Origin of the sequence: Blastococcus jejuensis, from assembly GCF_039534705.1 — a bacterium.
Classification (GTDB): Bacteria; Actinomycetota; Actinomycetes; order Mycobacteriales; family Geodermatophilaceae; genus Blastococcus_B; species Blastococcus_B jejuensis.
This window is the reverse complement of the sequence record NZ_BAAAVV010000001.1, coordinates 623350-679307: the sequence shown is the minus strand read 5'-3', so window position 1 is coordinate 679307 and position 55958 is coordinate 623350. Positions and strand designations below refer to the sequence as shown.

Sequence of the window (55958 nt, the reverse complement as noted above, 5' to 3'; positions counted from 1 at the left end):
GGCGAGCAGCCGGTCGTACAGCGGCGCCACCTGGGCGACGGCGGCGGGCGAGGGACGGCGGCGGCTCGAGTGGTAGCCGACGACGGACCCGTCGGGCCCGTAGGACGGGGTGATGTGCGCCAGCACCCAGTAGTGCGCGCCGTCCGCGGCGAGGTTGTTGACGTAGGCGAACAGCTCCTGCCGCTCGGCGAGCGTGTCCCAGAGGAGCGCGAAGACGGCCTTGGGCATGTCCGGGTGGCGGATCAGGTTGTGCGGCTGGCCCAGCACCTGCTCCATCGCGTACCCGCTGACCCGCAGGAACACGTCGTTGGCGTAGGTGATGACGCCCCGGGTGTCGGTCTTGGAGACGATCAGCTCGTCGGTGCCGAAGCTGCGCTCCTCGCCGGTCGGGACGACGGCGCGGCGCGCGCTCCGCGGCGCCTGGGTGTCCAGCACGTGCTCCTCCTCCGGGTCCCGCTCCTGGGACGACTTCCGTCATCGGCAGTCCACCCGGCCGCGGTGACCGGGCTCGACCCGAACGGACCACGGTCTCCTCCTGGGCGGTTGCCTAGACTGCGCGCCATGCTGCTGAGCGACCGCGACATCACGGCCGCGATCGCCGAGGGCCGCCTCGGCATCGAGCCCTACGACGCGGGGCTGGTGCAGCCCTCGAGCATCGACGTCCGGCTCGACCGCTTCTTCCGCGTGTTCAACAACGCGCGGTACACCCACATCGACCCGGCCCAGCAGCAGGACGACCTGACCACTCTCATCGAGCCCGACGGCGACGACCCGTTCGTGCTGCACCCGGGCGAGTTCGTGCTCGGCTCGACGCTGGAGGTGGTCAGCGTCCCCGACGACCTCGCAGCCCGACTGGAGGGGAAGAGCTCGCTGGGGAGGCTGGGGCTGCTCACGCACTCCACCGCGGGGTTCGTCGACCCGGGTTTCTCGGGCCACATCACGCTGGAGCTGTCCAACGTGGCGAACCTGCCGATCACGCTGTGGCCGGGCATGAAGATCGGCCAGCTGTGCCTGTTCCGGCTGTCCAGCCCCGCCGAGCACCCGTACGGGTCGTCGATCTACGGCTCCCGCTACCAGGACCAGCGGGGGCCCACGCCGTCGCGGTCGTTCCGCAACTTCACCCGCGCGGAGACCCGCCGCCCGGTGTGACGTGCAGGCTCACCGGCGCCTCGGTGCCGGCGACCTCCAGGAGATCGTCGCAATGCGCGCTGGGTGCCCAGCCGGGCACCTCGTCGTCGACGTAGCGCTGCCGGGTGACCAGCCAGCCGGTGGCGGTCAGCCCGACGACACCGGCCAGCATCAGCATGAACATGCCGTCGTAGCTGCCGGTCGCGCCGCGCAGCACGCCGACCAGCAGGGGGCCGGCCCCGGCGAGCACGTAGCCCCAGCCCTGGGCGACCGTCGACAGGGCCGCCGTCGTCTCCGGGGTCCGCGCCCGCAGCCCGATGAGGGTGAGCACCATCGCGAAGGTGCCCATTCCGAGGGCGAGGAGGGTCATCCACGCCCAGGGGACGGTCGTCGGCGCCAGCCAGAGCCCCACCCAGCCCGCGACGTAGCAGGCCATGAAGAAGAGCAGCAGGGGCCGCTGGAGGCGGGGCCGGACGCTCAGCGACGGGATCACCGCGCTCAGCGGGATGCCGACCAGCGAGTTGACGCCGAGCATCAGCCCGGCGGTCGCGGCCGACAGCCCGGAGTCGCGCAGGTACTGGGCCGACCAGCCGATGATGACGTAGGCCTCCATGCCCTGGATGCCGAAGAAGGCGGCCAGCGCCCAGGCCATCCGGCTGCGCACGAGGTCCCGCATCCGGACGGCGACGTGCGTCGTCCGCGAGGAGCCGGGCCGGGCCGGCACCGCCAGCCACGGGAGCGCGGCGAGCAGCGCCGCGACGGCCCAGACTCCGAGGGCCCAGCGCCATCCGTCCTCGCCGGCCGCGGCGGCGATCGGGGCGGTGGAGACGGCGGCGATCGCCGCGCCTGCGGCCATCGCCGTGCTGTACGCGCCGACCAGCGCACCCGTGCGGTGCGGGAAGTACCGCTTCACCAGGCTCGGCAGCAGCACGTTGCCGAGCGCACCGCCGACCATCGCCACGGCGGTGCCGACGAGGAACAGCCAGAAGGGGCCGGCCACGGCCCTCAGCACGAGCCCGCCCGCCATGGCCAGCAGGGCGCCGGCGAGGACGTGCGAGTCGCGGTAGCGCGCCGACAGCGGCGGGCCGGCGAAGCCGATCGCGGCGAAGCAGAGCACCGGCATCGTCGTGACCAGGCCGGCGAGCCCGCTGGAGATGCCCAGGCCGTCCTCGAGCTCCTGCAGCACCGGGCCGATGCTCGTGACCGCCGTCCGCAGGTTCAGGCCGGTCAGCACGATCGCGGCGGCGATGAGCAGCTGGCCGCGGCGGTGCGACGTCCCGGTGGTCGTCGTGGACGGGGCGGCGGCGCGGGTCACGTGCACCGATGGTCCTCCATCGGTCGCCGTCCGTCGTCCGCGGCTCGTGTGATCCGCGTCCCCGGACGACGACGGCGCGCGGCCCCGAGGGGTCGCGCGCCGCCGTCGTGCCCTGCTGGAGTCGTCAGGCCTGGCCCTCGGTGGCGGGGTCGTGCTGGGTCGCCGCGGAGCCGGTGCCGGCCGGGTCGTCGGCCTTCGTGCCCACGTCGGCGCCGGACTCGGTGCCGGGCGCACCGACCGGGGCGAGCGAGCGCAGCAGGATCTGGCTGACGTCGAGCACCTCGACGTGCTCGCCGGCCTCGCCGTTCTGCTTCTTGGCGGTCAGCGCGTCGGACAGCATCGTGATGCAGAACGGGCACGCGGTGGAGATGACGTCCGGGTCGAGTTCGAGCGCCTCCTCGGTGCGCTCCATGTTGATCCGCTTGCCGATCTTCTCCTCCATCCACATGCGCGCGCCGCCGGCGCCGCAGCAGAAGCCGCGGTCCTTGCAGCGGTGCATCTCCTGGGTGGAGAGCCCCTGGACGCTGTCGAGGATCTCGCGCGGGGGCGTGTAGACCTTGTTGTGCCGGCCGAGGAAGCACGGGTCGTGGTAAGTGACCTTGCGGTCGACCGGGGTGACCGGCACGAGCCGGCCCTCCTCCACGAGCTGGCCGAGCAGCTGGGTGTGGTGGACCACCTCGTAGTGGCCCTCGATCTGCGGGTACTCCTTGCTCAGCGAGTTGAAGCAGTGCGGGCAGGTGGCCACGATCTTGCGCATGCCGGGCACGCGGCCCTCGAAGACGCCGTCGAGGGTGGCCACGTTCTCCTGGGCCAGCATCTGGAAGAGGAACTCGTTGCCCATCCGGCGGGCCGGGTCGCCCGAGCAGGTCTCGCCGTTGCCCAGGACGGCGAACTCGACGCCGGCCGTGTGCAGCAGCTCGGCGACGGCCTTGGTGACCTTCTTCGCGCGGTCGTCGATGGCGCCGGCGCAGCCGACCCAGAACAGGTACTCGATGTCGTAGTCGAGGGGGCCGTCGGCGACGGTGACCTCGAAGTCGAGCTCCTTGATCCAGTCCTCGCGGACGTTGCCACCCATGCCCCACGGGTTCCCGCGGTTCTCCAGGTTCTTCATCATCACGCCGGCCTCCGAGGGGAAGCTGGACTCGATGAGCACCTGGTAGCGGCGCATGTCGTCGATGTGGTCGATGTGCTCGATGTCGACGGGGCACTGCTCGACGCAGGCGCCGCAGTTGGTGCAGGACCAGAGGACGTCGGGGTCGATGACCCCGCCCTCCTCGAGGGTGCCCACCAGCGGGCGGTGCGCCTGGGCGTCGTTGGTGCCCTCGATGCGGGCGTAGCCGCTGGTCCAGGCCTGCTCGTCGCTGGGGCGCAGCACGTCGTAGTCGGGTGCGGTCTCGGCGGCGGTCTTCTCGCCGAGCAGGTACGGGGCCTTCGCGTAGAGGTGATCGCGAAGATCCATGATCACCATCTTGGGACTGAGCGGCTTGCCCGTGTTCCAGGCCGGGCACTGGCTCTGGCACCGCCCGCACTCGGTGCAGGTGGTGAAGTCGAGCATCCCCTTCCAGGTGAAGTCCTCGATCTTGCCGCGGCCGAAGACGTCGTCCTCACCCGGATCCTCGAAGTCGATCGGCTTGCCGCCGCTGGTCATGGGCAGCAGGGGGCCGAGCGCGGGGGCGCCGTCGGCGTTGCGCTTGAAGTAGATGTTGAAGAAGGCGCTGAACCGGTGCCAGGCCACGCCCATGTTCAGGATCCGGCTGATCACGACCAGCCACACCAGGCTCACCACGATCTTCACGAACGCGACGACGGTGAGCAGGTCGGGGCTGTCGGGGAGCGCGTTCGCGAGCAGGCCGGAGATCGGGTGTGACCAGGCCGGCGCGTCGGTGAGGTCGGAGGAGACCTTGAGGGCGCGGATCAGGAGGATGCAGACGCCGACGGTGAGGACGACGGCCTCGACGAAGTAGCCGCGCCCCTCGTTGGAGCCGGCGAAGCGGCTGGACCGTCCCTGTCGCCGCGGGTGGTCCTTCTGGCGCCGGTAGATCAGGTACAGGATGCCCAGGATCGTGCCGGTGCCGATGATGTCGGCGAAGAGGTTCCACAGGAAGAACTCGCCGATCAGCGGCAGGTGGAACGCCGGGTTCCAGACCTCGCCGAACGCTTCGACCAGGGTGAGGAACAGGCCGTAGAAGCCGATGAAGACGAACCAGTGGGCGGCACCGATCGTCGACCACTTGAGCATCCGCGTGTGGCCGAGCGACTCGATCAGCATCGTCTTCAGCCGGTCCTTGACGGGGCCGGTGCGGGTGCCGTCGGGCTGCCCGATGCGGATGATCCGGATCATCGCGCGGACGGCGCGGTAGGCCATCACCGAGGCGACGATCAGGAACAGGACGCTGATCGTCCCCAGGACGATCTGCAACGGGCCCGTCATGGATCTCCCTCTCCCCGCGGGCGGCGACACCGCTCCGCTCTGGCAGGCACAGTAGCTGTCGGCGCCCGACGCTACTCACCGGTAACCCGAGCCGTGTGCCCCCCGTGATCGTCCGGTGATCACGCGTCCGCCGCACCTCGGACGGCGTCGGCACGAGAGCCGGCGTGATCACCATCCGCGCTTCGGTCTGCGCGCAGCCCGGTGCCGCGGTGTGGTGCCCAGTGCCGCGGTGTACCGCGGCACTGGGGTCCCCCCCGCCGGTAGTCAGCCGGCCCGGGCGATCCCCCGGACGCGCGGTGTCGCTGTGAAGCGTCGAACGGCCGGGCCCGGGACCGCCAGCAGCCCCCCGAGACGCCCCTCCACCCGCGGCCAGCCTCCGTCGAGGTCGCCGTCGACAACCCGGACGACGCGGATGTCGAGCGCGCGCAACTCGTCCTCCCGTAGCTTCTCCTCCCACAGCACCCGCTCGGGTGACCGGTTGCGCCACGGGTCGCTGTACTTGACCCGCCCGTCGAACTCGACGGCGACGGCGGCTTCCTCGAACCAGGCGTCGACGACACCCACCAGCCGGCCGAACGCGCGGATCTCCACCTGCAGCTCCGGGGCCGGCAGGCCGGCGCCCACGATGCGCAGCCTTCCCCGTGTCTCCAGCGGTGATTCCGCCCGGCCGTCAGACAGCTCCACCGCCCGCGCCGCCCCGGGCCCACCGCGCCAGTGCCGCGCCCGCGCCAGCCCGTCGGCCAGCTGGGGCCGGGTGACGCGCTCGGTCAGGAGTGCAGCGTCCATGGCCACGACGGCTGCCTCCAGGGGCTCCTCGCGGGCGACGTCGACCAGGGTGCGGGCCACCGTGGTCAGCCGGAACGGACCGCGGACGCTGACCTCGGCGGGGTCCAGCGGCGCCCGGGTCACCGAGAAGCCCTGCCCCGCCCGGCCATGGGCGGGGTCGATCAGCCGAATGTTCGCCGCCTGACTCCATCGTCCGGGGAGGCCCCACAGGCGCGCGGCCGTCCGGTGGCTCAGCGCCGCCGTCGGGCGATCGAGTGCGATGAGCACGGCCAGACAGTCGATCTGGTGTCGCCGCCCCTCGCGTTCGTGCCGGGCCAGGTTCGCGGCCGTCGTGTAGATCCCGCGGCGCAGTCGGACCCACCGGCCGGAGCGGAGGAGTGAGCGGATCTCGGGACGCCCGTAGCCGGCGTGGTGGGCCTCGGCGGCGGTGAACAGGCCCAGCCGGCGCTCGCCGGCGGCGCGGAGCAGAGGGTGCACGGATGCACCCTGGGCGTGTTCCCCGTCGCGGCGGGCTGTGGGCCGTCATCTGTGGACAACGCCTGACGCTGGGGACGGCCGCGCCGCGGTCGCGATGTCCGCGGTCGACCGCGGACGACGTGACCACACCGCGGTACCGGCCGCGGGTGCGGGAGAAGTCGGCCGGCCCCGGGAACACGGGCGGGGGATCTGCCGTTAGGCTGGCAGGAAAGTTGAGCGAACCTCGCGCAAGCTGAGGCCCCTCGGCGAACCGGACCAGCACCACCCCAGCACACGAATAGAGAGAGGTCATCCCCCATGACTCGAGCGGTCGGTATCGACCTCGGCACGACCAACTCCGTCGTGACCGTCCTCGAGGGCGGCGAGCCGACGGTCATCGCGAACTCCGAGGGTTCGCGCACCACCCCGTCGGTCGTCGCGTTCGCCAAGAACGGCGAGGTCCTCGTCGGTCAGAGCGCCAAGAACCAGGCCGTCACCAACGTCGACCGCACCATCCGCAGCGTCAAGCGGCACATGGGCACCACGTGGCAGACCGACGAGATCGACGGCAAGAAGTACACGCCGCAGGAGATCTCCGCGCGCATCCTGCAGAAGCTCAAGCGCGACGCCGAGACCTACCTGGGCGAGCCGGTCACCGACGCCGTCATCACCGTCCCCGCCTACTTCGAGGACGCGCAGCGCCAGGCCACCAAGGAGGCCGGTGAGATCGCGGGCCTCAACGTCCTGCGCATCGTCAACGAGCCGACCGCGGCCGCGCTGGCCTACGGCCTGGACAAGGGCGAGACCGAGCAGACGATCCTCGTGTTCGACCTCGGCGGTGGCACGTTCGACGTGTCGCTCCTCGAGATCGGCGACGGCGTCATCGAGGTCAAGGCCACCGCGGGTGACAACCACCTCGGCGGCGACGACTGGGACCAGAAGGTCGTCGACCACCTGGTGAAGACGTTCAACGCGTCCAACTCGATCGACCTGTCCAAGGACAAGCTGGCCATGCAGCGCCTCCGCGAGGCCGCCGAGAAGGCCAAGATCGAGCTGTCGGGCGCGCAGTCGACCAACGTCAACCTGCCCTACATCACCGCCGGCGCCGAGGGCCCGCTGCACCTCGACGTCACGATCACGCGTGCCGAGTTCCAGCGCATGACCCAGGACCTGCTCGAGCGCACCCGCGCCCCGTTCAACCAGGTCATCCGGGACGCCGGCATCTCCGTCGGCCAGATCGACCACGTCGTCCTCGTCGGTGGCTCCACCCGGATGCCCGCCGTCAGCGACCTGGTCCGCGAGCTGACCGGCGGCAAGGAGCCCAACAAGGGCGTCAACCCCGACGAGGTCGTCGCGATCGGCGCCGCGCTGCAGGCCGGCGTGCTCCGCGGCGAGGTCAAGGACGTCCTGCTCCTCGACGTCACCCCGCTGTCCCTGGGCATCGAGACCAAGGGCGGGATCATGACCAAGCTCATCGAGCGCAACACCACGATCCCGACCAAGCGCAGCGAGATCTTCACGACGGCCGACGACAACCAGCCGTCCGTGCAGATCCAGGTCTTCCAGGGTGAGCGCGAGATGGCCGCCTACAACAAGAAGCTCGGCATGTTCGAGCTGACCGGTCTGCCCCCGGCGCCGCGCGGCGTCCCGCAGATCGAGGTGGCCTTCGACATCGACGCCAACGGCATCGTGCACGTCACCGCGAAGGACCTCGGGACGGGCAAGGAGCAGTCGATGACCATCACCGGCGGCTCGGCCCTGCCCAAGGACGACATCGAGCGGATGATGAAGGACGCCGAGGCGCACGCCGAGGAGGACAAGAAGCGCCGCGAGGAGGCCGAGACCCGCAACCTGGCCGAGTCGCTGCAGTACCAGACCGAGAAGTTCCTCGCGGAGAACGGCGACAAGATCCCCGCGGAGAAGAAGGAAGAGCTCGGCGAGGCGCTGACCGAGCTGCGCAGCGCGCTGGGCGGCTCCGACATCGCAGCGATCAAGGCCGCGCAGGAGAAGGTGGCCCGCGTGTCCCAGGAGGTCGGCGGGGCGCTCTACGCCCAGCAGGCCGAGGCAGGTGCGGCCGGCGGCGGCGAGACGCCGGGTGACGGCGCGCAGGCCGGTGGCGCCACGAGCGGCGACGACGACGTCGTCGACGCCGAGATCGTGGACGACGAGGGCACCGAGAAGCGCTGATGACCCAGCCGCAGGAGGAGCAGCAGCCGCGGGTCGTCATCCGCGACAAGCGGCGCATCGATCCCACCAGCGGCACGGTGCGGGTGCCGGTCGGCGAGCAGCCGGCCGGCACCCCGCACGGCGCCGACCCAGCCGCCCGAGAGGAACAGATGAGCGCGCACGAGACGCCCGCGACCGAGCAGCAGGCCGACGGCGGAGACCTCGCCCAGCAGCTCGCCGAGCGGACCGAGGACCTGCAGCGGGTCACCGCCGAGTACGCCAACTACCGGCGCCGGGTGGACCGCGACCGCTCGCTGGTCGTCGACCAGGCGGCCGAGCGGTTCGCCGCCCAGCTGTTCCCGATCGTCGACGACATCGCGCGGGCGCGGGACCACGACGAGCTCACCGGCGGGTTCAAGCTGGTGGCCGACCGGATCCTCGGGCTGCTCGACGGCCTGGGCGTGACCGCGTTCGGCGTGCCCGGCGACCCGTTCGACCCGGCGTTGCACGAGGCGGTCATCCACGACACCTCGGCCGAGGTCGACGTCCCGACGGCGACCACGGTGCTCCGGCAGGGTTACCGCCGGGGAGACCGCGTGCTGCGGACGGCGATGGTCGCGGTGACCGACCCGGAGGCCTCGGCGGCCCCCGAGGCGGGGGCGCCGGCCGCCGAGCAGGAGCCGTCGGACGGCTGAGCCCGACGACCGTGACACGAGAGCGAGAGGGGGCGTCCGGTGAGCACCCGTGACTTCATCGAGAAGGACTACTACGGCGCGCTCGGCGTCCCGCAGAACGCCGACGCGGCCGAGATCAAGAAGGCCTACCGCAAGCTGGCGCGCGACCTCCACCCGGACAAGAACCCGGGCAACGCCGAGGCCGAGGCCCGGTTCAAGGAGGTCTCCGAGGCCTACGACGTGCTCTCCGACACGAAGCGGCGCGGGGAGTACGACGAGGCCCGGCGGCTCTTCGGCGCCGGCGGCGCGGGGGCGCGGGCCGGGTTCCCGGGCGGGTTCCCCGGAGCCGGCGGCGGCCAGACGTTCGACTTCGGCGACCTCTTCGGTGGCGGCGCGGCGGGTCCCGCGGCCGGGGCCGGCGCCGGCGGGCTCGGCGACCTGCTCGGCGGCCTGTTCGGCGGCGGGGGTGGCACCAGCGCCCGTGCCCGCAGCCGGGCGGCGTCCGGGCCGGCCCGCGGTCAGGACGTCGAGACCGAGGCGACCCTCTCCTTCGAGGAGGCCGTCCTCGGCGTCACGGTCCCGCTGCGCATGCAGAGCCCGGGCACGTGCCCGACGTGCGCCGGCAGCGGCGCCAAGCCGGGCACGAGCCCGCACACCTGCCCGGTGTGCCAGGGCGCCGGCGTCACCAGCCGCAGCCAGGGCGCGTTCGCGTTCTCCGAGCCGTGCCGCAACTGCCGCGGCACCGGCCAGGTCGTCGACGACCCGTGCCAGACCTGCGGCGGCAACGGCATCACCACGCAGACCCGCACCATCACCGTGCGCATCCCGCCGGGCGTCAAGGACGGCCAGCGGATCCGGCTGGCCGGCAAGGGCGCCCCGGGACGGCGGGGTGGCGCCGCCGGTGACCTCTTCGTCGTCGTCCACGTCTCCGAGCACGAGCTGTTCGGCCGCAAGGGCGACGACCTGACGCTGACCGTGCCGATCACCTTCGCCGAGGCATCGCTGGGGACGACGCTGACCGTGCCGACCCTCGACGGCACCGTCTCGCTCAAGGTGCCCGCGGGCACTGCCAGCGGGCGGACCCTGCGGGTGCGCGGGCACGGCATCAAGGCGAAGGCGCGCAGCGGTGACCTGCTGGTCACCCTCGAGGTCGCGGTGCCCGTCCGGCTGACCGCCGCGCAGCGCAAGGTGATCGAGACCCTCGCCGAGGAGATGGACGAGGACCCGCGGCCGCAGATCACCGCCGCGGTGAAGGCAGGAGGCGAGCGGTGAGCACGGCAGCCGGCGAGCGCGGCGACGGGTTCCGCGCGGTGGCGGAGGACGCCCCGGTGTTCGTGATCTCGGTGGCCGCCGAGCTGGCCGGCATGCACGCCCAGACCCTCCGGCAGTACGACCGGCTGGGTCTGGTCAGCCCTGGCCGCACGCCCGGGGGTGGGCGCCGGTACAGCCCGCGCGACGTCGCGCTGCTCCGCGAGGTGCAGCGGCTCTCCCAGGAGGACGGCGTCAACCTCGCCGGCATCAAGCGGATCATCGATCTCGAGTCGCGGGTGGAGGCCCTGCAGGCCCGCGTGCACGAGCTGCTGGAGGAGCTCCAGCACTCCGAGAACCGCCGGCTGGCGGCGGAGTCCGCGATCTCCGCGGCCTACCGGGCCGATCTCGTTCCGCAGCGCCGGCCCAGCTCCGCGCTGGTCGTCTGGCGGCCCCGGGCCGACAGGTGAGCGGTCCGATGCCCGCCGGCCGCGAGGCCTTCATCCGGCTCGAGCGGGAGATCGGCCTCCTGCTGCGCCGCTCGCGTGCGATCTCGGCCCGCCTCGCCGGTGAGCTGCACCCCGACCTCGACGGCGCGGCCTACGGCCTGCTCGCCCTGCTGCACGACGCCGGGCCACTGCGGGCCAGCGACCTCGTGAACCTGCTCGACCTGGACAAGAGCACCGTCAGCCGGCAGGTCGCGAGCCTCGTCGAGCTCGGCCTGGTCGACCGGGCACCCGACCCGGCCGACGGCCGCGCGCAGGTGCTCACCTCGTCGGCGGAAGGGACCGCCCGCCTGCAGCGCATCCGTGAGGTGCGCCGCGCCCGGTGGGAGGCCGACCTCGCCGACTGGCCGGCCGACGACGTCGCCGCCCTCGGCGACCTGCTGGCCCGGTTCAACCGCATCCGCGAGGCCCGCGAGGCCCGCGAGGCGCGCGAGGCGGGGGCCACCCCGGACTGACGTCAGCCGGGCCGAGGTGCACCGCCCTGCGGGGTCACTCCAGGGCGGGGGTCACTCCAGGGCGGCGTCCACGCTGATCTCGACGCCGGTGAGGGCCCGGCTCACCGGGCAGCCGGCCTTCGCCGCCTGCGCGGCCTGCTCGAAGCCGGCGGCGTCGAGCCCCTCGACCTCGCCGCGGACGGTGAGCGCGACGGTCGTGATCGTCGGGGCGCCACCGGACAGGTCGAGGGTGACGTCGGCGGTGACCTCCAGCGACCGCGGGGTGCCGCCGGCCTTGGCGACCTCGTTGGAGAGCGCCATCGAGAAGCACGAGGAGTGCGCCGCGGCGATGAGTTCCTCGGGGCTGGTGACGCCGTCGGCGGTGTCGCCGGTGCGACGGGGCCACGAGACGTCGAAGGTGCCGACCTGGGAGCTGGAGAGCTCGACCTGACCGGAGCCGTCCTGGAGGCCGCCGTTCCAGGCGGTGCGTGCGGTACGTGTGGGCATGCTGCCCCTTCCGAGCCCGGGCGCCGTCCGCTGCTGGGCGACGCGTCGTCCCAGACCTACCGCAGTCGGGTGCGTAGCACCACTGCTAGCAGACGGCGTCGCCGCGGTTGACGCGGTCGATCAGGAGGCGCAGCCGGTCCTTGAGCTCGGCGAACTCGCCGGAGTCGAAGCCGATGGCCCCGATCATGTCCTCGGAGATCCGGTAGGCCTTGTCCTGCAGTGCGCGGCCCTCGTCGGTGAGCGCGATGGAGACCGAGCGCTCGTCCTCGACGCGGCGGTGCCGGGTGACCAGGCCGGCGGCGGTGAGCCGCTTGAGCAGGGGGGAGAGGGTGCCGCTGTCGAGGGCCAGGCGGGACCCGAGCTGGCCCACGGTCTGGTGGTCGGTCTCCCAGAGCAGCATCATGACCAGGTACTGCGGATAGGTGAGCCCGATCTCCTCGAGCATCGGCCGGTACCGGGCCGTCACCGCCCGGGACGCGGCGTACAACGCGAAGCACAGCTGGTCGTCGAGCGCCACGCTCGGTGCCGGCAGAGCGGTCATGGGGTGAGTGTAGGGCGCAACCGATCGCGTGCCACGCCGCGGTGGGCGGTGATCATCCGTGCGGCCGGCCGCAGGCTGCGGACGACGGACTCACCGGAGTTGAGCGGAACAGACTCAACCTCGGCTTCGTTGGAGCGAAGGACGACGGCGGCCGGCCCACGACCGGTCCGCCATAACGACGAGAGGACCCGGAACCCGACCCATGGACAGCAAGCTCACGACCCGTTCGCAGGAAGCGATCACCGCCGCCCAGCGGCTGGCCGTCAGCCGCGGCCAGGCCGCGCTGGAGCCCCTGCACCTGCTCGCTGCCCTGCTGGAGCAGACCGACGGGATCGCCGGCCCGCTGCTGACCGCGGTCGGCGCCGATCCGGTCGACGTCCGCGCCAAGACCGAGGCGGCGCTCAAGCGTCTGCCCAGCGTCAGCGGGGCGACCGTCCCGGCACCCTCGCCCTCCCGCGAGCTGCTGCGCGTCCTCAACCTGGCCTCCGAGCAGGCCAGTGCCCTCGGTGACGAGTTCGTCTCGACCGAGCACCTGCTGGTCGGTCTCGCCGGCTCCGACGGCGAGGCGGGCAGCGTGCTCACCGGCTCCGGCGCCACCCGTGACGCCCTCCTGGCCGCGTTCCGCACCGTGCGCGGCAGCCGCAAGGTCACCTCGGCCGACCCCGAGAGCACCTACCAGGCGCTCGAGAAGTACGCCGTCGACCTCACCGAGCGCGCCCGCGACGGCAAGATCGACCCGGTCATCGGGCGCGACACCGAGATCCGTCGCGTGGTCCAGGTGCTCTCCCGCCGGACGAAGAACAACCCCGTCCTCATCGGCGAGCCCGGCGTCGGCAAGACGGCGATCGTCGAGGGCCTCGCCCAGCGGATCGTCGCGGGCGACGTCCCCGAGAGCCTGAAGGGCAAGCGCCTCATGGCGCTCGACCTCGCGAGCATGGTGGCCGGCGCCAAGTACCGCGGTGAGTTCGAGGAGCGGCTCAAGGCCGTGCTCCAGGAGATCACCGACGCCGAGGGCGAGATCGTCACCTTCATCGACGAGCTGCACACCATCGTCGGTGCCGGTGCGAGCGGCGACTCGGCCATGGACGCCGGCAACATGATCAAGCCGATGCTCGCCCGCGGCGAGCTGCGCATGGTCGGGGCGACCACGCTCGACGAGTTCCGCGAGCACATCGAGAAGGACCCGGCGCTGGAGCGCCGGTTCCAGCAGGTCTTCGTCGGCGAGCCCAGCGTCGAGGACACGATCGGCATCCTGCGCGGGCTCAAGGAGCGCTACGAGGTCCACCACGGCGTCCGCATCACCGACGCCGCGATCGTCGCCGCCGCGACCTTGTCGGACCGGTACGTCACGGCCCGCTTCCTGCCGGACAAGGCGATCGACCTCGTCGACGAGGCCGCCAGCCGGCTGCGCATGGAGATCGACAGCCGGCCGGTCGAGGTCGACGAGGTCGAGCGCGCCGTCCGCCGGATGGAGATCGAGGAGATGGCCCTGGGCAAGGAGGGCGACCCGTCCTCCCTGGAGCGACTGGCCGCGCTGCGCGAGGACCTCGCCAACCGTCGGCAGGAGCTGGCCGAGCTCACCGCCCGGTGGCAGCAGGACAAGAGCCACATCGAGCGCATCCAGCGGATCAAGGAGGAGCTGGAGACCGTCCGCCTCGACGCGGAGCGCGCCGAGCGCGACGGCGACCTGGCCCGCGCCGCGGAGCTGCGCTACGGCCGGCTGCCCGAGCTGGAGCGCTCCCTGACCTCGGCCGAGGCCTCTGTGCAGGACGGCGACTCGATGCTCAAGGAGGAGGTCGGCCCCGACGACATCGCCGAGGTCGTCCAGGCCTGGACCGGCATCCCCGCCGGGCGACTGCTCGAGGGGGAGACCCAGAAGCTGCTGCGGATGGAGGAGGGCCTGGCGAACCGCGTCGTCGGGCAACCGGACGCGGTGCGAGCAGTCTCGGATGCCGTCCGGCGCGCCCGGTCGGGCGTCGCCGACCCCGACCGGCCCACCGGCTCGTTCCTGTTCCTCGGTCCCACCGGCGTCGGCAAGACCGAGCTGGCCAAGGCGCTGGCGGAGTTCCTGTTCGACGACGAGCGGGCGATGGTGCGCGTCGACATGAGCGAGTACTCCGAGAAGCACTCGGTGGCCCGGCTGGTCGGCGCCCCGCCCGGCTACGTGGGGTACGAGGCCGGCGGCCAGCTCACCGAGGCGGTCCGGCGCCGGCCGTACACCGTCGTCCTCCTCGACGAGGTGGAGAAGGCGCACCCCGACGTCTTCGACGTGCTGCTGCAGGTGCTCGACGACGGCCGGCTCACCGACGGGCAGGGCCGGACGGTCGACTTCCGCAACACGATCCTGATCCTGACCTCGAACCTGGGCTCGCAGATCATCGCCGACCAGAGCGTGCCCGAGGAGCGTCGTCGCGAGGCCGTGCTGGAGGTCGTGCGGACGCACTTCAAGCCGGAGTTCCTCAACCGGCTCGACGACGTCGTGGTGTTCAGGGCGCTCGGCACGACGGAACTGGCCGGCATCGTCGACATCCAGGTCGGCGTCCTGGCCCGGCGGCTGGCCGCGCGCCGGCTCACCCTCACCGTCACCGACGCCGCCCGCGACTGGCTGGCGCTCAACGGGTTCGACCCGGTCTACGGCGCCCGGCCGCTGCGCCGCCTGGTGCAGTCGGCCATCGGCGACCAGCTGGCCAAGGCGCTGCTCGCCGGTGACATCCGCGACGGCGACGACGTCGTCGTGGACTGGTCGCCCGAGGAGGAGGGGCTCACGGTCGGCCGCGGCTGAAGCGGCCGGGGACACGCGGGCGGGTGACTGTCCGCCCGCGTGTCCCGGTCGTGAGCCATGATCGCCCGAAGGCGACGAGCGGGAGGCGCGGCATGACGTCAGGACAGGGCGGGACCGGCGGGCAGTACGGCCAGGGGGATCCCGGGCAGGGCTGGAACGCTCCGCCGCCCCCTCCGGCGCAGTACCCGGGCTACGGGCCGGCGCCGTCGGCCCCTACGGGCTACGGCGCGCCCGCGCCGATGGAGCGCCCGTTCGCGGTCCGAGCGGGGCTCGGGGCGTTCATCGCGAACCTGATCCTCGGGCTGATCGGCGCGGCGATCGCGTTCGCGTCGATCGACACGCTGGTCGCGCAGGCGCTCGCCGCCGAGAACGTGGACGTGACGATCAGCGACGACGTGCTGCGCACCGCCGTCATCGCCGGCTACGTCGTCGCGCTGGTCTTCGCGGCGCTGCAGGCGATGTTCATCTGGTTCGCGTGGAACGGCCGCAACTGGGCGCGGATCGTGCTCTGGGTCCTCGGTGGGCTGGGTGTGGTCAGCGGCCTCGCGTCGCTCGGCATGGCGACGGCGCCGTCGACCGGCTTCCTGACCGCCCTGAGCTGGTTCGGCTTCGCGCTGACCGTGGCGGGCATCGTCCTGCTGGCCCAGAAGCCGGCGAACGAGTGGTACCGCTACCGCGGGTGGCTGCGGGCCTCCGGTCAGGGGCGCTGACCCCGGTCAGTCGCGGGCGCGCAGCCGCGGCACCCAGTCGGACGTGGTCCGCGCCATCAGGCTGGTGCCGGTCGCGACGGACAGGACGAGCAGCAGCGTCGAGAGCGCCGTCACGCCGCCCGAGGTCAGCACGGACAAGAGCATCAGCATGAACAGCAGCGTCGAGGCGCCGATGCCGATCCAGCGTGCCCAGGAGTGCTTGCGCGGCAGGCCCCACGCCGCGAGCGCGAAGAGGATCCCGAGCACCAGGTACGGCGTCAGCCACAGCATCACCAGGCGCTCGGCCTCGGCCACGGAGACGTCCTGACCGGCGTCGATGAGGTTCGTGGCCATGCGCTCGCGGCTGTAGAACGTCAGGCCCGCGACCAGCAGCAGGACGCCGGCGAGGACGGACATGACGATGACGCCGACGCGGACCGACGTCGGCATCCGTCCCGCAACCTCGGTCGATGCGGGAGGCTCTGCGGGTGCAGGAGAGGTGGGCACGGTCCAAGCCTGACAGATCCCCGGGGCGGGACGGCCACGACGCGATCCCGGAGCGGGACGGAGCGGCGCGCGTCGCGCGCATCCGGAGCCGGTCCGGCGTTCGAAGGTAGGGCGTGACGACCGTGGAGCAGCCGCCCGCTCCCGCCGCCGGCGCCACCGGCCCGGACGGGGGCCCCCGCCGTGCGCCGCGCCGGTGGCTGGGGGCGCTCGCGGGTCTCCTGGCCGCCGCGGTCGCGCTCGGCGTCGCCGAACTGACCGCCGCCCTCGTCGGACCCGCCTCGTCCCCGGTCGTCGCCGTGGGCGATGCCGTGATCACGCTGACGCCGGAGGCGGTGAAGGAGTTCGCCATCGCGACCTTCGGCGAGAACGACAAGGTCGCCCTCGTCGTCGGCACGCTCGTGCTGACCGCGCTGTTCGCGCTCGTGATCGGCGCGCTCAGCCTGCGCGACCGCCGGATCGGCACGGTCGGGATCCTGGTCTTCGGCGCGATCGGGGCGTACGCCGCGGCCACCCGCCCGGCCGGCGGCATGCTCGACGCGGTCCCCTCGCTGGTGGGCGCCGGGGCGGGGATCATGGCGCTGCGGGCGCTGCTCGTGCCGCTGACCGGCCCGCCGCCCCCGCCGACGAGCCACCTCCCCCGCCGCCCCGGCGACCGGGCCGTGGTGGACCGGCTGCGCGAGACACTCGCCGCCGGCGATCGGAAGGGCGGGGCGCTCGACCGCCGCCGGTTCTTCCTCACCAGCGGCGCGGCCCTCGGCGTCGCCGTCGTCACCGGGGGCGGCGGGAAGCTGCTGCAGCAGCGGTTCGACGTCGCCGACGCCCGCTCCGGCCTCACCCTCCCCGAGCCGGCCTCCCCCGCGGGCCGGCTGCCGGGGGGCGCCGACCTGGCCGACGAGGTCGAGGGGCTCACGCGGCTCTTCACGCCCAACCGCGAGTTCTACCGGATCGACACCGCCATCTCGGTCCCCCAGGTGCGCCCCCGGGACTACCGCCTGACCCTCGACGGCATGTTCGACGCGCCGCGCTCGTACACCCTCGCCGACCTCTTCGACCGCGACGACCTGATCGAGCGCGACGTCACCCTCACCTGCGTGTCCAACGAGGTCGGTGGCGGGCTGGCCGGTACGGCGCGCTGGCTGGGGGTCCCGCTCGGCGCGGTCCTCCGCGAGAACGGCATCAGCCGCGACAGCACCCAGTTGGTCTGCCGGTCGACCGACGGCATGACCATCGGGACGCCGACCCGCTCGGCCCTCGGGGTCGAGGACGCGATGCTGGCCTTCGGCATGAACGGCGAGCCGCTGCCGGTCGAGCACGGCTTCCCGGTCCGCATGGTCATCCCGGGTCTGTACGGCTACGTCTCGGCCTGCAAGTGGCTGACCCGCATCCAGGCGACGACCTTCGAGGCGTTCGACGCCTACTGGGTGGAGCGCGGCTGGGCCGCCCAGGGGCCGGTCAAGCTCGCCTCCCGGATCGACACCCCGGCCGGGGTGCGGGCCTTCCCCGCCGGCCGCCGGGCGATCGCCGGTGTGGCGTGGGCGCAGGGCCGGGGCATCGCCAAGGTCGAGGTCCAGGTCGACGACGAGGACTGGGCCGAGGCGGAGCTCTCCCCGGCGGTCGACGCCGACATCTGGCGGCAGTGGGTGCTGCCCTACGAGTTCCGGCGCGGATCGCACCTGCTCACCGTGCGGGCGACCGCCTCCGACGGCGAGGTGCAGACCGACGACCGGGCCGAGCCCTTCCCGAACGGGGCCAGCGGCTGGCACTCGATCCGGGTGATCACCAGCTGATGTCGGGGGTCCTGCTGTCGGGAACGCGGGAGCGCACCAGCGACAATGGCGCCGCTCGCCGTCCCGAACAGGAGCCCGCCCCCGTGACCAGGACCTTCCGCCGCCGCGGCACCCTCCTCGCCGCCGTCAGCGCGCTCGCCATCCCGCTGGCCGCCTGCGGCTCCGACGAACCGGACCGGAGCGCCGCCTCGGACACCACGACGTCGAGCGCGGCACCCGCCGAGAGCAGCGCCGCCCCCGCCTCCACCGAGCCCTTCGGCTCCGGCTGCTCGGCGGTGCCCGCCGACGGCGAGGGCAGCTTCACCGGAATGGCCGACGACCCGGTGGCGACGGCCGCGAACCACAACCCGGTGCTGTCCACCCTCGCCCAGGCGGTGACCGCGGCCGGCCTGGGCCCGTCTCTCGACAGCCAGCAGGACGTCACGGTGCTCGCCCCGGCCAACCCGGCGTTCGAGGCGATCCCCCCGGCCGACCTGCAGGCCCTGCTCGCCGACACCCCCCGGCTGACCTCGGTGCTCACCCACCACGTCATCGCCGGGCGCCTCGCGCCCGACCAGCTCGCCGGGACGCACACGACGCTGAACAACGACGAGATCACGGTCGCGGGCGAGGGGGAGACGTTCACGATCGAGGGGACGCTCACCGGGACCCCGGCCACGGTCGTCTGTGGGAACGTGCAGACGGCGAACGCGACCGTCTACCTCATCGACCAGGTGCTCGCGCCGGCGTCCTGATCGCCAGCATCCCGATCAGGCCGCCCGGTTCCGCCGGGCGATCTCGGCCGACAGCGCCGTCGCGAATGCCGTCCACAGCGGGTAGGGGATCAGCACCGAGCGGGCCGTGCCGCTGACCCGGTGCGCGCGCCGGACCAGGTCGGCGGCCGACGCGGTCAGCACGGCGCTCTCGACGGCGGCCAGGCCGGGGCGGTGGGCGCGGAAGAACAGCGGCGTCCAGGCGGTGTTCAGGACGAGGTTGGCGGCGTACGCCCGCGCGAAGGACCGCCGCTCTTCGCCGCGGGTGCGTGCGAGCACCTCGCCGGCAGCCCAACCGATGCCGGTGTAGATGGCCGTCCAGACGATGCCGAAGGTCTGCGCCGGTGGGTACCAGGGAGGCTTGTCGAGCCGGCGGAACCAGTCGCTGCCCGGATCTGTGGCGAGCCCGCCGATGGCGGCGGCGGCCAGCGGCCCGGCCGCGGCGGCGAGGCGGACCCGGCGGGAAGGCATGCCCGCATCCTGGCCGTCAGTAGGGTCGCTCGCATGATGGCAGCCCACGCCCACCCTGACCGCGACCGGCTGCGCGAGCTCATCGTCGAGCTCGCGGTGGTGCACGGGAAGGTGACGTTGTCCTCCGGGCGCGAGGCCGACTGGTACATCGACATGCGCCGGCTGACCCTCCACCACGAGGGTGCGCCGCTGGTCGGGCGCGTGATGCGGCAGCTGACCGGTGACCTGCGCTATGACGTCGTCGGCGGGCTGACGCTCGGCGCGGACCCCGTCGCGACGGCGATGCTGCACGCTGCCGCCTCGGGCGAGGGCTTCCTCGACGCCTGCGTCGTCCGCAAGGCGGGCAAGGCGCACGGCCTGCAGCGGCGGATCGAGGGGCCCGACGTCGAGGGGCGGACGGTGCTCGTCGTCGAGGACGTGTCCACCACCGGCGGCAGCCCGCTCACCGCGGCCGAGGCGCTGCAGGAGGCCGGGGCCGAGGTGATCGGGGTGGCGGTGATCGTCGACCGCGGGGCGCGCGAGGCCGTCGAGGCCGCCGGCTTCGAGTACCGCGCCGCCTACGAGCTGAGCGACCTCGGCCTCGCCTGAAGGGGACGCCCCGCCCTTGGCGAGATCGGCGATCTCACTCGCTTTGAGCGACCAAAGCGTGCGACATCGGCGATCTCGCCTGAACCGGGACGTCGTACGGTGTGGCGGTGACGACGGCACCGGCGGCGTGGGTGACCGAGCTGCGCGACGCGCTCGGGGCCGACAGCGTCCTCACCGATCCCGACGTGACGGCGTCCTACGCCCGTGACCAGGCGATGCTCGCCCCGGCCGGCACGCCCGCCGCCGTCGTCCTCCCGCGCAGCACCGCCGACGTGGTCGCGGTGATGCAGGTGGCCACGCGGCACGGGGTCCCGGTGGTCCCGCGCGGGGCCGGCTCCGGGCTCGCCGGGGCCAGCAACGCCGTCGACGGCGCGATCACGCTGGTGATGACCCGGATGGACGCCGTCCTCGAGGTCTCCCCGGAGGACCGCCTCGCCGTCGTCCAGCCGGGTGTCGTGAACAAGGCGCTGCGCGACGCCGTCGCCGGGGCCGGGCTGTTCTACCCGCCGGACCCCTCCAGCTACGACTGGTGCACGATCGGCGGCAACCTCTCCACGAACTCCGGCGGCCTGTGCTGCGTCAAGTACGGCGTCACCACCGACTACGTGCTCGGTCTGGAGGTCGTGCTCGCCGACGGCCGCGTGCTGCGCACCGGCCGGCGCACGGTCAAGGGCGTCGCCGGCTACGACCTGGCCCGCCTGTTCGTCGGCTCCGAGGGCACCCTCGGGGTCATCACGGAGGCGACGGTGGCGCTGCGGCCGGCGCCGCAGCGGCCGGTCACGCTCGCGGCCACGTTCGCGACGACGGCGCAGACCGGGCAGGTCGTCGAGCGGGTGGTGACCAGCGGGCTGGTGCCCAGCCTGCTCGAGGTCATGGACAACACCTGCATCTGCGCGGTCGACGACCTGCTCAAGGCCGACCTCGACCGGACCGCCCACGCGCTGTTGGTCGCGCAGTCCGACGCGGGGGGCGAGGCCGCCGCCGCCGAGATCGAGGCGCTGGCCGAGCTCTGCCGCGAGGCGGGCGCCGACTTCGTGCACACCACCGACGACCCCGCCGAGGGCGACCTGCTGCTCGCCGCCCGGCGCATGGCGCTGCCCGCGCTGGAGCAGCTGGGCAGCACGCTCATCGACGACGTCGCGGTGCCCCGGTCCCGGATCGCGGCGTTCCTCGACGGCTGCGACGAGATCGCGGCGTCGCGGCGGCTCACCATCGGCGTCGTCGGCCACGCCGGCGACGGCAACATGCACCCGACGATCTGCTTCGACCCCACCGATCCCGACCTGCGCGAGCGGGCGTTCGCCGCGTTCGACGACATCCTCGAGCTCGGGCTGGGCCTCGGCGGCACGATCACCGGCGAGCACGGGGTCGGCTCGATCAAGGTCGACTGGCTGGAGCGCGAGATCGGGCCGGTGGCCCTCGACGTGCACCGGGCGATCAAGGACGCCCTGGACCCGGACGGCCTGCTCAACCCGGGCAAGGTGTTCCGGGCCTCGGTGGCCGACCTGGCCGCGGTCTCGACCCTTTCGGGTCGCTGACCTGCGGCGAGCCGCGCGGGGATGAAACCCTGAGCCCGTGACCAGGGACCGGCTCGTCGTCATCGGCGGGGACGCCGCCGGCATGTCCGCGGCCGCGCAGGCTCGGCGCCTGCGCGGGGCCGGCGATCTGGAGATCGTCGTCGTCGAGCAGGGGCCCGACGTCTCCTACTCCGCCTGCGGCCTCCCCTACTGGGTGGGCGGTGAGGTGCCCGACCGCGATCTGCTCATCGCCCGCACCCCCACCCAGTTCGCCGCCGACGACATCGAGGTCCGGCTCGGCACGCGGGCCGAGTCGATCGACCTGGCCGCGGGCAGCGTCACCACCAGCGCCGGCGACACCCTGGGGTACGACTCCCTCGTCGTCGCCACCGGCGGGCGGCCGCTGCGGCCCGACGTCCCGGGGCTGGACGCCGACGGCGTGCACGGCGTCCACCGGCTGGCCGACGGCGCCGACATCCGCGCGGCCCTGGCCGCGGGCGCGCGGCGGGCCGTCGTCCTCGGCGGCGGCTACATCGGGCTGGAGATGGCCGACGTCCTGCACGGGCGCGGCCTCGACGTCACCGTCGTGCTCGCCGACCCGTTCCCGATGGCCCAGCTGGACGCCGAGATGGGCGAGCGCGTCTGCAAGGCCATGGGCGACCTGGGGATCGCGGTGCAGACCGAGCAGCCGGTCCGGGAGATCGAGGTCGACGCCGACGGTGCCGTCGCGGCCGTGCGCACCGACGACGGTCGCTACCCCGCCGACCTCGTCGTACTCGGGCTCGGAATGGGCCCGGAGGTGGCGCTCGCCGAAGCGGCCGGGCTCCGCCTGGGCGAGACCGGCGCCGTCGAGGTCGACCGCACCCAGCGCAGCCGCTCGCACCCCGAGGTGTTCGCCGCCGGGGACTGCTCGCAGACCTACTCGCGGATCACCGGCGAGCCGTTGCACGTCGCGCTCGGCACGCACGCCAACAAGCAGGGCCGGGTGGCCGGTTCGGTCATCGGCGGGCGCCCCGCCCGGTTCGCCGGGGTCCTCGGGACGGCGCTGACGAAGGTCGGTGACCTGGAGATCGCCCGCACCGGCCTGTGCACCACCCAGGCCGAGGCCGCCGGGTACGACTACCGGACCGAGACGATCGAGGGGACGACGAAGGCCGGCTACTACCCGGGCGCGGAGCCGATCACGGTGAAGCTGCTCAGCGACCGCGGTTCGGGGCGGCTGCTGGGGGCGCAGATCGTCGGCGGTCCGGGCAGCGGCAAGCGGATCGACGTCCTGGCCACGGCCATCTGGGCCGGGCTGACCGCCGAGGAGTTCGCCGGGTCCGACCTCTCCTACGCGCCGCCCTTCTCGCCGACCTACGACCCGGTGCTCGTCGCGGCCCGGGTGGCCAGCCGGGTGGAGCAGGGGTGAGCGACCCGGAGTCCGACGTCCGGGGCGCCGACTGGTACGGCGAGGACCTCTCCGGTCAGGAGCACACCGGCGTCGCCTTCAGCGGCGTGGACCTCTCCGAGACCACCGACGACGGCGCCGTCTTCACCGACTGCACCTTCCGCGACTGCAGGTTCAACCTCTCCCGGCACACCGAGGCGGCCTTCGTGAACTGCACGTTCACCGGCTGCTCGTTCTTCCAGGCGGAGCTCACCGACTGCAAGCTCACCGGGAGCACCTTCGAGCGGTGCACGTTCGACCTGATGACGGTGACCCGGGGCGACTGGTCCTTCGTCGGCCTGCGCGGCGCCGACCTGCGCCGGGCGGTGTTCGCCGGCACGCGGTTGCGCGAGGCCGACCTCACCGGGGCCCGGGCATCCGGGGCGACGCTCGTGAACCTCGACCTCTCCGGTGCCGAGCTGCACGAGGCCGACCTGGGCGGCGCGGACCTGCGCGGCTCGGACCTCTCGACGCTCGACCCGCGCACCGTCGTGCTGGCCGGCGCGCAGATCGACATCACCCAGGCGGTCGCACTCGTGACCGCCCTCGGGCTGGACGTCCGCCCCGACGCCCCGGACTGAGCGGCCCGGCGCGATACTGACCCCGAGCAGCACGGCCGGACACCGACGACAGGAGTGCCCCGCATGCCCATCGCGACCCCCGAGGTCTACGCCGACATGATCCGCCGGGCCAAGGAGGGCGGCTTCGCCTACCCGGCCATCAACTGCACCTCGTCGGAGACGATCAACGCCGCCCTGCGCGGGTTCGCCGACGCCGGCAGCGACGGGATCATCCAGTTCTCCACGGGCGGCGCCGAGTTCGGCTCCGGCACCAAGGTCAAGGACATGGTCACCGGCGCGGTGGCGCTGGCCGAGTTCGCCCACGTCGTCGCCGAGAAGTACCCGGTCAACGTCGCGCTGCACACCGACCACTGCCCCAAGGACAAGCTCGACACCTACGTCCGCCCGCTGATCGCCCTGTCGCAGGACCGGGTCGACGCCGGCCAGGAGCCGCTCTTCCAGTCGCACATGTGGGACGGCTCGGCGATCGACCTCGACGAGAACCTGCAGATCGCCGAGGAGCTCCTCGAGAAGACCGCGGCGGCCAGGATCGTCCTCGAGGTGGAGATCGGCGTCGTCGGCGGCGAGGAGGACGGCATCTCCGCGGCGATCGACGAGAAGCTGTACACCGCCGAGGGCGACTTCGTCGCGACCGCGAAGAAGCTCGGGCTGGGGGAGCGGGGGGTCTACCTGCTCGCCGCGACCTTCGGCAACGTGCACGGCGTCTACAAGCCGGGCAACGTCAAGCTGCGGCCCGAGATCCTCAAGCAGGGTCAGGACGTCGTGGCCCGCGAGTTCGGCCTGTCCGAGGACAAGCCGTTCAACCTCGTCTTCCACGGCGGCTCCGGCTCGGCGCAGTCGGAGATCCGCGAGGCGCTCTCGTACGGCGTCGTGAAGATGAACGTCGACACCGACACCCAGTACGCCTTCACCCGGCCCGTCGTCGGCCACATGTTCACCAACTACGACGGCGTCCTGAAGGTCGACGGCGAGGTCGGCAACAAGAAGGCCTACGACCCGCGCAGCTACCTCAAGGCCGCCGAGACGGGCATGGCCGCGCGCGTGGTCGAGGCCTGCGAGGACCTGCTGTCGGCCGGCCAGTCGACGGGGAACTGATGACCCACACCCACCAGAACCTGCTCGGCGAGCCGCCGGCCACGCTGCTCCCGGCCACGCCGGAGGCCGACGCCGAGCTGACCGCCGGCAACCCGCCGGCCGAGGTCGCCGCGCACCACCCGACGGTCAGCGCGGCCTGGGCGGCGCTGGCCGAGGAGGCCCTGACCCGGCCCGAGCGGGTGCTCAGCGACACCGTCGAGGCCTACGCCTACGCCCGCACCGGCTACCACCGTGGGCTGGACGCGCTGCGCCGCAACGGCTGGAAGGGCCACGGCCCGGTGCCGTGGTCGCACGAGCCGAACCGCGGCTTCCTGCGCTGCGTGATCGCGCTGGCCAAGGCGGCCGAGGCGATCGAGGAGACCGAGGAAGCGGAGCGCTGCACCCAGCTCCTGCGCGACTGCGACCCGAGCATGGGAGCCTGATTCTGTCGTGCCGAGTGGGCCCCCGGAGGGGGTCCGCGCAGGCGCGACGCAGCAGCTCAGCTCACCAGGGGGACGGCCGTTGGCCGCGGTGTCGTCCGGAGGACGACCGTGTCACCGCTCGCCGAGTTCGGGGTGCAGGGCGGTCAGGGCGGCGGTGAGGGCGCTGAACTCCTCGCCGCCGGCCATCAGGCGGGTCAGGTCGGCGACGTCGACGTCCTCCCGCGTGAGCGTGCCGGCCACCTGACCGTGGGCGAGCAGCAGGAACCGGTCGCCGACGAGGTGGGCGTACCGCGGGGTGTTGGTCACGAGCAGCACCGCCAGGCCCTGGCTGCGGGCGGTCACGATCGACTGCAGCAGCAGGGTCTGCTGGGGGACGGCGAGCGGCGCCGTCGGCTCGTCGACGACCAGCGCCCGTGCCCCGAAGTGCAGTGCGCGGGCGATCGCGAGGCTCTGCCGTTCGCCGGGGCGCAGCGTGCTCGCGGGGGCATCGGGGTCGAGCCCCATGACCCCGACCCGCGCCAGTGCCGAGACGGTGGTCGCGCGCGCCCGCTCGAGGTCCAGCCGGCGCAGCGGCCCGTGACCGCGGCTCGGTTCGGCGCCGAGGAAGAAGTTGCGCCACACCGACAGCAGCGGGGCCACGGCGAGGTCCTGCCACACCGTGGCGATCCCCGCGGCGCGGGCCTGCCGGGGCGAGCGGAAGCGCACCGGCTCGCCGTCGACCATCAGCTTTCCCTCGACGTGCCGGGCCAGCCCCGAGAGCAGGGCGACCAGCGTCGACTTGCCCGATCCGTTCTCGCCCAGCACGCAGGTGATCTCCCCGGCGGGCAGCGTCGCCGTCACCCGCGACAGCGCGGCGACGTTGCCGTACCGCACCGTGACCCCGCGCAGGTCGAGCACGGGCAGCCGGGCGGTGGTCGAGCCCGTGGCGAGGGTGGTCATGAGCGCGGCGCCGCCTTCAGCCGGCGCCGCACGACCCCGTTGGTGAGCAGCGCCAGCAGCAGCAGGACGCCGAGCAGCGCCCGGAACCACGGCGGGTCCCATCCCGCCAGGCCGATGCCGTGCTCGGCGACGGCGTAGACCAGCGCGCCGATCGCCGTCCCGACCGCCGAGCCGTACCCGCCGGTGAGCAGGCAGCCGCCGATCACCGCGACGACGACGAAGTCGACCGCAGGCCCGAGGCCGGCCGCGCCGACCTGCACCCCGCCGAGGCGGACGAGGCCGAGGGTCCCGATCAGCCAGCCCGCCGTCGCGGTCAGGCAGAACAGCCCGACCGTCGTCCGGGCGACCGGGACGCCGAGCTGGCGGGCCGCCCGCCGGGCGCCGCCGCAGGCGAACACCGCGTTCCCGAACGGGGTGCGCCACAGCGCCCAGGTGGCCAGCGCCGTGACGCCGAGCCACCACAGCAGGGAGACGCGGAACCGGCCGTCACCGAGCAGGAGGGTGGAGCCGAACACCGCGCTCGCCGACGGCCACCCTTCGGCCGCGGAAAGTCCGCTCACGCGGGCGGAACCGGCGACCGCCTCGACGCCGGCCTGCGTCGTCCCCTGCAGGACCAGGAACGTGGCGAGGGTGACCAGGAAGCTCGGCAGCCCGGTGTTGACCACGAGGAAGCCGTTCACGAGGCCGACGAGCAGCGCGAGGCCCAGGGACGCCAGCAGCGCCGGCCAGACGCCCCAGCCGGCGTGCTCGACGAGCAGGGCGGTGACCAGGGCGCCGGCGACCGCGACGACCCCGATCGACAGGTCGAACTGGCCGGCGATCAGCAGCAGGCCCACGGCCACACCGCCGATGCCGAGCAGCGCGGCGGTGTCGAGGACGCTGGCCAGGCCGCCGCTGCTGAGCAGGTCGGGGGCGGCGGGGAGGAAGACCGCCAGCACGACGGCCAGGCCCACCAGCGCCGGGAGGGAGGGGCGCGCGAGGGCCCGCACCAGCCACCGCCGGGTGCGCGGTTCGTCGCTGGTGACCGGGCCGAACGCCGGCAGCCGCTCGCTGATCACCCGCCGGTCCCGAGGGCAGCCCGGAGCCCGGACGGGGCTCGGGGCGTCGGCAGCGGGGGCCTCCTCGGCGGGTGGGTGCGTCCAGTTTCCACGACGACGCCCGGTCCGACCCGGCGGACCGTGCCGTTCCGGAGCTCTAGGGCTGCAGCCGCCACCGCACCTGGTCGTCGGCGTACCAGGTCCAGCGGGTGACCGGGCGCGGGTAGGGCACGCCGTCGCGGACGACCCGGGCCGGGTCGCAGGCCACCTGCAGTGCCCGGCCCGTCGTCTGCCGGGTGGGGCGCAGCGGCAGCGTCATCACCGTGACGGCGATGGTGTCGACGGCCCGCCACTCGGGCCGGACGTCGATCCGGGTGATCTCCCCGTCGGCGACCTTGATGTCGTCGTGGTGCGCCTGCAGCCCCAGCCGCCGGCTCAGCGCCCGGCGCCCGTCGCCCGCGGCCTCGAGCCGCCCGTGGTGCAGCAGGACGCCGCCGTGGTCGTCGCGGACCAGGGTCAGGTCGCGCGCCTCACCGGAGCCGATGCCGAGGTCGCGGGCCAGGCCCAGCGAGTCCCGGTCGGAGGTGGGCTCCCACGAGACCGGCACCTGCCGGGTGCGGCCGGCTTTCAGCAGCAGCGTCAGGACGCCGGCCAGCGCGGGCACCGGCCCGCGCACGACGATGGCGTCGGCATCCGCCGCGGGCGCGACAGCGTGCTCCCGGGGGGCCTGACCGGGCTCCAGACGGCGGAGGTCCAGCTCGACGGAGGACATGCCGATACCCTGTCATCCCGTCCCACCCACCGCCCCCTTACCAGCCGCCATCCGCCAGGCGCTGATTCGACCGAGGAGAACCAGGACCCGATGCCGGCTGTCGTGCTGATCGGCGCCCAGTGGGGCGACGAGGGCAAGGGCAAGGCCACCGACCTGCTCGGTGGCCGCGTGCCCTACGTCGTCCGCTACCAGGGCGGCAACAACGCCGGGCACACGGTGATCACGCCCGACGGGGAGCGGTACGCCCTCCACCTGATCCCGTCGGGGATCCTCACGGCCGGGTGCACGCCGGTGATCGGCAACGGCGTCGTCGTCGACCCGGAGGTGCTGATCGGGGAGCTGGCGGGCCTCGAGCAGCGCGGCGTCGACACCTCGCGCCTGGTCATCTCGGCCGACGCCCACCTGATCATGCCCCACCACCGTGCCCTGGATAAGGTCACCGAGCGGTTCCTGGGCAAGCGCAAGATCGGCACCACCGGCCGCGGGATCGGCCCCGCGTACGGCGACAAGGTCGCCCGCGTCGGCATCCGGGTCGCCGACCTGCTCGACCTCTCGATCCTGCGGCAGAAGCTCGAGGGCACCCTCCAGGAGAAGAACCAGATCCTGGTCAAGGTCTACAACCGCAAGGCGATCGACGTCGACGAGGTGGTCGCCGAGTACGAGGCGTACGCCGAGGCGCTCAAGCACCGGATCGTCGACACCCGGCTGCTGCTGGGCAACGCGCTCGACGCCGGCGAGTGGGTGCTGCTGGAGGGCTCGCAGGGCACCCTCCTCGACGTCGACCACGGCACCTATCCGTTCGTGACGTCGTCCAACCCGACCGCGGGCGGCGCCGCCACCGGCTCCGGCATCGGCCCCACCCGCATCGAGCGGGTCGTGGGCATCCTGAAGGCCTACACGACCCGGGTCGGCTCCGGCCCGTTCCCGACCGAGCTGTTCGACGCCAACGGCGAGTACCTGCGCAAGCAGGGCGGAGAGGTCGGCGTGACCACCGGCCGGGACCGCCGCTGCGGCTGGTTCGACTCCGTCGTCGCCCGGTACGCCAGCCGGGTCAACGGGATCACCGACTACTTCCTCACCAAGCTCGACGTGCTCTCCGGCCTGGAGACCGTGCCGATCTGCGTGGCCTACGACGTCGACGGCGTGCGGTACGACGAGATGCCGATGACGCAGACCGACTTCCACCACGCGAAGCCGGTCTACGAGGAGATGCCGGGCTGGTTCGAGGACATCCGGCACTGCCGCACGTTCGACGAGCTGCCGGCCAACGCCCAGGCCTACGTGCGGCGCCTGGAGGAGCTCTCGGGCGCACGGATCAGCGTCATCGGCGTCGGCCCCGGCCGCGACGAGAACGTGGTGATCAGAGACCTGATCGCCTAGTCCTGTCGCGGCGAGTGGGACCCGGAGGGTTCCGCGCAGCCGGGACGCAGCGGCTCAGCGGAGCTGGGGGACGGCACCTGGCCGCGGTCGCGGCCCGGAGGGCCGCAGTGATATGGCGGTCACCGCGTGGTCGGGGGAGTCGGTGATCAGGCCGTCGACGCCGAGATCGAGCAGCAGCCGCGCCTCGGCGAGGGCGTCGCCCGGTCCGGCCGGCTCGGGCCCGCGGCGCAGGTGCCGGGGCAGGAACGCGTTCTCCGGCCGCAGCGTCCACGGGATGACCGCGAGCCCGGCCGAGTGCGCCTGGTCCACGAGGTCCGAGACGCCGGTCAACGCCTGCTCGTCGTCGCGCAGCAGGATGCGGTGCCGGCTGGGCGCGATGCCCTGGGCGTAGGTGCTCACCTCGCGCAGCCCGACCGGGGTGACCAGGTCGTCGTCGCAGGCGTCGTCGTCGACCAGTTGCAGCATCGCCGGCCCGTCGTCGCCGAGGTCGGCGCGCAGCCGGCGCAGGGCGCCGGCGTCGAAGGACTGCAGGACGACGCTGCCGTCCTGGCCGGCATCGCCCATCAGGCGCAGCTCGGCGGCGACGAGCTCGACCATCGGCAGTCCCCGCCCGGCGAACCAGGTCGGCTTCTTCAGCTCGGCCAGCACGCGGACCCGGCGCTGGGGCGTGGAGCGCCGGCGGGCCAGCTCGACGACCTCCGCCAGCGTGAGGATGCCGTCCTGCCCGTCGTAGGCGGTGTTGGTGGGGCGGAGGTCGGGCATCCGCTCCACGGCCCGCAGCGTGCGCAGCTCGGCGAGCGTGAAGTCCTCGGCGAACCAGCCGGCGCGCTCCCGGCCGGCGACGACCCGGCTCGTCCACCGGGCGGCGAACTCCGGCCGGGACGCGACATCGGTCGAGCGGGACAGCTCGTTCTCGTGCCGGACGACGAGCGCGCCGTCACGGCTGATGACGACGTCGGGCTCGATCATGTCCGCGCCGAGGTCGATCGCCAGCTCGAAGCTCGCCCGCGTGTGCTCGGGGCGGTAGGCCGACGCGCCACGATGGCCGACGACGAGGGGACGGGCGGGGCGGGTCGCGCGGAGCGGGACCGGCGACGCGGGCGCGTGCATGCCACCGAGAACACCCGGCCCGGGTGAACGCAGGCCGAACTCCCGCTGCCTGTCTGCTCACAATTCGGGCGACAGTTCGCTGACCTGCGGTGCACCATGCCCGGCGTGACGGATCTCTCGGCGCTCGGCTGGACGCCTGACCGCGACGCGGAGCTCCCATCGGGCACCGAGCCGGGCCGGGTGGCCCGCGTCGACCGCGGCCGGCTGCGCGTGCTGACCGCCGACGGTGACCGGGCGGCGTTCCTCGGGACGGCGCTGCACGACGACTCCGGGCTCGGGACGCCGGCGGTCGGCGACTGGGTGGCGCTGCGGGACGAGCTGGCGGTCGCCCTGCTGCCCCGCCGCAGCGCGTTCGTGCGGACGACGGCCGGGCGCACGTCGGCGGCCCAGGTCGTCGCGGCGAACCTCGACGTCGTCCTCGTGGTCGACTCGCTGTCCGCCGAGGCCCGGCTGCGGCGGGTGGAGCGCTACCTCGCCGTCGCCTGGAGCAGCGGCGCGACGCCGGTCGTCGTCCTGACCAAGTCCGACCTCTGCGACGACGTGGCCGCGGCGGTCGAGCAGGTGGCGGAGGACGCGCTCGGCGTCGACGTGCTCCCGGTCAGCTCGCTGACGGGGGAAGGGCTCGACGCCGTGCGGGCGCTGCTCGGCCCAGGCCGGACCGGCGCGATGGTCGGCCCGTCGGGGGTCGGCAAGTCCAGCCTGGCCAACGCGCTGGCCGGACGGCCCCTCGCCGCGACCCGGGAGATCCGCGAGGACGGCCGCGGCCGGCACACGACGACGGCGCGTGAACTGCACGTCCTGCCCGGCGGGGGTCTGTTGGTGGACACCCCGGGCATGCGGGAGCTCGGCCTGTACGACGACGAGGAGGGCGTCGCCACCGCGTACGCCGACGTCACCGACCTGGCCGGCGAGTGCCGGTTCCGCGACTGCGAGCACCGCACCGAGCCCGGCTGCGCGGTCGCGGCCGCCATCGACGACGGCCGGCTGGATCCAGGCCGCCTCCTGGGCTGGCGCAAGCTCCAGGCCGAGGCGCACCGCCAGCTGCTGCGGGTCGACGCCCGCGCCCGCGCCGAGGAGCACGCGCGGATGCGCCGCTTCTCCAAGTCGCTGAAGGCGCAGCCCAACCGGCTGCGCTGAGGGCGGCCGGTAGTTTCCACCCGTGCGCGTGCTCGTGATCGGCTCCGGTGCCCGGGAGCACGCCCTGTGCGTGGCTCTGCAGTCCGACCCCGCGGTGAGCGCGCTGGCCTGCGCGCCCGGCAACGCCGGCACCCGGGCGGTCGCCGCGGCGCTGGCGGTCGCCGCCGCCGATCCCGATGCGGTGGCCGCCCTCGCCCGCGAGTGGTCCGCGGACCTCGTCGTCATCGGGCCCGAGGTCCCGCTGGTGGCGGGCGCGGCCGACGCCGTCCGCGACGCCGGCATCGCCTGCTTCGGCCCGTCGGAGCAGGCTGCCCAGCTCGAGGGCAGCAAGTCCTTCGCCAAGCACGTCATGGCCGCCGCCGGCGTCCCGACGGCGCAGGCGTGGCCGGTCGGCGGGCCCGCGGAGCTGGAGACGGCACTCGACGAGGTTGCTGCGGTCGCCGCCGGAGCGCCGTACGTGGTCAAGGACGACGGGCTGGCCGCCGGCAAGGGCGTGCTGGTCACCCCCGATCGTGCGGCGGCGCTGGCGCACGGGCGCGCCGTGCTCGACGCCGGGCACGCGGTGCTCATCGAGGAGTACCTCGACGGCCCCGAGGTGTCGCTGTTCGCCGTCACCGACGGGACGACGGTCGTGCCGCTGATCCCCGCGCAGGACCACAAGCGGCGGGACGACGGCGACGCCGGCCCCAACACCGGCGGCATGGGCGCCTACGCGCCGCTGACGTGGGCACCCCCCGGCCTGGTCGACGAGGTGCTGGCGACGGTGCTGCAGCCGACCGTCGACGAGATGGCCCGCCGCGGGGAGCCCTTCGCCGGGCTGCTCTACGCCGGGCTGGCGCTGACCTCGCGCGGCGTGCGGGTGGTCGAGTTCAACGCGCGGTTCGGCGACCCCGAGACCCAGGTCGTGCTGCCGCTGCTGGAGACCCCGCTGGCCGGGCTGCTGCACGCCGCGGCCACCGGCACCCTCGCCCAGCATCCGCCGCTGCGGTGGCGGGAGGGTGCCGCCGTGACCGTCGTCGTCGCGGCGCCCGGCTATCCGGAGAAGCCGCGCACCGGTGATCAGGTGACCGGTGCCGACGGCGAGGGCGTGCTGCACGCAGGCACCGCGCTGGCCCCCGATGGCTCGGTGGTGTCCGCCGGCGGGCGGGTGCTGGCGGTCACCGCCGTCGGCGCGGACCTGGCCGCCGCCCGCGGGGCCGCCTACGAGCGGGTGGCCCGGGTGCGGCTGGCCGGCGCGCACTGGCGCACCGACATCGCGCTGGCCGCCGTCGAGGGCCGGATCCGGGTGCCGTCCGCCTGACCGAGGTCCGGCCGGACGATTCCGCGGAAGCGTCGTCAAGGCGTGCGGCTTGACGATTCCGCGGAATCGTCTTCGCGACGGTGAGCGGCGGCCGTAGCCTCGGCGTGTGACCCGCTACCGGTTCCTCGACGCGATGGGCGATGTCGTGGCGGAGGGCGAGTTCGCCGAGCACGCCCTGGCGCTGGCATGGGCGGAGGAGGACGCGGACGACGAGGACGTGCAGCGCGTGGAGTACCTCGGGCCGGAGGGTGACTGGCGCTGGGCGGGGGCCCTGAAGGGCTGAGGTGCGCTCCGGATCGGGCGCGTCCGGGCCGGAGCCGGAATCCTGGTGTTGTCGCTGGTCAGGCCGGTCCGGTTAGGTGGGCGATGCCACCGCGCGCCGAGAGCGCGCCCATCTCTGCGGGAGAGCGCCTCGTGAACAAGTCCGAGCTGGTGTCGAGATTGACCGCCCGCCTCGACGGTGACCGCGCGAAGGCGATGGCAGCCGTCAACGGCGTCCTCGAGGAGATCGAGCAGAGCCTGGCCCGCGGGGAGAAGGTCTCCCTGCTCGGATTCGGCACGTTCGACCGGCGTGAACGCGGGCCACGCACGGCGCGCAATCCGGCCACGGGCGAGACCATCCAGGTCGGCGCCTCGGTGGCGCCGGTGTTCCGCGCCGGCGCCGGGCTCAGGCAGCTGCTCGCCGAGGCCGCCGGCACCGCACGAAGCGTCGCAGCGCAGGCGACCTCAGCCGTGACGGCAGTTCCGGCGATGGCTGCCGGCGTGACCGCGCCGGCGATCAAGGCCGCCACGAAGGCCACGTCGCAGGGGTCGAAGGCCGGATCGAAGGGGAGCTCCAAGGCCTCCTCGAAGGCCGGATCGAAAGCCTCGGTGAAGGCCGAATCGAAGGCCGCGTCGAAGGCCGCATCGAAGGCCGAGTCGAAGGCCGCGGACAAGGCGAGGACCAAGACGGCGGCCGGCGGCGCGGGCAAGGCGTCGAACAAGACCGGCGGCAAGAGCCCGAAGAAGGGGTAGCGCGCTCCAGCGTTGCTCAGAACCTGCCGAAGGGACGTTCGTGGTTGCCGACGATCAGCGAAGTCGCCCCGCGATCCGCGACAGCACTCCCGTCCTCGTCGCACTCATCGCGGGTGTGGGCCTGTGGGGCTACTACCTGGTCGCGGCGATCGCGGCGGGCGTCTACTGGCTCGCGGCCATCGACGCCGTCCTGTTCGTCGCCGCGGTGTGGGCCGTCACGCGGGTGCTCGCTCGGCGTCGACGCTCTCGCGGCGTCTCCGGATAGCCCTCGTCAGAGCACGGCGTCGAGCGGGCGGTCGAGGGCGTCGCCGCCGCCGTCGACGGGTTCGGGCAGGAACCGCCGACGCAGGGCGGCGACCGTCTCCAGCGCGACCGGGTCGACGAGGCCACCCGGCAGCAGCCCCTCGGCGGGGTCGCACATGCGGTCGACGTACCGGCGGGCCAGCGCGGGGGAGACGTCGAGCCGCTGAGCGGCCGCGGTGACGACGACGCCGTCGACGGCCCCCGATCGGACGTCGTCGATGGCGGCGGCGAGCGCCCCCGCCAGCGCGCGGGCCTCGGCCAGCCGGGACTGCCCGGCCACCGCCGTCACGGTGCCGAGGTACGGGCCGCAGACCTCGGCCACCGACGCCAGCCGCACGCAGCCGGCCTCCTCGGCCACCAGCTCGTTGCCGGCGTTGAGCATGGTCGCGTCGCACTCCCCGGCCAGCAGGGCGGACAGGCGCCGCGGTGTCGAGCCCATGGCCACCAGCTCGTACTCCCCGCGCGGGACGCCGAGGGACTCCGCGAGCGCGTACATCGCCAGGGCGAAGCCCGACGACGGGACGTCGACGCCGACGCGGGCGCCTCGCAGCCGGTCGGCGGGGAACCCGGGCCGACCGTAGAGCGCCAAACCCAGCCCCCGGTCGACGCCGCTGACGATGCCGACGTCGAGCAGCTCGCCCAGCGGGTTGGACGGGCTGAACCGGTAGGCCAGCACGTTGTCGGGGCTGGTGAACGCGACATCGATCTCGCCGTCGAGGAGGGACCGGAACTGTCCCGGGGACGACGCCACCGGCACCTCGGTCACCTCGAGCCCCGCAGCCGCCAGGCGCCCGGTGGACCGGGCCACGTCGAGCAGGACCGACGGGCTGAACGTCCCGGCGACGAGGCGGGTGACCATGCGGACCTCCAGGCGGGCGGACGAGGGCCGCAGTATGCCCGGACGTGCACTCGATTGCAGCAATCGGCCCCGAATGACGCGGGAGTCCACCAGGAGCTCATGGCCGGGCGCTTGACATCGCCGACCGCTGCACGTCAGGCTGGCAACAGCGCAACAACCGTTTGCAGAAACCCGAAGGGCGGCCGTCGGATGGACGACCTCGTGGCGTCGGCGATCGCCCACTGGGCCCCCCGGTTCACCACCAACGGTGTCACCGTCTCGGACTTCCAGCGGGTGACGGCGCAGGTCGAGCGGTGGGCCGACTGGTGCGCCGCGTGGTCGGACATGGGCGCCGAGCACGAGGCCCTCGGCCGGCGCGCCCTGGCCGATGGCCGGCTCGTCTCCGCCGGGCAGCACCTGTCGCAGGCGGCGGTGTACTTCCACTTCGGCAAGTTCGTCTTCGTCGAGGACCTCGACCAGATGCGCGCCGCCCACGAGCGGGCCGTCGCCTGCGCGAACGACGCGCTGCCGCACCTGCTCCGGCCGGGCCGGCGGGTCGAGATGCCGTTCGAGGGGGCCACCCTGGTCGGCGTCCTCCGCTGCCCCGACGGCGAGGGCCCGTTCCCCGTCGTCGTCCTCCTGCCCGGGCTGGACTCCACCAAGGAGGAGCTGCGCTCGACGGAGGAGACCTTCCTCGACCGGGGCCTGGCGACCTTCGCCGTCGACGGCCCCGGGCAGGGCGAGGCGGAGTACGACCTGCCGATCCGCGGCGACTGGTCCGCACCGGCCGAGACGATCATGGCCACCCTGGAGGGCCTGCCCGAGGTCGACGCCCGTCGCGTCGCCGTCTGGGGGGTGAGCCTCGGCGGCTACTACGCGCCCCGGGTGGCGGCGGCCCTCGGTGACCGCATCCGGGCCTGCGTCGCGCTGGCCGGCCCCTACGACTTCGGCGACTGCTGGCCGCGGCTGCCCGAGCTCACCCGGCGCACCTTCCAGGTCCGCTCCCGGACGGGGAGCGACGACGAGGCGCGCCAGGTCGCGCACACGCTGTCGCTCGACGGGGTGGCCGAGAAGATCACCGCCCCCCTGCTCATCGTCTTCGGCCGGCAGGACCGGCTGATCCCCTGGCTGCACGCCGAGCGCCTGTCCGAGACCGCCGGCGGGCCGACCGAGCTGCTGATGCTCGAGGACGGCAACCACGGCTGCGCGAACGTCGCGCCTTGGCACCGCCCCTACACCGCCGACTGGCTGGCCGGCCGGCTCGCCTGACTCCCCCGACCGCCGCCGGGCCACCCGTCTACGGAACCGGTCCCCACCGACCACTGCACGACCAGCGAGGAGCACTCATGAACGACAACGACACCCAGAGCCCGGTCACGTCCGTCGGCTGGATCGGTGCCGGCCGCATGGGTGCCGCGATGGCCGCCCGGCTCGCGCGCGCGGGCGTGAAGGTCACCGTCTGGAACCGCACCCGGGCCAAGGCCGAGCCGCTGGCCGAGCTGGGCTGCATCGTCGCCGACAGCATCGCCGAGCTCCGCGGGCTCGACGCGGTGTTCACCATGGTCTCGACGAACAAGGACCTGGCGCAGGTGCTGACCGGTGAGGGCGGCCTGCTCGCCGACCCCGACGACGTGCCGCGGATCGTCGTCGACTGCTCGACGGTCGACCAGGCGGCCTCGGAGGCCATGCGCGCGGCCTGCGCCGAGCGGGGCGTCGCGTTCCTCGCCTCCCCGGTCAGCGGCAACGGCAAGGTGGTCCGCGCCGGCATGCTGACCCTCGTGGCCTCCGGCCCGGAGGAGACCTTCCGCCAGGTCCGGCCGCTGCTGGAGCACATCGGCAAGTCCGTGACCTACGTCGGCGAGGGCGACGTCGCCCGGCTGGTGAAGATCTGTCACAACCTGATGCTCGGTGTCGTGACCCAGACGATGGCCGAGATCACCGTGCTCGCGGAGAAGGGTGGCGTCTCGCGAGAGGCGTTCCTGTCCTTCCTCAACGACAGCGTGATGGGGTCGGTGTTCACCCGGTACAAGACGCCCGCGTTCGTGAACCTGGACTACACGCCGACCTTCACGCCGATCCTGCTGCGCAAGGACTTCGACCTGGGCCTCAAGGCGGCGCACGACCTCGACGTCCCGATGCCCGTGACGGCCGCGACCTCGCAGGCCGTGCAGGCCAGCGTCAGCAGCGGCCGGGTGGAGGAGGACTTCGCCATCCTGCTCGACCTGCAGGCGCACAACTCCGGTATCACCCTGGAGCCCGAGAACGTGACGATCGACGACGGCCTCGGTGCCGCCGACCAGGAGGACACGCGATGACCGGTGGGCGTCCGCTGCCGGCGCCGGGCCACATGGGCGTCGACTACGAGCAGCGGGTCGACTTCGCGCGGCTGCGCGACTACCGGGTCGGCCGGGCCAAGGCGTCGCTGGAGGCCAGCGAGTGCGGCGCCTTCCTGCTCTTCGACTTCTACAACATCCGGTACACGACGCAGACGTGGATCGGGGGCGCGCTCGGCGACAAGATGATCCGGTACGCCCTGCTCGCTCGGGGCAAGGACCCCGTGCTGTGGGACTTCGGCTCGGCGGTCAAGCACCACAAGCAGTACTCCCCCTGGGTCCCGACCGAGAACTACCGGGCCGGCTTCCTCGGCTTCCGCGGGGCCGTCGCACCGACGGTCGGTCTGATGGCCGATGCGGTGGCGGAGATCAAGTCGCTGCTCGTCGAAGCGGGCGTGGCCGACATGCCCGTCGGTGTGGACATCGTCGAACCGCCGTTCCTGTTCGAGATGGAGCGTCAGGGCCTGCGAGTCGTCGACGCCCAGCAGCTCATGCTCGACGCCCGCGTGATCAAGTCGTCCGACGAGATCGTGCTGCTCAACCAGGCGGCGGCCATGGTCGACGGCGTCTACCAGGACATCGTCGAGATGCTGAAGCCCGGAGTGCGCGAGAACGAGATCGTCGCGCACGCCAACAAGCGCCTCTACGAGATGGGCTCCGACCAGGTCGAGGCGATCAACGCGATCTCCGGCGAACGGTGCAACCCGCACCCGCACAACTTCACCGACCGGCTCATCCGCCCCGGTGACCAGGCGTTCTTCGACATCATCCACTCCTACAACGGCTATCGGACGTGTTACTACCGCACGTTCGCGGTGGGCAGCTCCACCCCCGCCCAACGGGACGCCTACACGAAGGCGCGCGAGTGGATGGACCGAGGGCTGGCCGGGATCAAGGCCGGCGTGGGTACCGACGAGGTCGCGGCGCTGCTGCCGAAGGCCGAGGAGTTCGGCTTCGGCAGCGAGATGGAGGCCTTCGGGCTGCAGTTCGCCCACGGCCTCGGGCTCGGCCTGCACGAGCGACCGATCATCTCCCGCCTGAACAGCATGACCGAGCCCGTGGAACTGCAGGCCGGCATGGTGTTCGCCCTGGAGACGTACTGTCCGGCCAGCGACGGGTTCTCGGCGGCGCGGATCGAGGAGGAGGTGGTGGTCACGCCCGACGGCCCGCAGATCCTCACCCTGTTCCCCGCCCAGGACCTCGTCGTCACCAACCCCTACTGAGAGGGCGCGCCATGCCGCTCGACAGCCTCAGCAGCACCGAACTGCTCACCGACCTCTGGATCGGCGGCAAGGCCGTGCCGGCCTCCGACGGCGGCCGGTTCGACGTGCTGGACCCCTCGACCGGTGAGGTGCTCGCCACGGTCGCCGATGGCAGCGTGGAGGACGCGCTCGCCGCGGTCGACGCCGCCGACGGCGCGGCCGCGGCCTGGGCCGCGACCGCTCCGCGCGAGCGGGCGGAGATCCTCCGCCGCGCCTGGGAGCTCATGACCGAGCAGGCCGACGACCTCGCGAAGCTGGTCACGCTGGAGAACGGCAAGGCGCTGGCCGACGCGAAGGGCGAGGTCGCCTACGCGGCCGAGTTCTTCCGCTGGTACTCCGAGGAAGCCGTGCGCGCCGCCGGCCAGGTGATGACGGCGCCGTCCGGGGCGAACAAGATCATGGTGCTGCACCAGCCGGTCGGCATCGCCGTCCTGGTGACGCCGTGGAACTTCCCCGCCGCGATGGCCACCCGCAAGATCGGTCCGGCGCTGGCCGCCGGGTGCACCGTCGTCCTCAAGCCGGCCAGCGACACCCCCCTGACGGCACTGGCGATGGCGAAGATCCTCGACCGGGCGGGCGTGCCCGCCGGTGTGGTCAACGTGCTGCCCGCCCGGAGGTCCGGCGCCGTCGTCTCGGCGATGCTGCACGACCCGCGGGTGCGCAAGCTGTCGTTCACCGGCAGCACCGAGGTCGGCCGGGTGCTCCTCAAGGAGGCTGCCGACCAGGTCATCAACTGCTCGATGGAGCTCGGCGGCAACGCGCCCTTCCTGGTGTTCGCCGACGCCGACCTCGACGCCGCGGTCGAGGGCGCGATGGTCGCCAAGATGCGCAACGGCGGGGAGGCCTGCACCGCGGCCAACCGGTTCTACGTGGAGCGGCCGGTCGCCGAGGAGTTCGGCCGCCGGCTGGCCGAGAAGATGAAGGCGCTGCGCATGGGCCCCGGGCTCGACGACGGCGTCCAGCTCGGCCCGCTGGTGAACACCGACGCCGTCGAGAAGGTCGACGAGCTCGTGCGCGGCGCCGTGGACGCGGGTGCCGAGGCCGTCGTCGGGGGCCGCCGTCCCTCGGACGAGAAGTACTCCGCCGGCTTCTACTACGAGCCGACGGTGCTGCTCGACGTGCAGCCGGGCTCGAAGATCCTCGAGGAGGAGATCTTCGGGCCGGTCGCGCCGGTGGTCACCTTCGACGAGGAGGACGAGGCGATCCGGCTGGCCAACGCCACCGAGTACGGCCTGGTCTCCTACGTCTACACCGGCGATCTCGCCCGCGGCCTGCGGGTCAGCGAGGGCCTGGACTCGGGCATGGTCGGGCTCAACCGCGGGCTGGTCAGCGACCCGGCGGCGCCGTTCGGCGGCACCAAGCAGAGCGGGATCGGCCGTGAGGGCGGGCACGACGGCATGCTCGACTACCTGGAGAGCAAGTACATCGCCGTCCAGTGGTGAGCTGACCCGGGCGAGATCTGCACACTGGCCCCATTCGGGTGCCCGAAGTGGGCCAGTGTGCAGATCTCGCCGCGTTCAGGGAGCAGCAGTCGGGGACGTCGCCCAGTAGTCCTCGCGGGCCTTGGTCTGCGCCAGCTCCTCGGCGGTGCGGAAGCCGGGGGCCATCGAGGCGTCGGTGCCGGCCAGGTACTGGTGGTGGTCGATGCCCAGCAGCCGGATCCAGCTCTGCTGCCCGAAGGTGAGCGCGATGCAGCAGCCGAGCTCGACCAGTTCGGGCTCGGAGAAGTGCTGGTGCAGCCGGGCCCAGAAGCCCTCCTCGTCGGCCGGCATGCCCCAGGCGATCGCCTCGGCGTAGGCCAGCGCCGCCTTCTGCCGGTCGTCGTACTTCTCGGACTTCTCGAAGTTCAGCAGCTCGTCGTACTGCATCTCCTCGAGCCCGGCCTTCGCCGCCTTGATCGAGCGCTGGTTGCCGCAGAACTCGCACTTCACCGTGCGGGAGATGTAGACCCGGCACAGCTCCTTGATCGCGTGGTCGCACACGCCGCTGTGGAACAGGGCCTTCCACGAGTCGGCGAACGCCCAGAAGGCCTCCGGGACGTGGGCGCGGACCGCCGAGCTCTCCGGGCGGGGAGTGCCCTCCCGGGCGCAGCGGTGCATCTCCTCCTGCATCCGCTCGTCCATGTTCTCCAGCGGCACGTAGCTGATGTGCGGTCGGGGCATCGAAGGTCTCCTCGGGTGGGTTCAGCGGGTGAAGATCTCGGGGTGTTTGCCGAGCTCGATCCGGGTGCGGCGGATGTGGCCGGCCAGCGTGCGCTCGGCGTCGACGACGTCGCGGCGGCTGATCGCGTCGAGCAGCAGCCGGTGCTCGGCGTTGATGACCCACCGCCGGCCGGGCCCGGTCAGGGTGACGAACGTGCGCCGGTAGTGGGCGGTCGAGTTCCACAGCCGGGTGACCGAGCTGGTCAGCTGGTCGATGGTGCAGCCGGTGTAGCTGCTCAGGTGGAACTCGCGGTCGAGCTCCAGGAAGTCGGCGACGGCGGCGTCGTCGCCCTTCGGCAGCGCCTCGATCCGCCCCTGGAGCTCGGCCAGGTGGCGCACGTCGGCCGAGGTCAGGTGCGGGATGCTCTCGCTGATGGCGAGCTGCTCCAGCTGCTCGCGCATCCGGTAGACGACGTCGACCTCGTGCATGGTCAGGCTCGGCACGCGGGCGCCCTTGTGCCGCTCGTGCTCGGTGAGGCCCTCGGCCTCGAGGATGCGCAGCGCCTCCCGCACCGGCAGCCGGCTGGAGCCCAGGCGCTCGGCGACCTCCTCCTGCCGGATCCACTCACCGGGGGCGATCTCCCCGGCCAGGATCGCGCGGCGCAGGTGGTCGGCCACGCGGGCGCTGGCCGCCGCGACCTCTGTCATGCGAACCGCTCCGGATGGCGGAAGAACGCCTTGCCCTCGGGGTAGCTGACCAGCTCGAACTGCATCCCCCACGGGCTGAGGAAGTAGACCCACCGCTGGCCCTCGTGGGCGCCGGAGCTCGCGGTCGGCTCACCGAGCACCCGGACGCCGTGGTCGCGGAGGTGGGCGACGGCGGCGTCGAGGTCGTCGACGTAGAGGGCGACGTGGTGGCCGCCGATGTCGCTGTTGCGCGGCGGGGTCGGGTTCTGGTCGGGCGCCTCGTAGGAGAACACCTCGAAGATGGCCTGGCCGCCGCACCGGAAGAAGCTGTTGCGCCGCATGACCGCGCGCGGGTGGACGTTCAGGTGCTCGGCCATCCAGTCGGTGTCGGGATGCTCGAACGGGCCCAGGGAGTAGAGGTACTCGCAGCCCAGCACGTCGACCAGGAAGGCTCGCGCCTGCTCGAGGTCGGGCACGGTGAAACCGATGTGGTCGACCCCGCTCAGCCCCGGCAGCCCCATGCTCGCCTCCCTCTTCTGGATCCAAAGCCTAGGCGAATGTGAGGCACTGCACTAGCCTGGGCACCGTTCGGCATCGTCTCGGATCCAATCGAGGAGTTCCCCATGGCGGTCCATCGCCGTCTCGAACCGGCTGCCCCATGGGTGGAGCTCGTCGTCACCCCCGACGACTGGGCCGCTGCCGACCCCGACCTGCTGCAGGCGATGTTCGGCCAGCTCGTGCTGATCCGCGTCTTCGAGGAGTACGTGCTCGAGCTCGCTGCGGCCGGGCTGATCCACGGCCCGGCGCACTCGAGCATCGGCCAGGAGGGCGGCGCCGTCGGCTCGGTCCTGGCGCTGACCAGCGCCGACCAGGTCAACGGCTCGCACCGCGGTCACCACCAGTTCCTCGCCAAGGTGCTGCACCACGTCGCGCCCAAGGGCATCGACCTCGGCTCGCCGGTCGACGACGAGGTGCGCGACGTGCTGCTGCGCACGCTCGCCGAGATCTGCGGGCTCGACCGCGGGTGGAGCCACGGTCGCGGCGGGTCGATGCACCTGCAGTGGAAGGACGCCGGCGCGATGGGCACCAACGCCATCGTCGGCGGCGGGGTCCCCATGGCGGCCGGGTTCGCCTGGGCCGACAAGCAGGCGGGCACCGACGCCGTCTCGGTCACCTACTTCGGCGACGGCGCGGTCAACATCGGCTCCACGCTCGAGACGTTCAACCTCGCTGCGGCCTGGCACCTGCCGATCTGTTTCTTCATCGAGAACAACCGCTACGCCGTGTCCACCAGCGTCTTCGAGGCCACCTGCGAGGCGCGCCTGTCCGGTCGCGGCCCGGGCTTCGGCATCCCCAGCTGGAAGGTCGACGGCATGGACCCGCTCGCCGTCCACCTCGCGATGCAGGAGGCGGTCGCGCACATGCGCGCCGGCGGCGGCCCCACGGTCGTCGAGGCCGACACCTACCGGTTCTTCCACCAGAACGGTGCCTTCCCCGGCAGTGCCTTCGGCTACCGCACGAAGGAGGAGGAGCAGGAGTGGCGGCGCCGCGACCCGGTCGACCAGGTGTCGGCCGAGCTCGTCCGCCGCGGCCTGCTGACGCAGGCCGACGTCGACACCGCCGTCACCACCGCCCGCCTGCTGATGTCCGACATCGGTGACGTGCTGCTCGAGCCGCTGCCCGGCGGGAAGCCGGGGCAGCGCCGCATCCGCGAGGCCGAGTGGCCCGACCCCGGGTACGTCGACGTCGGCGTGCGCGGTGACCTCGGCGAGTTCGACGGCGCCCCGATCGCCGACCGCGACACCTACGCCGGCGACCTGGCCGAGCAGAAGTTCATCGAGGCCGTCGCCGCGGTGATGAACCGCCGGATGGAGACGGACCCGTCCGTCGTCGTCATGGGCGAGGACGTGCACCGGCTCAACGGCGGCACCAACGGGGCCACCCGCGGCCTGAAGGAGCGGTTCCCCGACCGGATCCTCGGCACCCCGATCAGCGAGAACGCCTTCGCCGGGCTCGGCGGCGGGATCGCGATCGACGGCCGCTTCCGGCCGGTCGTGGAGTTCATGTACGCCGACTTCATGTGGGTGGCGGCCGACCAGCTGTTCAACCAGATCGGCAAGGCCCGGCACATGTTCGGTGGCGACGGCGCGGTGCCCTTCGTGCTGCGCAGCAAGGTCGCCATGGGTACCGGCTACGGCTCGCAGCACTCGATGGACCCGGCCGGGATCTTCGCCACCAACCCCGGCTGGCGGATCGTCGCGCCCTCGACCCCGTTCGACTACGTGGGCCTGATGAACGCAGCCCTGCGCTGCCAGGACCCGGTCGTCGTCCTGGAGCACGTCGACCTCTACAACTCCACCGGCGAGGGCCCGGTCGACGACCTCGACTACTGCCTGCCGGTCGGCAAGGCGGCGGTCCGGCGCCCCGGTGAGGAGGTCACGGTGCTGACCTACCTGGCCATGACGAACTACGTCCTCGACGCGGTCGAGACCCTCAGCAGCGTCGACGCCGAGGTGATCGACCTGCGCTGGCTGGACCGCGCCTCGATCGACTGGGAGACCATCGGCGAGAGCATCCGCAAGACGAACAACGTGCTGATCGCCGAGCAGGGCGCCGTCGGGACGTCGTACGGCGGCTGGCTCGCCGACGAGATCAACCGCCGCTTCTTCGACTGGCTCGACCAGCCGGTGCAGCGGGTGACCGGCGGCGAGGCCTCGCCCAGCATCAGCAAGGTGCTGGAGCGGGCCGCGATCGCGCAGAGCGCCGAGGTCGCCGCCGCGCTGACCGCCATGACCCAGCAGACGGGGGCGTGACCGTGGCCCGGTTGATGCGCATGCCCGAGGTGGCCGCGGGCGGCACCTCGGCAGTCCTGCACGAGTGGTCGGTGGCCGAGCGGGCCGAGTTCGGCGCCGCCGACGTGCTGGCGACCGTCGAGACCGACAAGGCGGTGGTCGACGTCGAGGCCGACCAGCCCGGCGTCGTCGTCAAGCTGCTGGTGCCCTCCGGGGCGACCGTGGAGGTGGGCGCGCCGATCGCCGTCCTGGGGGATCCGGGGGAGACCGTCGGCGATGTCGACTCGGTTCTCGCCGCACTCGGTGTCGCCGACGCCGCGGCGACGGCGCCGGACCCGGAGGGGGCGCCGGACCAGCCGGCGTCGCCCGACGTACCCGCAGCCCTGGTGCCGGAGACCGTGGCGGCGAGCGGCCTCACCGCCGCCCCGCCGTCGTCGAACGGGCACGGCCGCATCTTCGCGAGCCCCCTGGCCCGCCGGCTGGCCCGCGAGGCGCAGCTGCCCCTGCAGGGCATCATCGGCACCGGTCCCGGCGGCCGCATCGTCCGCCGCGACATCGAGGCGGCGGTGGTCGCCCGCCCGGCCGAGGCCCCGCTGGCCGCACCCGCGGCCACGTTCCCGGGGGACGCGTCGTACACCGACGTCCCGCACACCCCCATGCGCCGGGCGATCGCGCGGCGGCTGACCGAGAGCAAGCAGACCGTCCCGCACTTCACGCTCCGGGCGACGATCCGCGTCGACGCCCTGCTGGCCCTGCGGACCGAGCTCGCGGGGATCGGCACGAAGGTGTCGGTCACCGACCTGCTCGTGAAGGCCGCCGGCCGGGCGCACACCGCCGTCCCCGGGATGAACGCGATCTGGACGCCGGAGGCGACCCGCGCGTTCACGTCGGTGGACGTGGGCGTCGCCGTCTCGACCGGGACCGGGCTGCTCACGCCCGTCGTCCGCGGCGTGGACCGGCTGTCCGTCGGGGCGATCTCGGCCACCGTCGGCGACCTCGTCGAGCGCGCGCGGTCGGGCCGGCTGCGGCAGGACGAGCTGGAGGGCGGCTCGCTGACGCTGACCAACCTCGGCATGTACGGCACCGAGGAGTTCGCCGCCATCATCAACCCGCCGCAGTCGGCGATCCTCGCCGTGGGCGCGGCCCGGCAGGAGCCGGTCGTCGTCGACGGCTCCCTCGCCGTCGCCTCGGTGCTGCGGGTGACGCTGTCGGCCGACCACCGGGTGATCGACGGCGCGCTGGCCGCGCAGTGGATGGCGGCGTTCGTCGCCGCCGTCGAGCAGCCGCTGCAGCTGCTCGTCTGAGCACACCGCGTCCAGACCGGGCGGGCCAGGAAGTATCGCGCCCGCCGTGGTCGGCCGGGTTGCCTCAGCTGGTGCCGACCACCGGCCGCGCCCGCTCGGGGCGCGGCTCGGGCGGCCGCGGCCCCTCGTTCCGGCGGCTGAGGTAGGTGCCGGCGACGTTGGCGCACGCCACGGTCGGGACGGCGATCAGCGCGCCGAAGATCCCGGCGACCAGCAGCCCGGCGGCGATCGCCAGCACCACCGCCAGCGGGTGCACCCGGACGGCGCGGCCGAGCAGCAGCGGCTGCAGGACGTGCCCCTCGAGCTGCATGACCCCGATGACGACGCCGAACGCGATCAGCGCCGTGATCGGGCCGTTGGACACCAGGGCGACCAGCACCGCCACCGTGCCGGCGAGGAACCCGCCGATGATCGGGATGAACGCGCCCAGGAACACCAGCGCCGCCAGCGGGATGACCAGCGGGACGCCGAGGATCGCCAGCCCGATGCCGATGCCGATCGCGTCGACCATGGCGACGGCGACGGTCGCCCGCACGTAGGAGATCAGCGTCCGCCACGACCGGCGGGCCGCCTCGTCGATGTAGGCGCGCGAGTCGGCCGGGAACAGCCCGACCAGCCACAGCCAGATCGACCGGCCGTCCTTGAGGAAGAAGAACAGGGTGAACAGCGCCAGGACGATGCCGGTGACCACCTCGCCGACGGTCGCCGCGGTGGTGATGGCGCCCGAGGCGAGCGTGTCCCGGTTCTCGACCAGCGAGTCCTGGACCTGCGCGACGGCGTCCTCGAGCTGCCCCTGCGTGATCGGGAACGTGCGGACGATGAACTCCTGCACCTGCCCGATGCCCTCGCTGACCTGCGCCGCGAGGTCGGAGAACCCGGCGTTGAACCGCTCGACGACGAGCGTGATGATCCCGGAGACCACGGCGAGGCCGACCAGCAGCATGGCGAACGCGGCCAGCGAACGAGGCCACCCACGACGCACCAGGTAGGCGGCCCCCGGCTGCAGCAGTGCCGCGAGCATGAGCGCCACGATCACCGGGACGACGACGACGGCGATGTAGGCCATCGCGTAGAGCAGGGCGAAGACCCCGGCGATGACGACGATCAGCCGCCACGACCAGGCCGCCGCCATCCGCAGCCCTTCCGGGACGGCGGTCTCGGCGGCGCGCGGGTCGCCGGGACTGCGGGTCAGCCTCCGGCTCCGCTCCCCGGGCCGGTGCGGCCGGCCACCGGCGGGGGGCCCGCTGACACCACCCGGACCGACCGCGCCGTCGAGGTCGGGGGCGCCGGGCTCGGGGCTGCCCACCGGCGGGCGGGTGGCGGTCTCGGTGTCGTCGTCCGGGATCTGGACGAAGTCGATCGGCTCTACCGGCTCGTCGGGGGTGTGGCCGTTCCGGTCGTGGTCGCCGTGGTGGTGGTGCCAGGCGTGGGGATCGTGCTCGGCGGCCGCGCGGATGCGCTCGCGGGCCCGGGCGACGAGGTCGTTGGCGCGACGCAGCATCACGCACCTCCGGCGGGCAGGTAGGGGCCGTCCATGATCACGCTAGCCCTGCGGGAGGATGTCCTCGTGGTGCGACGAGCTGAGCTGTGGCAGGCGGTACCCCGATGATCGAGCGCTACACGCTCCCCGAGATGGGCCGGGTCTGGAGCGACGAGCACAAGTACGCCCTCTGGTGCCGGGTGGAGACGCTGGTGCTGGAGGCGCACGCCGCCGCCGGCCGGGTGCCGGCCGACGTCGTCGAGCCGGTGCGCGCCGCGCCGCCGCCCTCGCCGGCCCGCGTGGCCGAGATCGAGGAGACGACGCAGCACGACGTCATCGCCTTCCTCACCGCCTGGGCCGACAACACGTCCCCGCGCTCGGCGGCGGCCTACGTGCACCACGGCATGACGTCGTCGGACCTGCTCGACACGGCGCTGGCCGTGCAGCTCACCGACGCCACCGACGTGTTGCTGGCCAAGGCCGACCGGCTGGTCGCGGCGCTGCGCGACCACGGGCTGAAGCACCGCGACACGATCAAGGTCGGCCGCACCCACGGCGTGCACGCCGAGCCCGACGTGTGGGGGCACCGGGTGGCCGACCTGGCCTTCGCCGCCGCACGGTCGCGGGACCGGCTGCGCGAGGCGCGCGCCCGCGTCGGCGTCGTCGCGATCTCCGGCGCCGTCGGCACGTACTCGCTGATCGACCCGTCGGTCGAGGTGCACGTCGCGTCGGCGCTGGGCCTGCGGCCGGCCGATGCCTCGACGCAGGTGGTGCTCCGCGACTCGATCAGCGAGTGGGTCTCGGCCCTGGCGATCATCGCGACCGTCTGCGAGGCGATCGCCCTGGAGGTGCGGCACGGCCAGCGGACCGAGGTGCGGGAGCTGTCGGAGGCGTTCGGTTCGGGCCAGAAGGGCTCGAGCGCGATGCCGCACAAGAAGAACCCGATCCGCTCCGAGCGCATCGCCGGGCTCGCACGGGTGGTCCGGGCGGCGATCGTGCCGGTCATGGAGGGCATCCCGCTGTGGCACGAGCGGGACATCTCGCACTCCTCCACCGAGCGGGTGTTCCTGCCCGACGCGGCGATCACCACCGACTACCTGCTGCACCTGACCACCGGCCTGGTCGAGAACCTGGTCGTCGACGCCGACCGGATGCGGGCCAATCTGGAGTCGACCGGCGGACTGATCTACACGTCGTCGGTGCTGCTGGAGCTCGTCGAGGGCGGGCTGTCGCGCGAGGACGCCTACGCGCTGGTGCAGTCGGCGGCGATGGAGACGTGGAACTCGGGTGTCCCGTTCCGGGAGACGCTGCGCACGCGGGCGGCCGGCTCCGGGGTCACGCTGGACGAGGCGCGGCTGGACGAGATCTGCCGGCCCGAGCGGTACGTGACCCAGTTGGGCCCGCTGTTCGACCGGCTCGCGGCTCTCTCGTGATCGATCTCCCGCTCGTCGCGCGCGGCAAGGTGCGCGAGGTCTACGACGCCGGCCCCGGGCAGCTGCTGCTCGTCGCCTCCGACCGGATCTCCGCCTACGACCACGTGCTGCCGACGCCGATCCCCGACAAGGGGCGGGTGCTGACCCAGCTCTCGGTGTGGTGGTTCGAGCAGCTCTCGCCGGTCCTCGACGCGTTCGGGGCGACGCACCACCTGATCTCCGCCGCCGACGTGCCGGCAGACGTCGCGGGTCGGGCGATGCTTGTGCGGCGGCTGGAGATGCTGCCGGTCGAATGCGTGGCTCGGGGCTACCTCTCGGGCTCGGGCACGAAGGAGTACGAGGCGACCGGCTCGATCCGCGACGTCGCGCTGCCGCCCGGGCTCGTGGAGGGCTCGCGGCTGCCCGCGCCGGTGTTCACGCCGTCGACCAAGGCCGAGCTCGGGGAGCACGACGAGGCGATCGACTTCGCCGCCGTCGAGACCGCCGTCGGCGCCTCCCGCGCGGCGGAGCTGCGGGACCTGACCCTGGCGCTGTACGGGCGGGCCTCGGAGATCGCGGCGCGGGCGGGGCTGATCCTGGCCGACACGAAGTTCGAGTTCGGCCTGGACGCCTCCGGTGGGCTCGTGCTCGGCGACGAGGTGCTCACGCCCGACTCGTCGCGGTTCTGGCCCGCGGACTCGTGGGCGCCCGGCGCGGCCCAGCCCTCGTACGACAAGCAGTTCGTGCGCGACTGGCTCACGTCGCCGGCGTCCGGCTGGGACCGGGTCTCGCCGCCGCCGGAGCTCCCGGACGACGTCGTCGCCGCCACCCGGCAGCGGTACGTGACCGCCTACGAGCTGCTGACCGGCCGGAGGTTCGACTGATGCGGCGGACGCGGAGCGGGATCGCCTACGCGACCGGCGGCACGGACGGGCCGTTGCTGCTGCTCCTGCACGGGCTGGGCGCGACCGGGGCGGTCTGGACGCCGCTGCTCGCGCAGTTCCACGAGGCGTGGCCTGGGCGCTGGGCGGCGCCCGACCTGCGCGGCCACGGGCTGTCTCAGTTCACGCCGCCCTACGGCTACGCGGTGCACGCCGCCGACATGGCGGAGCTCGCGACGGAGCTCGGCGCCCCCTCGGTGACGGTGCTCGGCCACTCGTTCGGCGGCGTCGTCGGGGCGGTGCTGGGCGGCGGCTGGTTCGGCGTGGCCGTCGACCGCGTGGTCGCCCTCGGCGTGAAGATCGACTGGACCGACGACGAGGTGACCCGCGCCCAGGCGATGGCCCGCCGTCCGCCGCAGGTGTTCGCGTCGGCGGGAGAGGCCGCGGACCGGCACCTGAAGCTGGCCGGCCTGCGCGACCTGGTCGACCCCGCGGAGCCGGTGGCCCGGGCGGGGGTGCGGATCGGCGAGGGTGGTTGGATCGCCGCGCTGGACCCGCGGGCGTTCTCCGCCGTCGGCCCGCCGGTGGAGACCGTGCTCTCCCGCTGTGCTGCGCCGCTCCGGCTGGCGGCCGGGGCGGCCGACCCGATGGTGGGCCTGGACGCCATGCGCCGGGTCGACCCGGACGCCGTCCTGATCGAGGGCGCCGGCCACAACGCCCACTACGAGACCCCCGAGGCGGTCTGGCCCCTCCTCCAGTCCTCCTGACCCCGGCGAGATCGCCGATCTCGCTCACTTTCGGGCCGCAAAGCGAGCGAGATCGCCGATCTCGCCGAGGGGCTGTGGACGGCGCAGGGGCGGGCGGGCGTCGCGAGGCAGGCTGCTGCGATGCCCGGACGACGTCCTCGCCTCCGCCTCACCGGCCCCGCGACCCGCGCCATGGCCCGCGCGGCCGGCATCGGCGACCGTCACCTGCAGCATCCCGAGGTGGAGCGGCTCTCCCGCGACACGTATCTCCCTCGCGTGCTGGCCGGTGATCTCCGCCAGCGTCTGGCCGCCGTCCTCCTGACCGCTCCGCACGGAGCGGTGCTGAGTCACCGGACGGCCGCCGCCCTGTGGGAACTGGAGATCCCGCTCCAGCCCGCGGCAGACAGGCGGATCGACCTGATCGCTCCGCCGTCCTCGCGTGCAGAGAGCCGGGCGGACCGCCGCGTGCACCGCGTCGCACTCGACGACGACGAGGTGACCCGCCTCGAGTCGTTCCTGGTGACGACGCGGCCCCGGACGTGGCGGGACCTCGCCGCTGTGCTTCAACCGCCCGCCCTGCTGGCGGTCACCGATCAGCTCCTCGCCCGTGGGTGCACTGTCGCGGCGCTCGAGCAGCAGCTCGTGCGGCGGCCGACCGGCCGGGGGGCCGCCCGGGCGCGTGCAGTCCTTCCCGTCGCCGATCGTCGGGCCGGGTCGCCGATGGAATCGGTGCTGCGGTGGCTCCTGCACAGCGCGGGCGTCCCGGCACCGGACCTGCAACACGCCATCTGGACGCCTGTCGCGGAGTTCCACCCGGATCTCGCGTGGCCCGACCGGAAGGTCCTCGTCGAGTTCGACGGCGATGGGCACCGGGATCGGCGTGTCTTCGTCGAGGACCTGCGCCGGCAGAACGCGCTCGTCGCGGCCGGGTGGACGGTCTTGCGCTTCAGCTCTGCGGACGTGCTCGGCCGACCGGAGCAGGTCGTCGCGGCGATCGTGCGCGCGCTGCGCGGTTGAGATTCGGCGATGTCGCGCGCTCTGGATGCCCAAGGATGGCGAGATCGGCGATGTCGCGCGCTTTGGGTGCCCAAGGTGAGCGAGATCGGCGATCTCGCCGGGGAGCCGGGCGCGCGGGAGGGCCTCGTGCGGCGACCGGTACCCTCGGTCGCGTGGCACGGGTGGTCGTCGACGTCGTCCTGAAGCCGGAGATCTCCGACCCCCAGGGGCAGGCCGTGCTCGGCGCGCTGGGGCGCCTCGGCCACGACAGCATCACGAGCGTCCGCCAGGGCAAGCACTTCGTCCTCGAGGTCGACGGCGACCCGGACGAGGCCGAGCTGAAGCAGATCGCCGAGACGCTGCTCGCCAACCCCGTCATCGAGGACGTCGAGCTGCACCTCACCGCCGACTGAAGGAACCAGCCTTGCGCATCGGTGTTCTCACCTTCCCGGGCTCCCTGGACGACGTCGACGCCGTCCGCGCGCTACGGCTGGCCGGGGCCGAGCCGGTCGCGCTCTGGCACGCCGACCACGACCTGAAGGACGTCGACGCCGTCGTCCTCCCCGGTGGTTTCTCCTACGGCGACTACCTCCGGGCGGGGGCGATCGCGGCCCGCGCCCCGCTCATGCAGGACGTGGTGGCCAAGGCCGGCGGCGGCATGCCCGTCCTCGGCATCTGCAACGGCTTCCAGGTGCTCTGCGAGGCCGGTCTGCTGCCCGGGGCGCTCACCCGCAACGGCCACCTGCACTTCCGCAACCGCGACCAGGCGCTGCGCATCGAGCGGGCCGACACCGCGTGGACCAGCGACTACGAGACCGGCCAGCGCATCGTCGTCCCGGTCAAGAACGGCGAGGGCCGTTACGTGGCCGCCGACACGGACCTGGACCGACTCGAGGGCGAGGGCCGCGTCGTCGCCCGGTACGTCGAGGGCAACCCGAACGGCAGCTCCCGCGACATCGCCGGCGTCACCAGCGCCGACGGCCGGGTCGTCGGCCTCATGCCCCACCCGGAGCACGCGGTGGAGGACCTCACCGGCCCGAGCACCGACGGGCTGGGTTTCTTCACCAGCGTTCTGCAGGGAGTCCTCGCGTGACCATCGACACGGTCGAGCACGCCGAGAAGTCGCCGGACGACGAGCAGCCCTACGCCGAGCTCGGGCTGAAGTCCGACGAGTACCTGCGCATCCGCGACATCCTGGGCCGCCGGCCCACCACCGCCGAGCTCGCCATGTACTCCGTCATGTGGAGCGAGCACTGCTCGTACAAGTCGAGCAAGGTGCACCTGCGCCAGTTCGGCGACCTGCCGCACAGCGACGCCCTGCTCGTCGGCATCGGCGAGAACGCCGGCGTCGTCGACGTCGGCGACGGGTACGCGGTCACGTTCAAGGTCGAGTCGCACAACCACCCGAGCTACGTCGAGCCCTACCAGGGCGCGGCCACCGGCGTGGGCGGCATCGTCCGCGACATCCTGACCATGGGGGCGCGCCCGGTCGCCGTCATGGACTCGCTCCGTTTCGGCCGTGCCGACGCCCCCGACACCGCGCGGGTGCTGCCGGGTGTCGTCGCCGGCGTGGGCGGCTACGGCAACTGCCTCGGCCTGCCCAACATCGGCGGCGAGCTGCTCTTCGACGACTGCTACGCCGGGAACCCGCTGGTCAACGCGCTGTGCGTCGGCGTGATGCGGCACGAGGACGTCCGGCTGGCCAAGGCCGAGGGCGTCGGCAGCAAGGTGATCCTGTTCGGCGCCCGCACCGGAGGCGACGGCATCGGTGGCGTGAGCGTGCTGGCCAGCGAGACCTTCGACGAGCACGGCCCGGCCAAGCGGCCGAGCGTGCAGGTCGGCGACCCGTTCACCGAGAAGCTGCTCATCGAGGCCTGCCTGGAGATCTTCGAGCAGGACCTTGTCACCGGCATCCAGGACCTCGGCGGAGCCGGCCTGTCCTGCGCCACCTCCGAGCTCGCCAGTGCCGGCACCGGCGGCATGCACGTCGACCTCGACACCGTGCCGCTGCGCGACTCCACGCTCACGCCGGCCGAGATCCTGATGAGCGAGTCGCAGGAGCGCATGTGCGCGATCGTCGAGCCGGGCAAGGTCGACGCCTTCCTGGCGGTCTGCCGCAAGTGGGACGTGCTCGCAACCGTCATCGGCGAGGTCACCGACGGCGACCGGCTCACCGTCGACTGGCACGGCGAGCGGATCGTCGACGTCCCGCCGCGGACCGTCGCCCACGAGGGCCCGGTCTACCACCGTCCGATGCGCCGCCCGGCCGACCTCGACGACCTGCAGGCCGACGACGCCGCGAAGCTCCCCCGCCCGCGCACCGGCGCGGAGCTCCAGGCCCACTGGCTGGCGCTCCTCAGCAGCCCCGACGGGGCCGACAAGACCTGGGTCACCGAGCAGTACGACCGCTACGTCCGCGGCAGCACCGTGCTCGCGCAGCCGGAGGACGCCGGCGTCGTCCGCATCGACGAGGACACCCACCGCGGCATCGCGCTGGCCCTCGACGGCAACGCCCGGTACGCCCGCCTCGACCCGTACGCCGGAGCCCAGCTCAACCTCGCCGAGGCCTACCGCAACGTGGCGGTGAGCGGGGCCACGCCGCTGGCCGTCACCAACTGCCTGAACTTCGGCTCCCCGGAGGAGCCCGAGGTCATGTGGCAGTTCGCCGAGGCCGTCCGCGGCCTGGCCGACGCCTGCCGCGACCTCGGCCTGCCGGTCACCGGCGGCAACGTCAGCCTCTACAACCAGACCGGCGACGTGGCGATCAACCCGACGCCGGTCATCGGCGTGCTGGGCGTGCACGACGACGTCCGGAAGCGGATCGGCGGTGGCTGGCGGACGGCGGGGGAGCGCGTCCTGCTGCTGGGCGTGACGACGCCGGAGTTCGGCGGGTCCGCCTGGGCCAGCGTCGTCCACGGCCACCTCGGCGGCAAGCCGCCGGCGGTCGACCTGCCCGCCGAGCGGGCCCTGGCCGACGTGCTCGCCGCGCTGGGCCGCGAGGGTCTGGTCAGCTCCGCCCACGACCTGGCCGACGGCGGGCTCGCGCAGGCGCTCGCCGAGTCCGCGCTGCGGCACGGTGTCGGCGCCGTGCTCCGCCTCACGGGGGACCCGTTCACCGCGCTGTTCAGCGAGTCCACCGCGCGTGCCGTCGTCACGACGTCGGACCCCGAGGCCGTGAAGGCCACGGCGCGCTGGGCCGGGGTCGCCGTCACCGACCTGGGGACGACGGGCGGTGACGCGCTCGTCGTGGACGACCTGCTCGAGCTGCCGCTCGTCGAGCTCCGCGCGGCGTGGACCGCGACCCTGCCGGCCCTGTTCGGCACCCCGGAGGCCGCTGTCGGAGCGCACCCGAACGGCGCCGTCCCGGCGAGCTGATGGCCGCCCCCATCCCGGCCGAGGAGCTGCGGGCGGCCGTCGAGCCCGTGCGGGCCTGGCTGGCCGGCGCGGCGGAGCAGCCGCCGCGGTCGGTCGTCGGCGCGGCGGTGAAGACCAGCGCCCGGTGGCTCGCCCAGCAGGTGCCCGGCCGCTCGGTGGAGCTGCGGGTGCCGCCGCATGTCGCCGTCCAGTGCGTCGAGGGCCCGCGGCACACCCGGGGCACGCCCCCGAACGTCGTCGAGACCGACGCCGCGACCTGGCTGCGGCTGGCGACGGGGCAGCTCACCTGGGACGACGCCGTGGGCCAGGGAACGGTCGCCGCGAGCGGCAACCGCGCCGACCTGTCGGCGCACGTGCCGTTGCTCCCGCTCAGGCGGTGACCAGCAGCCCGGTCGCGTACATGAGCAGGACGCCGCCGGCGATGCCGGCGAGGGCGCTCGGGGACACCGTTCCACCCGGCCGGGTGCGCACCGCCGGGACCAGGACGACGACCACCCGGACGATCGCGCCGACCCCGAGGCCCAGCAGCAGCGTCGACAGCTCGGGGTTGGTGACGCTCGCGCCCAGTACCGCGCCGGGGATCGCGGGGGCGCCGGCGATCAGGGCGAGTCCGGCGAGGTCCAGCAGCCGGGCTCGCTGCGTCGCCAGCGGGGTGACGACGGCGACGCCCTCCGTGAGGTTGTGCAACGCGAAGCCGATCACCAGGGCCGCGCCGAGCGCCAGCTCACCGACCGCGTAGGCGGTGCCGATCGCCAGGCCCTCCCCGAAGTTGTGCAGCCCGATGCCCACCGCGACCAGGGTCGCCAGACGCAGCCCGCTCGCCGGACGGTCCGGTCCGGTCCCGACGAGCGCGTCGACGGCGGTGAGCGCGAGGAACGCCAGCGTCGCACCGAGTACGACCAGGACCGGTCCGCCGAACGCGCCGCCCGACAGCGCCCCGATCTCCACCGCATCCAGGGCGCCGTCCAGGGCGAGGAATCCGAGCAGGCCGACGGTCACGGCCAGCAGCACCCCCACCGTGCCCGGGCGTGCCCGGCGCAGGAGGGGCAGCACGAGCATCCCCACGACGACGGGGACGACGCCGACGAAGAGGCCCAGCAGCGCCATCGACCCGAGGATGCCGCCAGGTGAGGGCGTCGCCACTGCGGCCGGGATGACGTGCTCGATCACGACACCCGTCGAGGTGAGCAACGCGATCGTGTACGGCTGGCCCTCCTGCCAGGGGTAGCGGAGCACCAGCCGGGACGTCTCGAGCCGGTTGATCTCCTGCGAGCCGCCGACCACGTCGACGAACGAGTCGTTGACCGCCACCTGCGCGACCTGGACGGGGTCGGGCCCGACGTTGCGCACGGTCAGCTCGATCCGGCCGATCGACAGGTCGGTGCGCTCCACGACCAGCACCTCGATCGGAGGGCCGGTCCGCTCGGGCAGTGCCTGGAGGCCGACCAGCACCAGCGCTGCGATCGCGGTGGCCGTCGCGGCGATCGCGGCCCACAGCCGCAGCACCGGCCGGCCGGCCGTCTCCGGGGGGCCCGACGACGGGGCCGGTGCGGGCTCCGGGGAGGAGCCGATGCCGCGCGTGCTCAGCTCGGCGTCGGCAGCCATCAGCCGCTGACCTCGAAGAAGCCCATCCAGCCGAGATCGGCGAACTCGGTCTTGTGGGCGTGGAACATGTAGCGCCCGGGGTGCGGGAACCGGACCTCGCAGATGCCGCGCTGCCCCTGGGCCTGGACGACGGTGTCGGTGTACTCGGACGGCTCCAGGCGGGTTCCGGTCGGGTAGTAGTCGAAGAAGTTGCCGTGCAGGTGGAAGCTGTTGATCGGGTCGTACTCGAGGATGTTGACCAGGTAGATGCGCACCAGCTCGCCCCGGCGCACCTGCACCGGCTCGTGCATGTAGTGGAACGG

55 protein-coding genes (2 of these 55 only partly in view) are annotated in these 55958 nt (G+C 73.2%); 36 read left to right on the top strand and 19 right to left on the bottom strand.

Features of this window, described 5'->3' with window-relative positions:
• Positions 1-435: the 5' portion of a PAS domain-containing protein gene (locus ABD644_RS03290; protein ID WP_344687075.1), read on the bottom strand. 132 nt of this gene lie to the left of the window's left edge; 435 of the gene's 567 nt are visible here — the first part of the coding sequence; its start codon is at positions 433-435; its stop codon lies beyond the left edge, outside the window.
• A 126-nt stretch (positions 436-561) separates the two neighbouring features.
• On the opposite strand from ABD644_RS03290, the gene dcd reads away from it, so the two are divergent.
• The gene (dcd, locus tag ABD644_RS03285; protein WP_344687074.1) at positions 562-1149 is read left to right on the top strand and encodes a dCTP deaminase; all 588 of its coding nucleotides are present in this window, start codon (positions 562-564) and stop codon (positions 1147-1149) included.
• On the opposite strand, the gene ABD644_RS03280 is transcribed toward dcd, so the two are convergent.
• From ABD644_RS03280 to ABD644_RS03270, 3 genes are all read right to left on the bottom strand, one after another.
• Positions 1118-2449 carry an MFS transporter gene (locus tag ABD644_RS03280; RefSeq protein ID WP_344687073.1) on the bottom strand — a complete coding sequence of 444 codons (1332 nt, stop codon included), beginning with the start codon at positions 2447-2449 and terminating at the stop codon, positions 1118-1120. The genes dcd and ABD644_RS03280 overlap by 32 nt on opposite strands.
• 118 nt (positions 2450-2567) lie before the next feature.
• The gene (locus ABD644_RS03275) at positions 2568-4874 is read right to left on the bottom strand and encodes a (Fe-S)-binding protein (RefSeq protein WP_344687072.1); all 2307 of its coding nucleotides are present in this window, start codon (positions 4872-4874) and stop codon (positions 2568-2570) included.
• Positions 4875-5138: 264 nt separating this feature from the next.
• On the bottom strand, positions 5139-6137 hold the full coding sequence (locus tag ABD644_RS03270; protein WP_344687071.1) for a type IV toxin-antitoxin system AbiEi family antitoxin domain-containing protein: 999 nt from the start codon (positions 6135-6137) through the stop codon (positions 5139-5141).
• 297 nt (positions 6138-6434) lie between these two features.
• Here ABD644_RS03270 and dnaK point away from each other — a divergent pair, with 297 nt between their 5' ends.
• Genes dnaK through ABD644_RS03245 form a run of 5 tightly spaced genes read left to right on the top strand, consistent with a single transcriptional unit; the run spans position 6435 to position 11165 of the window.
• Entirely contained in the window at positions 6435-8303 is a 1869-nt protein-coding gene (gene dnaK / locus ABD644_RS03265; protein WP_344687070.1) for a molecular chaperone DnaK, read from the top strand.
• Positions 8303-8977 carry a nucleotide exchange factor GrpE gene (gene grpE, locus ABD644_RS03260; protein WP_344687068.1) on the top strand — a complete coding sequence of 225 codons (675 nt, stop codon included), beginning with the start codon at positions 8303-8305 and terminating at the stop codon, positions 8975-8977. The genes dnaK and grpE overlap by 1 nt, the downstream gene beginning before the upstream one ends.
• A 39-nt stretch (positions 8978-9016) precedes the next feature.
• Entirely contained in the window at positions 9017-10228 is a 1212-nt protein-coding gene (dnaJ, locus tag ABD644_RS03255; RefSeq protein ID WP_344687067.1) for a molecular chaperone DnaJ, read from the top strand.
• A complete protein-coding gene (locus ABD644_RS03250; protein WP_425547368.1) occupies positions 10225-10674 on the top strand; it encodes a heat shock protein transcriptional repressor HspR in 450 nt (149 codons plus the stop codon). Before dnaJ ends, ABD644_RS03250 begins: the two co-directional genes overlap by 4 nt.
• An 8-nt stretch (positions 10675-10682) precedes the next feature.
• A complete protein-coding gene (locus ABD644_RS03245; protein WP_344687066.1) occupies positions 10683-11165 on the top strand; it encodes a MarR family winged helix-turn-helix transcriptional regulator in 483 nt (160 codons plus the stop codon).
• Positions 11166-11216: 51 nt separating this feature from the next.
• On the opposite strand, the gene ABD644_RS03240 is transcribed toward ABD644_RS03245, so the two are convergent.
• Positions 11217-11651: an OsmC family peroxiredoxin gene (locus ABD644_RS03240; protein ID WP_344687065.1), complete on the bottom strand. Its 435-nt coding sequence runs from the start codon at positions 11649-11651 to the stop codon at positions 11217-11219.
• An 85-nt stretch (positions 11652-11736) separates the two neighbouring features.
• Positions 11737-12192 (bottom strand): MarR family winged helix-turn-helix transcriptional regulator, encoded by a 456-nt coding sequence (locus ABD644_RS03235; RefSeq protein WP_344687064.1) that lies wholly within the window; start codon positions 12190-12192, stop codon positions 11737-11739.
• Positions 12193-12394: 202 nt separating this feature from the next.
• Here ABD644_RS03235 and clpB point away from each other — a divergent pair, with 202 nt between their 5' ends.
• Both clpB and ABD644_RS03225 read left to right on the top strand, forming a co-directional pair.
• Positions 12395-14974: an ATP-dependent chaperone ClpB gene (gene clpB / locus ABD644_RS03230; RefSeq protein ID WP_344687062.1), complete on the top strand. Its 2580-nt coding sequence runs from the start codon at positions 12395-12397 to the stop codon at positions 14972-14974.
• Between the two features lie 92 nt (positions 14975-15066).
• Positions 15067-15684, top strand: coding sequence for a hypothetical protein (locus ABD644_RS03225; protein WP_344687060.1), 618 nt, complete (start codon positions 15067-15069; stop codon positions 15682-15684).
• A 6-nt stretch (positions 15685-15690) separates the two neighbouring features.
• On the opposite strand, the gene ABD644_RS03220 is transcribed toward ABD644_RS03225, so the two are convergent.
• The gene (locus ABD644_RS03220; RefSeq protein WP_344687058.1) at positions 15691-16113 is read right to left on the bottom strand and encodes a hypothetical protein; all 423 of its coding nucleotides are present in this window, start codon (positions 16111-16113) and stop codon (positions 15691-15693) included.
• A gap of 170 nt (positions 16114-16283) precedes the next feature.
• On the opposite strand from ABD644_RS03220, the gene ABD644_RS03215 reads away from it, so the two are divergent.
• Together ABD644_RS03215 and ABD644_RS03210 are read left to right on the top strand one after the other, a co-directional pair.
• Entirely contained in the window at positions 16284-17957 is a 1674-nt protein-coding gene (locus ABD644_RS03215) for a molybdopterin-dependent oxidoreductase (protein ID WP_344687057.1), read from the top strand.
• 83 nt (positions 17958-18040) lie between these two features.
• Positions 18041-18691 carry a fasciclin domain-containing protein gene (locus ABD644_RS03210; RefSeq protein WP_344687056.1) on the top strand — a complete coding sequence of 217 codons (651 nt, stop codon included), beginning with the start codon at positions 18041-18043 and terminating at the stop codon, positions 18689-18691.
• Positions 18692-18706: 15 nt separating this feature from the next.
• Here the strand turns inward: ABD644_RS03210 and ABD644_RS03205 are convergent, their stop codons facing one another.
• Positions 18707-19180: a TspO/MBR family protein gene (locus tag ABD644_RS03205; RefSeq protein WP_344687055.1), complete on the bottom strand. Its 474-nt coding sequence runs from the start codon at positions 19178-19180 to the stop codon at positions 18707-18709.
• A 33-nt stretch (positions 19181-19213) separates the two neighbouring features.
• Between ABD644_RS03205 and pyrE the strand changes: the two genes are divergently transcribed.
• From pyrE to ABD644_RS03175, 6 genes are all read left to right on the top strand, one after another.
• Positions 19214-19768 (top strand): orotate phosphoribosyltransferase, encoded by a 555-nt coding sequence (pyrE, locus tag ABD644_RS03200; protein ID WP_425547367.1) that lies wholly within the window; start codon positions 19214-19216, stop codon positions 19766-19768.
• A 107-nt stretch (positions 19769-19875) separates the two neighbouring features.
• Positions 19876-21306 carry an FAD-binding oxidoreductase gene (locus ABD644_RS03195; RefSeq protein ID WP_344687054.1) on the top strand — a complete coding sequence of 477 codons (1431 nt, stop codon included), beginning with the start codon at positions 19876-19878 and terminating at the stop codon, positions 21304-21306.
• A 37-nt stretch (positions 21307-21343) separates the two neighbouring features.
• On the top strand, positions 21344-22696 hold the full coding sequence (locus ABD644_RS03190) for an FAD-dependent oxidoreductase (RefSeq protein ID WP_344687052.1): 1353 nt from the start codon (positions 21344-21346) through the stop codon (positions 22694-22696).
• Positions 22693-23295, top strand: coding sequence for a pentapeptide repeat-containing protein (locus tag ABD644_RS03185; protein WP_344687051.1), 603 nt, complete (start codon positions 22693-22695; stop codon positions 23293-23295). The genes ABD644_RS03190 and ABD644_RS03185 overlap by 4 nt, the downstream gene beginning before the upstream one ends.
• 63 nt (positions 23296-23358) lie before the next feature.
• Positions 23359-24390: a class II fructose-bisphosphate aldolase gene (fbaA, locus tag ABD644_RS03180; protein WP_344687050.1), complete on the top strand. Its 1032-nt coding sequence runs from the start codon at positions 23359-23361 to the stop codon at positions 24388-24390.
• Positions 24390-24812, top strand: coding sequence for a DUF3151 domain-containing protein (locus tag ABD644_RS03175; protein WP_344687049.1), 423 nt, complete (start codon positions 24390-24392; stop codon positions 24810-24812). The genes fbaA and ABD644_RS03175 overlap by 1 nt, the downstream gene beginning before the upstream one ends.
• Before the next feature lie 111 nt (positions 24813-24923).
• Here ABD644_RS03175 and ABD644_RS03170 read toward each other — a convergent pair whose 3' ends face one another.
• The 3 genes from ABD644_RS03170 to ABD644_RS03160 form a co-directional block, all read right to left on the bottom strand.
• Entirely contained in the window at positions 24924-25751 is an 828-nt protein-coding gene (locus ABD644_RS03170) for an ATP-binding cassette domain-containing protein (RefSeq protein ID WP_344687047.1), read from the bottom strand.
• Positions 25748-26809, bottom strand: coding sequence for an ABC transporter permease (locus ABD644_RS03165; RefSeq protein WP_344687046.1), 1062 nt, complete (start codon positions 26807-26809; stop codon positions 25748-25750). The genes ABD644_RS03170 and ABD644_RS03165 overlap by 4 nt, the downstream gene beginning before the upstream one ends.
• Positions 26810-26945: 136 nt before the next feature.
• Positions 26946-27560, bottom strand: a complete 615-nt coding sequence (locus ABD644_RS03160; protein WP_344687043.1) for a hypothetical protein — start codon at positions 27558-27560, stop codon at positions 26946-26948.
• A 90-nt stretch (positions 27561-27650) separates the two neighbouring features.
• Between ABD644_RS03160 and ABD644_RS03155 the strand changes: the two genes are divergently transcribed.
• Entirely contained in the window at positions 27651-28940 is a 1290-nt protein-coding gene (locus tag ABD644_RS03155) for an adenylosuccinate synthase (RefSeq protein WP_344687042.1), read from the top strand.
• A 54-nt stretch (positions 28941-28994) separates the two neighbouring features.
• Here ABD644_RS03155 and ABD644_RS03150 read toward each other — a convergent pair whose 3' ends face one another.
• Complete coding sequence (locus ABD644_RS03150) at positions 28995-30050, bottom strand: glycerophosphodiester phosphodiesterase family protein (RefSeq protein ID WP_344687041.1); 1056 nt, start codon at positions 30048-30050, stop codon at positions 28995-28997.
• 96 nt (positions 30051-30146) lie between these two features.
• Between ABD644_RS03150 and rsgA the strand changes: the two genes are divergently transcribed.
• From rsgA to ABD644_RS03125, 5 genes are all read left to right on the top strand, one after another.
• Positions 30147-31187 (top strand): ribosome small subunit-dependent GTPase A, encoded by a 1041-nt coding sequence (gene rsgA, locus ABD644_RS03145; protein ID WP_344687040.1) that lies wholly within the window; start codon positions 30147-30149, stop codon positions 31185-31187.
• Between the two features lie 22 nt (positions 31188-31209).
• Entirely contained in the window at positions 31210-32487 is a 1278-nt protein-coding gene (gene purD / locus ABD644_RS03140; protein WP_344687039.1) for a phosphoribosylamine--glycine ligase, read from the top strand.
• Between the two features lie 106 nt (positions 32488-32593).
• A complete protein-coding gene (locus tag ABD644_RS03135; protein WP_344687037.1) occupies positions 32594-32770 on the top strand; it encodes a hypothetical protein in 177 nt (58 codons plus the stop codon).
• Between the two features lie 131 nt (positions 32771-32901).
• On the top strand, positions 32902-33501 hold the full coding sequence (locus tag ABD644_RS03130) for an HU family DNA-binding protein (RefSeq protein ID WP_344687036.1): 600 nt from the start codon (positions 32902-32904) through the stop codon (positions 33499-33501).
• A 40-nt stretch (positions 33502-33541) separates the two neighbouring features.
• The gene (locus tag ABD644_RS03125) at positions 33542-33766 is read left to right on the top strand and encodes a hypothetical protein (RefSeq protein ID WP_344687035.1); all 225 of its coding nucleotides are present in this window, start codon (positions 33542-33544) and stop codon (positions 33764-33766) included.
• A 6-nt stretch (positions 33767-33772) separates the two neighbouring features.
• Here the strand turns inward: ABD644_RS03125 and ABD644_RS03120 are convergent, their stop codons facing one another.
• Positions 33773-34663 carry an ABC transporter substrate-binding protein gene (locus tag ABD644_RS03120; RefSeq protein WP_344687034.1) on the bottom strand — a complete coding sequence of 297 codons (891 nt, stop codon included), beginning with the start codon at positions 34661-34663 and terminating at the stop codon, positions 33773-33775.
• Between the two features lie 189 nt (positions 34664-34852).
• Between ABD644_RS03120 and ABD644_RS03115 the strand changes: the two genes are divergently transcribed.
• The 4 genes from ABD644_RS03115 to ABD644_RS03100 all read left to right on the top strand — a co-directional run bounded on the left by ABD644_RS03115 (position 34853) and on the right by ABD644_RS03100 (position 39679).
• Entirely contained in the window at positions 34853-35911 is a 1059-nt protein-coding gene (locus ABD644_RS03115) for an alpha/beta hydrolase family protein (protein WP_344687032.1), read from the top strand.
• A gap of 77 nt (positions 35912-35988) precedes the next feature.
• Positions 35989-36957 (top strand): NAD(P)-dependent oxidoreductase, encoded by a 969-nt coding sequence (locus ABD644_RS03110; RefSeq protein WP_344687031.1) that lies wholly within the window; start codon positions 35989-35991, stop codon positions 36955-36957.
• Positions 36954-38198, top strand: coding sequence for a M24 family metallopeptidase (locus tag ABD644_RS03105; RefSeq protein WP_344687030.1), 1245 nt, complete (start codon positions 36954-36956; stop codon positions 38196-38198). The genes ABD644_RS03110 and ABD644_RS03105 overlap by 4 nt, the downstream gene beginning before the upstream one ends.
• Positions 38199-38209: 11 nt before the next feature.
• Positions 38210-39679: an NAD-dependent succinate-semialdehyde dehydrogenase gene (locus tag ABD644_RS03100; protein ID WP_344687029.1), complete on the top strand. Its 1470-nt coding sequence runs from the start codon at positions 38210-38212 to the stop codon at positions 39677-39679.
• Positions 39680-39754: 75 nt separating this feature from the next.
• Here the strand turns inward: ABD644_RS03100 and ABD644_RS03095 are convergent, their stop codons facing one another.
• From ABD644_RS03095 to ABD644_RS03085, 3 genes are read right to left on the bottom strand one after another with little or no spacing between them, the layout of a single operon-like run.
• Positions 39755-40399, bottom strand: coding sequence for a carboxymuconolactone decarboxylase family protein (locus ABD644_RS03095; RefSeq protein ID WP_344687028.1), 645 nt, complete (start codon positions 40397-40399; stop codon positions 39755-39757).
• Between the two features lie 21 nt (positions 40400-40420).
• Positions 40421-41086 carry a GntR family transcriptional regulator gene (locus ABD644_RS03090; RefSeq protein ID WP_344687027.1) on the bottom strand — a complete coding sequence of 222 codons (666 nt, stop codon included), beginning with the start codon at positions 41084-41086 and terminating at the stop codon, positions 40421-40423.
• A complete protein-coding gene (locus tag ABD644_RS03085; RefSeq protein ID WP_344687026.1) occupies positions 41083-41586 on the bottom strand; it encodes a VOC family protein in 504 nt (167 codons plus the stop codon). The genes ABD644_RS03090 and ABD644_RS03085 overlap by 4 nt, the downstream gene beginning before the upstream one ends.
• A 102-nt stretch (positions 41587-41688) precedes the next feature.
• Between ABD644_RS03085 and ABD644_RS03080 the strand changes: the two genes are divergently transcribed.
• Both ABD644_RS03080 and ABD644_RS03075 read left to right on the top strand, forming a co-directional pair.
• The gene (locus ABD644_RS03080; protein WP_344687025.1) at positions 41689-43878 is read left to right on the top strand and encodes an alpha-ketoacid dehydrogenase subunit alpha/beta; all 2190 of its coding nucleotides are present in this window, start codon (positions 41689-41691) and stop codon (positions 43876-43878) included.
• The gene (locus ABD644_RS03075) at positions 43875-45161 is read left to right on the top strand and encodes a dihydrolipoamide acetyltransferase family protein (protein WP_344687024.1); all 1287 of its coding nucleotides are present in this window, start codon (positions 43875-43877) and stop codon (positions 45159-45161) included. The genes ABD644_RS03080 and ABD644_RS03075 overlap by 4 nt, the downstream gene beginning before the upstream one ends.
• Positions 45162-45225: 64 nt before the next feature.
• Here the strand turns inward: ABD644_RS03075 and ABD644_RS03070 are convergent, their stop codons facing one another.
• The gene (locus ABD644_RS03070) at positions 45226-46662 is read right to left on the bottom strand and encodes an AI-2E family transporter (RefSeq protein ID WP_344687023.1); all 1437 of its coding nucleotides are present in this window, start codon (positions 46660-46662) and stop codon (positions 45226-45228) included.
• 86 nt (positions 46663-46748) lie between these two features.
• On the opposite strand from ABD644_RS03070, the gene purB reads away from it, so the two are divergent.
• From purB to ABD644_RS03030, 8 genes are all read left to right on the top strand, one after another.
• Positions 46749-48074, top strand: coding sequence for an adenylosuccinate lyase (purB, locus tag ABD644_RS03065; RefSeq protein ID WP_344687022.1), 1326 nt, complete (start codon positions 46749-46751; stop codon positions 48072-48074).
• Positions 48071-48937 carry a phosphoribosylaminoimidazolesuccinocarboxamide synthase gene (locus ABD644_RS03060; protein WP_425547366.1) on the top strand — a complete coding sequence of 289 codons (867 nt, stop codon included), beginning with the start codon at positions 48071-48073 and terminating at the stop codon, positions 48935-48937. The genes purB and ABD644_RS03060 overlap by 4 nt, the downstream gene beginning before the upstream one ends.
• Positions 48937-49701: an alpha/beta fold hydrolase gene (locus ABD644_RS03055; RefSeq protein WP_344687021.1), complete on the top strand. Its 765-nt coding sequence runs from the start codon at positions 48937-48939 to the stop codon at positions 49699-49701. The genes ABD644_RS03060 and ABD644_RS03055 overlap by 1 nt, the downstream gene beginning before the upstream one ends.
• Positions 49702-49821: 120 nt before the next feature.
• Positions 49822-50697 (top strand): DUF559 domain-containing protein, encoded by an 876-nt coding sequence (locus ABD644_RS03050; protein ID WP_344687020.1) that lies wholly within the window; start codon positions 49822-49824, stop codon positions 50695-50697.
• A gap of 152 nt (positions 50698-50849) precedes the next feature.
• Complete coding sequence (purS, locus tag ABD644_RS03045) at positions 50850-51089, top strand: phosphoribosylformylglycinamidine synthase subunit PurS (protein WP_344687019.1); 240 nt, start codon at positions 50850-50852, stop codon at positions 51087-51089.
• Positions 51090-51100: 11 nt separating this feature from the next.
• Positions 51101-51769: a phosphoribosylformylglycinamidine synthase subunit PurQ gene (gene purQ / locus ABD644_RS03040; protein ID WP_344687018.1), complete on the top strand. Its 669-nt coding sequence runs from the start codon at positions 51101-51103 to the stop codon at positions 51767-51769.
• Complete coding sequence (gene purL, locus ABD644_RS03035) at positions 51766-54051, top strand: phosphoribosylformylglycinamidine synthase subunit PurL (protein ID WP_344687017.1); 2286 nt, start codon at positions 51766-51768, stop codon at positions 54049-54051. The genes purQ and purL overlap by 4 nt, the downstream gene beginning before the upstream one ends.
• Positions 54051-54431 (top strand): sterol carrier family protein, encoded by a 381-nt coding sequence (locus ABD644_RS03030; RefSeq protein WP_344687016.1) that lies wholly within the window; start codon positions 54051-54053, stop codon positions 54429-54431. The genes purL and ABD644_RS03030 overlap by 1 nt, the downstream gene beginning before the upstream one ends.
• Here ABD644_RS03030 and ABD644_RS03025 read toward each other — a convergent pair.
• Complete coding sequence (locus tag ABD644_RS03025) at positions 54421-55656, bottom strand: ZIP family metal transporter (protein ID WP_344687015.1); 1236 nt, start codon at positions 55654-55656, stop codon at positions 54421-54423. The genes ABD644_RS03030 and ABD644_RS03025 overlap by 11 nt on opposite strands.
• Positions 55656-55958, bottom strand: the end of a protein-coding gene (locus tag ABD644_RS03020; protein ID WP_344687012.1) for a multicopper oxidase domain-containing protein. Its footprint extends 765 nt past the window's final position; the window shows 303 of its 1068 coding nt (coding positions 766-1068); its start codon lies beyond the right edge, outside the window; the stop codon is at positions 55656-55658. Before ABD644_RS03020 ends, ABD644_RS03025 begins: the two co-directional genes overlap by 1 nt.

What these genes read in the sequence shown, in the direction of transcription:
- dcd (WP_344687074.1), top strand. Translation starts at nt 562, where the DNA reads ATGCTGCTGAGCGACCGCGACATCACGGCCGCGATCGCCGAGGGCCGC.
- ABD644_RS03275 (WP_344687072.1), bottom strand. Translation starts at nt 4,874, where the DNA reads ATGACGGGCCCGTTGCAGATCGTCCTGGGGACGATCAGCGTCCTGTTC.
- dnaK (WP_344687070.1), top strand. Translation starts at nt 6,435, where the DNA reads ATGACTCGAGCGGTCGGTATCGACCTCGGCACGACCAACTCCGTCGTG.
- grpE (WP_344687068.1), top strand. Translation starts at nt 8,303, where the DNA reads ATGACCCAGCCGCAGGAGGAGCAGCAGCCGCGGGTCGTCATCCGCGAC.
- ABD644_RS03245 (WP_344687066.1), top strand. Translation starts at nt 10,683, where the DNA reads ATGCCCGCCGGCCGCGAGGCCTTCATCCGGCTCGAGCGGGAGATCGGC.
- ABD644_RS03240 (WP_344687065.1), bottom strand. Translation starts at nt 11,651, where the DNA reads ATGCCCACACGTACCGCACGCACCGCCTGGAACGGCGGCCTCCAGGAC.
- ABD644_RS03235 (WP_344687064.1), bottom strand. Translation starts at nt 12,192, where the DNA reads ATGACCGCTCTGCCGGCACCGAGCGTGGCGCTCGACGACCAGCTGTGC.
- clpB (WP_344687062.1), top strand. Translation starts at nt 12,395, where the DNA reads ATGGACAGCAAGCTCACGACCCGTTCGCAGGAAGCGATCACCGCCGCC.
- ABD644_RS03225 (WP_344687060.1), top strand. Translation starts at nt 15,067, where the DNA reads ATGACGTCAGGACAGGGCGGGACCGGCGGGCAGTACGGCCAGGGGGAT.
- ABD644_RS03220 (WP_344687058.1), bottom strand. Translation starts at nt 16,113, where the DNA reads ATGCCGACGTCGGTCCGCGTCGGCGTCATCGTCATGTCCGTCCTCGCC.
- ABD644_RS03205 (WP_344687055.1), bottom strand. Translation starts at nt 19,180, where the DNA reads ATGCCTTCCCGCCGGGTCCGCCTCGCCGCCGCGGCCGGGCCGCTGGCC.
- pyrE (WP_425547367.1), top strand. Translation starts at nt 19,214, where the DNA reads ATGATGGCAGCCCACGCCCACCCTGACCGCGACCGGCTGCGCGAGCTC.
- fbaA (WP_344687050.1), top strand. Translation starts at nt 23,359, where the DNA reads ATGCCCATCGCGACCCCCGAGGTCTACGCCGACATGATCCGCCGGGCC.
- ABD644_RS03175 (WP_344687049.1), top strand. Translation starts at nt 24,390, where the DNA reads ATGACCCACACCCACCAGAACCTGCTCGGCGAGCCGCCGGCCACGCTG.
- ABD644_RS03170 (WP_344687047.1), bottom strand. Translation starts at nt 25,751, where the DNA reads ATGACCACCCTCGCCACGGGCTCGACCACCGCCCGGCTGCCCGTGCTC.
- ABD644_RS03160 (WP_344687043.1), bottom strand. Translation starts at nt 27,560, where the DNA reads ATGTCCTCCGTCGAGCTGGACCTCCGCCGTCTGGAGCCCGGTCAGGCC.
- ABD644_RS03155 (WP_344687042.1), top strand. Translation starts at nt 27,651, where the DNA reads ATGCCGGCTGTCGTGCTGATCGGCGCCCAGTGGGGCGACGAGGGCAAG.
- ABD644_RS03150 (WP_344687041.1), bottom strand. Translation starts at nt 30,050, where the DNA reads ATGCACGCGCCCGCGTCGCCGGTCCCGCTCCGCGCGACCCGCCCCGCC.
- rsgA (WP_344687040.1), top strand. Translation starts at nt 30,147, where the DNA reads ATGCCCGGCGTGACGGATCTCTCGGCGCTCGGCTGGACGCCTGACCGC.
- ABD644_RS03120 (WP_344687034.1), bottom strand. Translation starts at nt 34,663, where the DNA reads ATGGTCACCCGCCTCGTCGCCGGGACGTTCAGCCCGTCGGTCCTGCTC.
- ABD644_RS03115 (WP_344687032.1), top strand. Translation starts at nt 34,853, where the DNA reads ATGGACGACCTCGTGGCGTCGGCGATCGCCCACTGGGCCCCCCGGTTC.
- ABD644_RS03110 (WP_344687031.1), top strand. Translation starts at nt 35,989, where the DNA reads ATGAACGACAACGACACCCAGAGCCCGGTCACGTCCGTCGGCTGGATC.
- ABD644_RS03105 (WP_344687030.1), top strand. Translation starts at nt 36,954, where the DNA reads ATGACCGGTGGGCGTCCGCTGCCGGCGCCGGGCCACATGGGCGTCGAC.
- ABD644_RS03100 (WP_344687029.1), top strand. Translation starts at nt 38,210, where the DNA reads ATGCCGCTCGACAGCCTCAGCAGCACCGAACTGCTCACCGACCTCTGG.
- ABD644_RS03095 (WP_344687028.1), bottom strand. Translation starts at nt 40,399, where the DNA reads ATGCCCCGACCGCACATCAGCTACGTGCCGCTGGAGAACATGGACGAG.
- ABD644_RS03090 (WP_344687027.1), bottom strand. Translation starts at nt 41,086, where the DNA reads ATGACAGAGGTCGCGGCGGCCAGCGCCCGCGTGGCCGACCACCTGCGC.
- ABD644_RS03085 (WP_344687026.1), bottom strand. Translation starts at nt 41,586, where the DNA reads ATGGGGCTGCCGGGGCTGAGCGGGGTCGACCACATCGGTTTCACCGTG.
- ABD644_RS03080 (WP_344687025.1), top strand. Translation starts at nt 41,689, where the DNA reads ATGGCGGTCCATCGCCGTCTCGAACCGGCTGCCCCATGGGTGGAGCTC.
- ABD644_RS03070 (WP_344687023.1), bottom strand. Translation starts at nt 46,662, where the DNA reads ATGCTGCGTCGCGCCAACGACCTCGTCGCCCGGGCCCGCGAGCGCATC.
- ABD644_RS03055 (WP_344687021.1), top strand. Translation starts at nt 48,937, where the DNA reads ATGCGGCGGACGCGGAGCGGGATCGCCTACGCGACCGGCGGCACGGAC.
- ABD644_RS03050 (WP_344687020.1), top strand. Translation starts at nt 49,822, where the DNA reads ATGCCCGGACGACGTCCTCGCCTCCGCCTCACCGGCCCCGCGACCCGC.
- ABD644_RS03030 (WP_344687016.1), top strand. Translation starts at nt 54,051, where the DNA reads ATGGCCGCCCCCATCCCGGCCGAGGAGCTGCGGGCGGCCGTCGAGCCC.
- ABD644_RS03025 (WP_344687015.1), bottom strand. Translation starts at nt 55,656, where the DNA reads ATGGCTGCCGACGCCGAGCTGAGCACGCGCGGCATCGGCTCCTCCCCG.